The sequence below is a fragment of the Neptuniibacter sp. 1_MG-2023 genome (genome assembly GCF_030547185.1).
GTDB lineage: Bacteria > Pseudomonadota > Gammaproteobacteria > Pseudomonadales > Balneatricaceae > Neptuniibacter.
In genome coordinates this window covers 173,015-230,685 of sequence record NZ_JAUOQR010000004.1, presented here as the reverse complement: position 1 = coordinate 230,685, position 57,671 = coordinate 173,015, and the positions used below count along the sequence as shown (strand labels likewise).

57 protein-coding genes and 1 riboswitch (1 of these 58 cut by a window edge) are annotated in these 57,671 nt (G+C 43.3%); of the genes, 22 read left to right on the top strand and 35 right to left on the bottom strand.

What is annotated here, in order from left to right; translation table 11 throughout:
• Nucleotides 1-354 precede the first annotated feature (354 nt).
• Nucleotides 355-696, top strand: coding sequence for a hypothetical protein (locus Q4492_RS07250; RefSeq protein WP_303416576.1), 342 nt, complete (start codon nt 355-357; stop codon nt 694-696).
• 235 nt (nt 697-931) lie between these two features.
• Nucleotides 932-1,960: a dihydroorotase gene (pyrC, locus tag Q4492_RS07245; RefSeq protein ID WP_303416575.1), complete on the top strand. Its 1,029-nt coding sequence runs from the start codon at nt 932-934 to the stop codon at nt 1,958-1,960.
• A 34-nt stretch (nt 1,961-1,994) separates the two neighbouring features.
• On the opposite strand, the gene Q4492_RS07240 is transcribed toward pyrC, so the two are convergent.
• The 5 genes from Q4492_RS07240 to Q4492_RS07220 all read right to left on the bottom strand — a co-directional run bounded on the left by Q4492_RS07240 (nt 1,995) and on the right by Q4492_RS07220 (nt 4,605).
• Complete coding sequence (locus Q4492_RS07240; protein ID WP_303416574.1) at nt 1,995-2,639, bottom strand: tRNA (adenine(22)-N(1))-methyltransferase TrmK; 645 nt, start codon at nt 2,637-2,639, stop codon at nt 1,995-1,997.
• Between the two features lie 210 nt (nt 2,640-2,849).
• Nucleotides 2,850-3,557: a DUF445 domain-containing protein gene (locus Q4492_RS07235; RefSeq protein ID WP_303416573.1), complete on the bottom strand. Its 708-nt coding sequence runs from the start codon at nt 3,555-3,557 to the stop codon at nt 2,850-2,852.
• A 144-nt stretch (nt 3,558-3,701) separates the two neighbouring features.
• Nucleotides 3,702-3,908 (bottom strand): hypothetical protein, encoded by a 207-nt coding sequence (locus Q4492_RS07230; protein ID WP_303416572.1) that lies wholly within the window; start codon nt 3,906-3,908, stop codon nt 3,702-3,704.
• 32 nt (nt 3,909-3,940) lie between these two features.
• Nucleotides 3,941-4,162, bottom strand: coding sequence for a hypothetical protein (locus Q4492_RS07225; protein ID WP_303416571.1), 222 nt, complete (start codon nt 4,160-4,162; stop codon nt 3,941-3,943).
• Nucleotides 4,163-4,398: 236 nt separating this feature from the next.
• A complete protein-coding gene (locus Q4492_RS07220; RefSeq protein ID WP_067861674.1) occupies nt 4,399-4,605 on the bottom strand; it encodes a cold-shock protein in 207 nt (68 codons plus the stop codon).
• Between the two features lie 293 nt (nt 4,606-4,898).
• On the opposite strand from Q4492_RS07220, the gene Q4492_RS07215 reads away from it, so the two are divergent.
• A complete protein-coding gene (locus tag Q4492_RS07215) occupies nt 4,899-5,054 on the top strand; it encodes a DUF2986 domain-containing protein (protein WP_303416570.1) in 156 nt (51 codons plus the stop codon).
• 85 nt (nt 5,055-5,139) lie between these two features.
• Here the strand turns inward: Q4492_RS07215 and Q4492_RS07210 are convergent, their stop codons facing one another.
• Entirely contained in the window at nt 5,140-7,152 is a 2,013-nt protein-coding gene (locus Q4492_RS07210) for a methyl-accepting chemotaxis protein (protein ID WP_303416569.1), read from the bottom strand.
• 349 nt (nt 7,153-7,501) lie between these two features.
• Here Q4492_RS07210 and Q4492_RS07205 point away from each other — a divergent pair, with 349 nt between their 5' ends.
• Nucleotides 7,502-8,161, top strand: a complete 660-nt coding sequence (locus Q4492_RS07205; protein WP_303416568.1) for a methyltransferase — start codon at nt 7,502-7,504, stop codon at nt 8,159-8,161.
• A gap of 41 nt (nt 8,162-8,202) precedes the next feature.
• Here Q4492_RS07205 and Q4492_RS07200 read toward each other — a convergent pair whose 3' ends face one another.
• On the bottom strand, nt 8,203-8,661 hold the full coding sequence (locus Q4492_RS07200; protein WP_303416567.1) for a CreA family protein: 459 nt from the start codon (nt 8,659-8,661) through the stop codon (nt 8,203-8,205).
• Between the two features lie 92 nt (nt 8,662-8,753).
• On the opposite strand from Q4492_RS07200, the gene Q4492_RS07195 reads away from it, so the two are divergent.
• Together Q4492_RS07195 and Q4492_RS07190 are read left to right on the top strand one after the other, a co-directional pair.
• Nucleotides 8,754-9,167, top strand: a complete 414-nt coding sequence (locus Q4492_RS07195) for an MmcQ/YjbR family DNA-binding protein (protein ID WP_303416566.1) — start codon at nt 8,754-8,756, stop codon at nt 9,165-9,167.
• Between the two features lie 146 nt (nt 9,168-9,313).
• Complete coding sequence (locus Q4492_RS07190; RefSeq protein ID WP_303416565.1) at nt 9,314-9,835, top strand: cytochrome P460 family protein; 522 nt, start codon at nt 9,314-9,316, stop codon at nt 9,833-9,835.
• A 70-nt stretch (nt 9,836-9,905) separates the two neighbouring features.
• Here Q4492_RS07190 and Q4492_RS07185 read toward each other — a convergent pair whose 3' ends face one another.
• From Q4492_RS07185 to Q4492_RS07075, 23 genes are all read right to left on the bottom strand, one after another.
• Nucleotides 9,906-11,006 (bottom strand): sirohydrochlorin chelatase, encoded by a 1,101-nt coding sequence (locus Q4492_RS07185; protein ID WP_303416600.1) that lies wholly within the window; start codon nt 11,004-11,006, stop codon nt 9,906-9,908.
• A 181-nt stretch (nt 11,007-11,187) separates the two neighbouring features.
• Nucleotides 11,188-12,285 carry an aminotransferase class I/II-fold pyridoxal phosphate-dependent enzyme gene (locus tag Q4492_RS07180; RefSeq protein WP_303416564.1) on the bottom strand — a complete coding sequence of 366 codons (1,098 nt, stop codon included), beginning with the start codon at nt 12,283-12,285 and terminating at the stop codon, nt 11,188-11,190.
• Nucleotides 12,282-13,220 (bottom strand): adenosylcobinamide-phosphate synthase CbiB, encoded by a 939-nt coding sequence (cbiB, locus tag Q4492_RS07175; protein ID WP_303416563.1) that lies wholly within the window; start codon nt 13,218-13,220, stop codon nt 12,282-12,284. Before cbiB ends, Q4492_RS07180 begins: the two co-directional genes overlap by 4 nt.
• Nucleotides 13,217-14,719: a cobyric acid synthase gene (locus Q4492_RS07170; RefSeq protein WP_303416562.1), complete on the bottom strand. Its 1,503-nt coding sequence runs from the start codon at nt 14,717-14,719 to the stop codon at nt 13,217-13,219. The genes cbiB and Q4492_RS07170 overlap by 4 nt, the downstream gene beginning before the upstream one ends.
• 46 nt (nt 14,720-14,765) lie before the next feature.
• On the bottom strand, nt 14,766-18,695 hold the full coding sequence (cobN, locus tag Q4492_RS07165; protein ID WP_303416561.1) for a cobaltochelatase subunit CobN: 3,930 nt from the start codon (nt 18,693-18,695) through the stop codon (nt 14,766-14,768).
• A 12-nt stretch (nt 18,696-18,707) separates the two neighbouring features.
• Nucleotides 18,708-19,781, bottom strand: a complete 1,074-nt coding sequence (gene cobW / locus Q4492_RS07160) for a cobalamin biosynthesis protein CobW (RefSeq protein ID WP_303416560.1) — start codon at nt 19,779-19,781, stop codon at nt 18,708-18,710.
• A 59-nt stretch (nt 19,782-19,840) separates the two neighbouring features.
• Nucleotides 19,841-20,638, bottom strand: a complete 798-nt coding sequence (cobM, locus tag Q4492_RS07155; protein WP_303416559.1) for a precorrin-4 C(11)-methyltransferase — start codon at nt 20,636-20,638, stop codon at nt 19,841-19,843.
• Complete coding sequence (cobJ, locus tag Q4492_RS07150; protein ID WP_067861704.1) at nt 20,635-21,411, bottom strand: precorrin-3B C(17)-methyltransferase; 777 nt, start codon at nt 21,409-21,411, stop codon at nt 20,635-20,637. Before cobJ ends, cobM begins: the two co-directional genes overlap by 4 nt.
• Nucleotides 21,412-21,451: 40 nt before the next feature.
• On the bottom strand, nt 21,452-22,255 hold the full coding sequence (locus tag Q4492_RS07145; protein WP_303416558.1) for a cobalt-precorrin 5A hydrolase: 804 nt from the start codon (nt 22,253-22,255) through the stop codon (nt 21,452-21,454).
• Complete coding sequence (gene cobI, locus Q4492_RS07140; RefSeq protein ID WP_303416557.1) at nt 22,252-22,980, bottom strand: precorrin-2 C(20)-methyltransferase; 729 nt, start codon at nt 22,978-22,980, stop codon at nt 22,252-22,254. Before cobI ends, Q4492_RS07145 begins: the two co-directional genes overlap by 4 nt.
• Entirely contained in the window at nt 22,977-24,251 is a 1,275-nt protein-coding gene (cbiE, locus tag Q4492_RS07135) for a precorrin-6y C5,15-methyltransferase (decarboxylating) subunit CbiE (protein ID WP_303416556.1), read from the bottom strand. Before cbiE ends, cobI begins: the two co-directional genes overlap by 4 nt.
• Nucleotides 24,251-24,892, bottom strand: a complete 642-nt coding sequence (locus Q4492_RS07130; protein WP_067861716.1) for a precorrin-8X methylmutase — start codon at nt 24,890-24,892, stop codon at nt 24,251-24,253. Before Q4492_RS07130 ends, cbiE begins: the two co-directional genes overlap by 1 nt.
• The gene (locus Q4492_RS07125; protein ID WP_303416555.1) at nt 24,889-25,656 is read right to left on the bottom strand and encodes a precorrin-6A/cobalt-precorrin-6A reductase; all 768 of its coding nucleotides are present in this window, start codon (nt 25,654-25,656) and stop codon (nt 24,889-24,891) included. Before Q4492_RS07125 ends, Q4492_RS07130 begins: the two co-directional genes overlap by 4 nt.
• On the bottom strand, nt 25,653-26,774 hold the full coding sequence (locus tag Q4492_RS07120; protein WP_303416554.1) for a cobalt-precorrin-5B (C(1))-methyltransferase: 1,122 nt from the start codon (nt 26,772-26,774) through the stop codon (nt 25,653-25,655). The genes Q4492_RS07125 and Q4492_RS07120 overlap by 4 nt, the downstream gene beginning before the upstream one ends.
• Before the next feature lie 13 nt (nt 26,775-26,787).
• Complete coding sequence (locus Q4492_RS07115; RefSeq protein ID WP_303416553.1) at nt 26,788-28,131, bottom strand: cobyrinate a,c-diamide synthase; 1,344 nt, start codon at nt 28,129-28,131, stop codon at nt 26,788-26,790.
• The gene (gene cobO, locus Q4492_RS07110; protein WP_303416552.1) at nt 28,131-28,718 is read right to left on the bottom strand and encodes a cob(I)yrinic acid a,c-diamide adenosyltransferase; all 588 of its coding nucleotides are present in this window, start codon (nt 28,716-28,718) and stop codon (nt 28,131-28,133) included. Before cobO ends, Q4492_RS07115 begins: the two co-directional genes overlap by 1 nt.
• Complete coding sequence (locus Q4492_RS07105; RefSeq protein ID WP_303416551.1) at nt 28,718-30,454, bottom strand: AAA family ATPase; 1,737 nt, start codon at nt 30,452-30,454, stop codon at nt 28,718-28,720. Before Q4492_RS07105 ends, cobO begins: the two co-directional genes overlap by 1 nt.
• Before the next feature lie 92 nt (nt 30,455-30,546).
• Nucleotides 30,547-31,929, bottom strand: a complete 1,383-nt coding sequence (locus tag Q4492_RS07100) for an MFS transporter (RefSeq protein ID WP_303416550.1) — start codon at nt 31,927-31,929, stop codon at nt 30,547-30,549.
• Nucleotides 31,926-32,672, bottom strand: coding sequence for an energy-coupling factor ABC transporter ATP-binding protein (locus Q4492_RS07095; protein ID WP_303416549.1), 747 nt, complete (start codon nt 32,670-32,672; stop codon nt 31,926-31,928). Before Q4492_RS07095 ends, Q4492_RS07100 begins: the two co-directional genes overlap by 4 nt.
• Before the next feature lie 10 nt (nt 32,673-32,682).
• Nucleotides 32,683-33,465 (bottom strand): cobalt ECF transporter T component CbiQ, encoded by a 783-nt coding sequence (gene cbiQ / locus Q4492_RS07090; protein ID WP_303416548.1) that lies wholly within the window; start codon nt 33,463-33,465, stop codon nt 32,683-32,685.
• Between the two features lie 4 nt (nt 33,466-33,469).
• On the bottom strand, nt 33,470-34,060 hold the full coding sequence (locus Q4492_RS07085) for a hypothetical protein (RefSeq protein ID WP_303416547.1): 591 nt from the start codon (nt 34,058-34,060) through the stop codon (nt 33,470-33,472).
• The gene (gene cbiM, locus Q4492_RS07080) at nt 34,053-34,673 is read right to left on the bottom strand and encodes a cobalt transporter CbiM (RefSeq protein ID WP_303416546.1); all 621 of its coding nucleotides are present in this window, start codon (nt 34,671-34,673) and stop codon (nt 34,053-34,055) included. Before cbiM ends, Q4492_RS07085 begins: the two co-directional genes overlap by 8 nt.
• A gap of 12 nt (nt 34,674-34,685) precedes the next feature.
• Nucleotides 34,686-35,528 (bottom strand): DUF4198 domain-containing protein, encoded by an 843-nt coding sequence (locus tag Q4492_RS07075; protein WP_303416545.1) that lies wholly within the window; start codon nt 35,526-35,528, stop codon nt 34,686-34,688.
• Between the two features lie 94 nt (nt 35,529-35,622).
• Nucleotides 35,623-35,886: riboswitch (cobalamin riboswitch) on the bottom strand.
• Nucleotides 35,887-36,046: 160 nt separating this feature from the next.
• Here Q4492_RS07075 and Q4492_RS07070 point away from each other — a divergent pair.
• The 13 genes from Q4492_RS07070 to cydX all read left to right on the top strand — a co-directional run bounded on the left by Q4492_RS07070 (nt 36,047) and on the right by cydX (nt 47,597).
• On the top strand, nt 36,047-36,457 hold the full coding sequence (locus tag Q4492_RS07070; RefSeq protein ID WP_303416544.1) for an STAS/SEC14 domain-containing protein: 411 nt from the start codon (nt 36,047-36,049) through the stop codon (nt 36,455-36,457).
• Nucleotides 36,458-36,505: 48 nt separating this feature from the next.
• Nucleotides 36,506-37,282, top strand: a complete 777-nt coding sequence (locus Q4492_RS07065; RefSeq protein ID WP_303416543.1) for an endonuclease/exonuclease/phosphatase family protein — start codon at nt 36,506-36,508, stop codon at nt 37,280-37,282.
• A gap of 322 nt (nt 37,283-37,604) precedes the next feature.
• Complete coding sequence (locus Q4492_RS07060) at nt 37,605-38,258, top strand: phosphatidylcholine/phosphatidylserine synthase (RefSeq protein ID WP_303416542.1); 654 nt, start codon at nt 37,605-37,607, stop codon at nt 38,256-38,258.
• A gap of 75 nt (nt 38,259-38,333) precedes the next feature.
• Nucleotides 38,334-38,786 (top strand): adenylyltransferase/cytidyltransferase family protein, encoded by a 453-nt coding sequence (locus Q4492_RS07055; RefSeq protein WP_303416541.1) that lies wholly within the window; start codon nt 38,334-38,336, stop codon nt 38,784-38,786.
• Nucleotides 38,787-39,031: 245 nt separating this feature from the next.
• A complete protein-coding gene (locus Q4492_RS07050) occupies nt 39,032-39,433 on the top strand; it encodes a hypothetical protein (protein WP_303416540.1) in 402 nt (133 codons plus the stop codon).
• Between the two features lie 191 nt (nt 39,434-39,624).
• A complete protein-coding gene (locus tag Q4492_RS07045) occupies nt 39,625-40,212 on the top strand; it encodes a cytochrome b (RefSeq protein WP_303416539.1) in 588 nt (195 codons plus the stop codon).
• A 143-nt stretch (nt 40,213-40,355) separates the two neighbouring features.
• On the top strand, nt 40,356-40,709 hold the full coding sequence (locus tag Q4492_RS07040) for a YkgJ family cysteine cluster protein (RefSeq protein WP_303416538.1): 354 nt from the start codon (nt 40,356-40,358) through the stop codon (nt 40,707-40,709).
• Between the two features lie 137 nt (nt 40,710-40,846).
• Nucleotides 40,847-41,314: a GNAT family N-acetyltransferase gene (locus Q4492_RS07035; RefSeq protein WP_303416537.1), complete on the top strand. Its 468-nt coding sequence runs from the start codon at nt 40,847-40,849 to the stop codon at nt 41,312-41,314.
• A 123-nt stretch (nt 41,315-41,437) separates the two neighbouring features.
• Nucleotides 41,438-42,772: a ferric reductase-like transmembrane domain-containing protein gene (locus Q4492_RS07030; RefSeq protein WP_303416536.1), complete on the top strand. Its 1,335-nt coding sequence runs from the start codon at nt 41,438-41,440 to the stop codon at nt 42,770-42,772.
• A gap of 470 nt (nt 42,773-43,242) precedes the next feature.
• Complete coding sequence (locus Q4492_RS07025; RefSeq protein ID WP_303416535.1) at nt 43,243-44,556, top strand: FAD-dependent oxidoreductase; 1,314 nt, start codon at nt 43,243-43,245, stop codon at nt 44,554-44,556.
• 223 nt (nt 44,557-44,779) lie between these two features.
• On the top strand, nt 44,780-46,363 hold the full coding sequence (locus Q4492_RS07020; protein ID WP_303416534.1) for a cytochrome ubiquinol oxidase subunit I: 1,584 nt from the start codon (nt 44,780-44,782) through the stop codon (nt 46,361-46,363).
• Nucleotides 46,356-47,492 (top strand): cytochrome d ubiquinol oxidase subunit II, encoded by a 1,137-nt coding sequence (gene cydB, locus Q4492_RS07015; RefSeq protein WP_303416533.1) that lies wholly within the window; start codon nt 46,356-46,358, stop codon nt 47,490-47,492. The genes Q4492_RS07020 and cydB overlap by 8 nt, the downstream gene beginning before the upstream one ends.
• A 9-nt stretch (nt 47,493-47,501) precedes the next feature.
• The gene (cydX, locus tag Q4492_RS07010; RefSeq protein ID WP_067861767.1) at nt 47,502-47,597 is read left to right on the top strand and encodes a cytochrome bd-I oxidase subunit CydX; all 96 of its coding nucleotides are present in this window, start codon (nt 47,502-47,504) and stop codon (nt 47,595-47,597) included.
• A gap of 99 nt (nt 47,598-47,696) precedes the next feature.
• Here cydX and Q4492_RS07005 read toward each other — a convergent pair whose 3' ends face one another.
• Complete coding sequence (locus Q4492_RS07005) at nt 47,697-49,022, bottom strand: sigma-54-dependent Fis family transcriptional regulator (protein WP_303416532.1); 1,326 nt, start codon at nt 49,020-49,022, stop codon at nt 47,697-47,699.
• 100 nt (nt 49,023-49,122) lie between these two features.
• Between Q4492_RS07005 and cydD the strand changes: the two genes are divergently transcribed.
• The 3 genes from cydD to Q4492_RS06990 all read left to right on the top strand — a co-directional run bounded on the left by cydD (nt 49,123) and on the right by Q4492_RS06990 (nt 53,987).
• The gene (gene cydD, locus Q4492_RS07000; RefSeq protein WP_303416531.1) at nt 49,123-50,835 is read left to right on the top strand and encodes a thiol reductant ABC exporter subunit CydD; all 1,713 of its coding nucleotides are present in this window, start codon (nt 49,123-49,125) and stop codon (nt 50,833-50,835) included.
• Nucleotides 50,828-52,459, top strand: a complete 1,632-nt coding sequence (locus Q4492_RS06995; RefSeq protein ID WP_303416530.1) for an amino acid ABC transporter ATP-binding/permease protein — start codon at nt 50,828-50,830, stop codon at nt 52,457-52,459. Before cydD ends, Q4492_RS06995 begins: the two co-directional genes overlap by 8 nt.
• Nucleotides 52,460-52,616: 157 nt before the next feature.
• A complete protein-coding gene (locus tag Q4492_RS06990; protein ID WP_303416529.1) occupies nt 52,617-53,987 on the top strand; it encodes an aspartate ammonia-lyase in 1,371 nt (456 codons plus the stop codon).
• A gap of 97 nt (nt 53,988-54,084) precedes the next feature.
• On the opposite strand, the gene Q4492_RS06985 is transcribed toward Q4492_RS06990, so the two are convergent.
• The 4 genes from Q4492_RS06985 to Q4492_RS06970 all read right to left on the bottom strand — a co-directional run.
• Nucleotides 54,085-54,741 carry a cytochrome b/b6 domain-containing protein gene (locus Q4492_RS06985; protein ID WP_303416599.1) on the bottom strand — a complete coding sequence of 219 codons (657 nt, stop codon included), beginning with the start codon at nt 54,739-54,741 and terminating at the stop codon, nt 54,085-54,087.
• 79 nt (nt 54,742-54,820) lie between these two features.
• Nucleotides 54,821-55,294 carry a cytochrome c gene (locus Q4492_RS06980; RefSeq protein ID WP_303416528.1) on the bottom strand — a complete coding sequence of 158 codons (474 nt, stop codon included), beginning with the start codon at nt 55,292-55,294 and terminating at the stop codon, nt 54,821-54,823.
• A gap of 198 nt (nt 55,295-55,492) precedes the next feature.
• Entirely contained in the window at nt 55,493-56,866 is a 1,374-nt protein-coding gene (locus Q4492_RS06975) for a sodium:alanine symporter family protein (RefSeq protein WP_303416527.1), read from the bottom strand.
• Nucleotides 56,867-57,507: 641 nt separating this feature from the next.
• Nucleotides 57,508-57,671, bottom strand: the final stretch of a protein-coding gene (locus Q4492_RS06970) for an Lrp/AsnC ligand binding domain-containing protein (RefSeq protein WP_303416526.1). Its footprint extends 331 nt past the window's final position; 164 of the gene's 495 nt are visible here — the last part of the coding sequence; its start codon lies beyond the right edge, outside the window — the gene reads right to left on this strand; its stop codon occupies nt 57,508-57,510.

Sequence of the window (57,671 nt, the reverse complement as noted above, 5' to 3'; positions counted from 1 at the left end):
AACAGAGCCCTATGCTACCTTTTGCATGTTTTTTTCGCCAGCTAAACCTTACTTTTAAACACGCAAAGACACTCCCCCACTCATCCAGCAAGGATAAGCATTCACCCTAAATATATAGAACCAATGGGCACTACCTTTTATTCTGTCGCTGAATATCTATCCACTTCACTCTCTTTCTAGCTAACAATGCCACATAATCTGTATATCACTACTCAGCCGCCTATAAATACGTTAGTCTTTCAGCAATAGAAAATGAGCAAGTAACTCACAAGTTCAACCATCAACATAAACTTGCCCTCGCCAGCACTATAAATAACGTTTAAAATTAAAGAGTGATAAAACTAGGCTTCATGTATGTTTAAAAAACGCCCCTCTAAAGCAGAGCTCAGAGATCAGCTTAACGCTGAGGTCAATCAGTATCTGCAAAAGGGTGGAGAGATCGAACAAGTAGAGATGGGAGAGTCAGGCCTTGTTGATGGGCGCTACAATCATCACAAAACAAGCTTTGATAATCCTGGACCTACTGAACGCACGCCCGTTCATGCCCTTTTATCAACTATAGATTCACGACGTAAAAACAAAACAGCGTCAGCTACTATTCAATCGAGAGCGACTCCACCTAAAAAAATCCCAAAACAAAAGGTCATATACGATGACTTCGGTGACCCTATCCGAACCGTCTGGGTCGAGGAATAAAAGCCACTCAAATACTCACAAGCGCGAATACGTACTATCCAGCGCCTTAATACACCCTCTCGCCTTAGCAAATTACGGTGGCTCAATAGAATATTAATGGATCGCCGTGATACAACCCTTACTGAACAAATCCCAGACACGCTTTTCAAAATTGAGTGCGCATTAAAACTATATCCATGAAATAATATAGCCTAATACGCACGCTAATATCTGAATAAAATCTGTGAGCTTCTAAATGACTTCTATTACAATTACGCGCCCAGACGACTGGCACATCCACCTTCGAGATGGTTTACAACTTAAAGATACCGTTCGCGATGTGAGCCGCTATATGGGGCGAGCTATCATTATGCCCAACCTTGTACCCCCAGCAACAAATACCGAAGAAGCTCTAGAATATCGCCAACGTATTATGGATCAAAAACCACAAGGTGCATTTGAACCACTAATGGTACTTTATTTAACAGACAATACTGCGCCAGAAGAAATTATAAAAGCAAAAGCAACCGGTCAGATTGTTGCGGCAAAGCTATATCCTGCCGGAGCGACAACTAATTCAGATTCAGGTGTCACATCTATAAAAAATATCTACCCTGCTCTCGAAGCTATGCAGGAAGCAGGTATGCTTTTACTATTGCACGGGGAAGTCACCGATGCCTCTATAGATATTTTTGATCGCGAAAAAGCTTTTATTGATTCAGTACTTAAAGATGTTGTTAATGATTTTCCTAACCTGAAAATCGTACTTGAACATATCACAACAAAAGATGCTGCCGAGTTCGTAGCATCAGCAGGTGATAATGTTGCCGCTACAATTACAGCACATCACCTATTATTTAATCGAAATCACATGCTAGCTGGCGGCATACGCCCCCACTATTACTGCCTGCCGATATTAAAGCGAAATATTCACCAAGAAGCCCTAATAAAAGCAGCCACCTCTGGAAGCAAAAAATTCTTTTTAGGAACCGATTCTGCCCCCCATATGAAGCACGCTAAAGAGGCGGCTTGCGGCTGTGCAGGCTCTTATACTGCTCACGCTTCCATTGAGCTATATGCAGAGGTATTTGAAGAAGCCAATGCACTCGATAAACTGGAAGCTTTTGCTAGCCTCAATGGACCTGACTTTTATGCGCTGCCTCGCAATAGCGACACTATAACTCTAATCAAAGAAAGCTGGGATGTTCCTGCAAGCTATCCATTAGGGGGGGATCAAGTCGTTCCCATCCGTGCAGGCGAACAGATACATTGGCGAGTAAAATAAAATCAAACTATAAAGGGGCTGTTCTGCAGCCTCTTTATACAAGAAGTAGCTTGCGATAAGCCTGCAAAGCAGGAGGCTCTTGGGAAGTAGCTTGGGTCATACGTTGATAATGCTCAATATTGCGGGTTAAGTACTCCCTATGCTCAGAGTCAGTAAGATCCCACATTTCACCCACACAACTAACCTTGCGAACACTTTCTGTTGATAAATAGATCAACTCATAAAAAAGCCCACCATCTTTAACTATACACTCATCAACTAAGCCCAAACCAAGGGAATCCATTGCCGTACGTACTCTATAAAGTTGGCGTACAGGACATAATAATATATCTAATGACCGACTCTGATGGTTCGTAAGTAGCTCAGAGACCATTTCAGTCATCAAATCCCCACCTACCCCTGCAATAATCACTAATTGACGGGCTTCTGGATCCGGCAAAGTTAATATTTTAAGATCTACGCAATGGGCCTGCCATCGCCCCCTATCCACCTCCGATAGAGAGGTTTCTATACGCTCGATAAGCGACGGAACAATATCAACAAAATGAATAACAGACCTAGGGTACCTATCTAACAACCGACGGCCCAAATATCCATGATCACAACAACAGTCCCATATATGAGCATATGGACCGTTAACCATATCAACCAACCCATCTAAACGAGCAGATAACTTCAAAATAAGCCTCAAAACTTAACGACAAAAAATTAGACAAAATCACTAAAAAACAGGCCAATATAGATATAAAACACAGCTACCTCTTTTCAACTATTTTATTGCTCAATTGCCCATACCATCAAAAGATATTTACATATGAGAGAACACAGTCAAGAAACAACAAAGCCGCTATAACAGCGGCTTCAAAAGAGATAAACTAAAACTTAATAACTACATACCTACAAGCGCAGCCAGCAAACCAATTAATCCACCAAAAACGCCGCCCCATACAACTAACCAGCCTAGGTGCTCCTTAATCATTCGCTGAATGATCTCTTTAACCAGCTGCGGTGTTAGCTCATCTAAACGCTGCTGAACGATCAATTCAACTTTGACTCGCATCTCGGCCATAACATTTGGGCTTTCCAACTCTTCACGCAACATCGCAACAAACTGTTCATCTCGAGTCATATCCTCAATTGAGGATTTCATCTTATCTATAAACGGTTGACGCAACGGCTGAAGAACATCTGTTCCGCCAACCATAGCTAACATACCTCCAAAGGAAGAGGCTTGAATCACTTCAATTAATGAATCAAAGGTAGGCGAAAAATCAATTTTTTCAATAACAGGGGCAAGATGAAGGTCCGGCTGCTTTCCATTTTCAGCGCCCAGAAACCGCTCAATATTTTCTTCAGTAAAAAACTGCTCCATCAAAAGAGCTTTTATTCCCAGCTTAAAGTCCTCAAAACGCGCAGGAATAACGCCAGAACCATACAAGCCAGGCACTTTCTCAAACAGCATATGAATAGCTAACCAGTTCGTTAGCGCGCCAGAAAGTGAAAACAGGCCAATCGTCAGAAGCAAATTATCATCCACGATAAAACCCGCTAAAAAAGCAAGTGCGGCTAATAAATTGGTTAATAAACTTTTATTCATAAATAGCTCCAACGACAACTGTAAACTTGCTGCAAATCGCACAAGAAGACGACCACAAGAAACAGGTATATAAAGGCAGACTAGATAAAATACAAGGGCTGGACTGAAATAGATAACTGAAAGGAATTAAAACACTAAAAGTGATTAAGACTGTTGGCGATACTGAATAATTAAATCTATCACATCGTGATCACTGGCCACAGCTTCTAACGATTCGTTTAATGTCCGACGTTGCGGTAAAGCAATATTAAATTTATTGCGTAATAACTGCTTAACCTCAATATCGGATGCAGGATCTATAGGCTGTCCTGCAAAAACATTTATGCGTTCTAGAACAAAAGATTTATCCATCAAATCTAGTTTCTCTCATATTACAGATAGACTTAGTTAACAATGGCACGAAACTGACTGGACACATATTCGGCAGGGTAGTTTCGTAGCAAAAAGTGACTCATGGCCTCAGCAGGCATCAAACCTGTTATTGGCTTCCAAGTTTTTCGTTTAGATTCGGACGCTGTCACAATCAATTCGTAACAAGCCCATTGATCATAATGTATACCTTGGAATTTAGATACACATAGATTTTCACTGAGATTTTCCAGCAAAATATAAACTCCTATTTATTTTCAAATAGGACCTAATTATCAGCCAATTAGTAGTAAACCAACTAAAAACTACAATAAACAACTAAAGGTAAAGAGCAGAAATAAATATTGCTATAAAACAGAAAGGAATTTGTAGATAGATCAAACTATTTAAATGCGGGTGTAAAATAAAAAGAGCATGATGAAATCACGCTCTTCTAGCCTTCAACTCAAAGAGTTAAAAGAAATAAACTGTATTATACAGGACGAATATTTTCAGCCTGTGGACCTTTCTGGCCCTGAGTTACAGAAAACTCAACTTGCTGACCTTCAGCAAGAGTTTTGAAGCCATCACCCTGGATTGCAGAGAAATGAGCGAAAACGTCTGGACCAGACTGCTGCTCAATGAAACCAAAACCTTTTTCTTCGTTAAACCATTTAACAGTGCCAGTAGTAGTAGACATGTTTTGTATCCTATTTAAAATAAATAATTAGCCTTTATCAGGCTGTTTCTGCGCGATCTTTTACTTTTACTTATGAAAAACAGGACGAGGAATTACGGAAATACTTCGAAAGGTTGTGCATAAATAGCGGATCAATCTCAAGCTGGGACCAGAATATACTGCCGGAAGAGCTGTGTCAAAGGTTATAAGTATTTATTTATATAAAAAGGCAAATGATGATTAAATTCTATAAACATCTATAATCCGCCCTACTCTTATATCTACCTAAGTTTGACTACACCAAGGCTTACCTTATGAATCGGAAGAAAAAGATCTCTCAAATTTTCAAAAAAAGATTAAAGAAAGCAAATGCTAAAAATGCGCCTCAGAGCACTAAGCCTAGATACATATCAAAAGCAGATCGTGTTGATACAGAAAATCTAGCTAGCGACGCTACACCTACATCCTAATGATTATACGGGCCTGCCTTTATAGAGAGATAAGCGCTACTCGGAGCAAGGAAAACTTACTCCGAATAGCAACCGTAAGCAAAAACTAACGAGAAGTATCTATTTTACGTAGACGCTCAATCGCTTCTACTTCTCTATCAATATTATCCATTTCGGTCTCAACATCCGATATGTAATCAATACTATCTTTTACTTGTTCACTGGTCTCTTCGGATGATCCAACAAGACCACTCATCTCATCACTTAATGCTTTAGAGCTTTCAGAAACTTGACTCATGAAGCTTTCCATTTCTGTGATCGTATCGCGGATAGCATTAATTGACCCCGTTACCGCATGAATCGTTTTCCCCGTTTCATTCAAACTATGCTGAGTGTTATGGGAGAGCTGCCTAACTTCATCAGCCACAACAGCAAAGCCTCTGCCCGCCTCGCCTGCACGCGCAGCCTCAATTGCAGCATTAAGCGCTAATAGATTGGTTTGATCAGCGATACTAGAAATAACGCTCAAAATAGTTAAGACCTCTTCAGAGTTCTGCTTTAAGTCTTCTACCTTTAAGTGTAAGTCTTTACGCGATTCACCTTGATCTTCAATACCTTTAGAAAATCCTAAGAATTTCTGCTGAATATCATTCAGGACATTGCCTGTCGTTTGAGCATAGCCGGAAACATGATCAAAACTGCCAACCATTTTCCGCAATAGAGGACGATAGGCTCCCATACATTCGATCAAGTTGTTTTGTAAATAGTTGATCTGCTCTAAGCTATTGATTCGAGCATTCAAAAAATATTGACGGAAATTGCTGTAGTGATAGGGAAACTTATCGGCGTACTCATCTTGAAATCGCTCACCTGGTTGAACTTTAAAAAAGAACAACGCGGTAAGCGTCTGATTCATATGAACACCGAGTAACTCCCCAAATGTGGAGAACCCGGCAACATTCATACCGTCAAAATCATGCACTTGCGCAAGCTCATTAGTATTGTTCAAACGGCGCAACACACAGTCATTTGCCAACATCGCTACAGGTTTACTTGATTTCCCTTGTAAAAAATTACGGTAATCTTGACTCGTTGTCTGGGCAAAAGGCTTAGCTTTAACCAAATACAATCGATCACCAAACTCTAAATCACAGAAAAATGCGATACTGCCTTCTGCCTCATTAATGGCAGCGATAGAACGGATAAATAGCTCACCACCAATTTCAACCGCGAAGGAATAACCAGCAAGGGCATCACCTAACTGAGATGCAGAACACTTAAAATGCTCACAGAGCAGATCTACGATAGAGCTTAACTGGTTACTACCATCACGAATGGCTGACTGAACAACCCGTGTATAAACATTAGATTCTGCAACGATAAAGGAGGTCGACGTTTTTTCAAAGTTATGCGCCTTGAAGACGCCATAACGCATACTAGGCGCTAACTTAACAAAGATAACAACAGCATGGTTGTGAGCAACACGCTCCCCATCAAACACAAGAGCTTGTTGAAAATCTAATTTACCACCAGCAGAACCGCCAACAAAATAACAAGGAAATTGACCACTTTCATACAAGCCTTGCATGAAAAAGTTTTCACTAGCTGATAAGCCATCAAAAAAGGTCAAGGCTAACGTGTCTTGATAATTAACCTCAAAAGGTACTTGGATGCGTTTAAATTCTTCAGCGAATTTAACCACCCGCTCTTTTCTTGTCATGGTCGGATTGCCAGCACGAATATCTTCACAATGAAGCGGTACTGACCTAATCGCCACATCAGAGAAAACATCACTACTGTAACTTTGAACAACTATGTGATCCCAATGATTATCGGCATCATGGTACAACTTTTGTCCACAGGAACTTAACTCTCCGGCCGTCATTACACCTACGATTTTAGGTGCACCAGGCATAGCAGATTTTAACTGTCTAATTGTGCTCTCAAAATCGATATGTGGTGAAATAAACGCAATAACCAAAGATACCGACGCCCCATCAAAAGCGAGCATAGCAAGATTATCGGCAGAGATTTCTCGACTACTAATAGATTTAACTTTAATAACTTCAGCATCAGCAACAGGAGTTTTTAACGATTTACTGCGACCAAACCAAGACATTAGCTACCACCCATACATCCTAAAAACGCTTTTATGACATTATTAGAGTTATCGCTCTAATAATTGACATCCTTAACGCCTTATTGTTTTTTTATAACCTTAATTAAAGCCGCTGATAGCTAATTTGAACAAGCTGATTAGCAAGATTTACTACTTAAGCATCATCAATACGATACCAAAGTACCCCACACAGAGAGTCCCCTTCTGATTATGCAGAGTATCTGTAATGAGTCGGCTAAAAATAAAAAATCTTGCACTTAAGCCACAGCGCTGTACTCTAAATAGACATATTTAATGTCATTTATCTTTGATAGCTGGCTATGCCGAATCAATCAACTCTGGATAAAAAATGACGACCCCTGTACGTGTTCGATACCAAACTGTCGAGTTTGGAAAAATTGATATTCACTTATGTACACTGCGTGATAATCAACAATTTAGCGATCCCAAAGGGATTGCGGAAGAGCTAGGTATATCCTCTGCCCTATGGCCGCTCTTTGGTATCATTTGGCCCTCAAGTCTAGTTCTTGCAAACTATATCTCTGACTATGAAACCGAAGGCAAAAAGATCTTAGAAGTAGGCTGCGGAATGGCTCTGTCTAGCTTATTATTAAACAAACAGCACGCCAATATTACCGCCACAGATTATCATCCTGAAGTTGAAACATTCTTACAAAGAAACACCGTCCTAAATCATGATGAAGAGATTAAATTTGAACGTGTAGATTGGGCTGAAGATACGAGTGACTTAGGAAAGTTTGATCTGATTATTGGTAGCGACCTTCTGTATGAAAATCAACATATTCAACAATTAGCCGACTTTATTGAAAACCATGCAAAACCTACATGCGAAGTTATTATTGTTGATCCAGGCCGTGGTCGAAAAAACAAACTCAGTCTACTAATGGATAAATATGGCTACTCTCCCTCCCATATAAAGCCCATTAACACCGACTATTTAGAACAGCCTTTTAAAGGTGATATTTTAAGGTTTACACGTGAGCAATAAAGGCTCATTCATCTGCTTTTACTCCTCTCTCAACAGGCTTGCTATTGAGTCTTTACTTTATAAGCATTAGTACCCCACAGCGGTACAGTGGACAAACTGTGCTTATAGCTCCCAGAAGTTTCCTTTGTTGAATAAGAAACATACATCAGTGTTTGGGAGCTAGCATCATAAATACGGCGAATTTTTAACGATTTAAACAGAATACTTTTCGACTTTTTAAACACGACCTCTCCTGATTTTGACTTATCTATCTGATCAATCATCTCAGGACTTATCACCCCTGTTTGGCGGCAAGCAATAGCCCCATCACTAGGATCCGCAAAATCTAAATCAGCCTCAATGTTTGCAATATGACAGGTAACGCCTGTCACTATGGGATCGACAAACACACTAATCTTTATATCTTTAGTGGTTAAAAAACCAAGAGAAACATCCCCCACTTCGTCATCACTACAACCTAACAATAGAGAGAAAATGCTGATTAATAGAACATTTTTCATGCTTATCCTTGTATTATTTATATTTTAAACTTACAGCAAACAGTATCGCGCCAACCAAAATATTACTCAATAAACCTAAGGGCAGTGACTTTATGGATTATAAACAAGCAGAAAAATACGCCCTCTCTCGTCCTGATGTCTATAAAGAATATCCCTTTGGTCCACAAACAGCGGTATTTAAAGTAAAGAAAAAAATGTTTGCTCTGTTAGGCATTTGCGGAAAAGCGGGAAAAGAACTAGGTAGTGAGTTTGCCGGCTATGCTTTTTTAAACCTCAAATGCGACCCTGATGAAGCCTTTATGCTGCGCGATATATTTCCTGAGATTCTACCGGCCTATCATATGTCCAAGAAACATTGGATCAGTGTTGTCCTAAAACCAACGATGCCCGAAAAAGAGATTGAGCGATTGATTGATCGTTCCTATGCTTTAGTGGTTAAAAAGTTAACAAAGGCAGAGCGAACCCAGCTCGAACTAACCTACTCTCCTACACAACTTTATCGCTAACAGCTATACCTCAAAACCTCTTATAGAACTAGGCATTGAAAATATCATCCAAATAATAGACTCTTAATAAAATTAATGTATATTTAATACATGTTAAAAACATCACTTCAAAAGCGCAAAAAATAATAATATGTGAGGATGAAGACATGAAGAAAGTTATAGCACTAACCGCAGGTATCATAGGCAGCTCCTTTTGTTGGGCCGGTCCTGGAGATGAAATTGATTTCCCAGCAGACTACTTGACCAACTTTACACCTTACCTAGCTCTTAACCGTACTCAAAACCCCGATCAGTACATTAAGTTATACATTAATGACAAAGGGCTAAGTGGTACCGAAGAAAATGGTCAATTACCTTACGGTACAGTGATCGTCGGGGAAATTTACAAAGTAGAAAAAGATGCCGATGGTAAGGTTATCAACTCCACCTTAGGAGAGAGAATCATTAATAAGCTGGCTTTGCTTGCCGTAATGGAACGGCGTGAAGGTGCGGCCGAGGCTTACCCTAAAGGCATGGGCAATGATGATTGGGATTTTGCTGCATTCAAACCAAGCGGCGAGAGAGCCAATAAAGACCTAACCCAATGTGCCGCATGCCACGCACCACATACAGACTCTCATCATCTTTTCTCTTATCAGCATATTATTGCTGAGCAAAATAGAAAATAATCGCTTCACTAAAAGACCGTCAAGGGGCTTTTCTAGCCCCCTGACCTTTAATCTAAACCAAGATATCCTGTTATTGGTGAGCTAAAGCATCCTCAGGTTTAGACAGCCCGATTTTCTCCTTCTCTTCATCCAGAATCTCTTGTGGAAACTGACTCATAAAGCAGCAACAGATCCCTTCACCTATCATTGTACGCGGGCCTAATGGATGACCTATATGCTTATAGATTCCATGGGAGTGCCCGTGGCTATGATCATGGGTATGCTCGTGATCATGCGTGTGTGAATGCCCATGTGAATGACTATGACCCTGTGAATGCTCATCCTCAGGATTAAATTCAGCATGATGGTGATGAATATCCACCTCACCTGAAGCTAAACGTCGCTGGAAAGATTCCATCAAGGATTCACTGGGCGATTGCCCCTCATCCTCTAAAATTTCACGCACCCTTATCTCAAATGCATCAATGACTTTTTCATGATCATTTAGATAAGGAGTTTTAATAAATTCAAATTCAGGATTTTCCGTAGCAACTTTATCCACATAACCGAAAATGCGTTTAATTAAACGACCTGTGAATAAAAAATAGGGCGCGACAACAATGCGTTTAAAGTCGAGTTTAATTAAGCGTTCTAAGCCAACGCCCACTGATGGATAAGTCACTCCAGAATAAACGGTATCTGCCCAACCAAAACCCATATTTTCATTGACTATGCGGGTTAGTTTAGCGGCTTCAGCGTTCGCCTCAGTATCAGAAGTACCACGACCGACAACAACCAACATAGTGTCATAAAGATTATCTGGCGGATTAGCCGGATCAAGACCTAAGGATTCGTAAATACGTGCTTGAAACGCTTCGATCATCGCGGGGTGTAAGCCTAATTCTTGACCATAATGTACAGAAACCCCATCGTTTTTCTCCGCATAGGTAGTCAACACCGATGGAATATCATTTTTGGCATGTGTCGCCGCAAACAACATCCCAGGTACCGCGTAAATATCATCAACACCTTGCTCTAGTAAAGAGTTAAGCCCCATATGGATATTAGGTGCAGAAAATTCTAAAAAACCATACTCGATAGGCATAGCAGGAAAGCGCTTTTTCAACCCCTCAGCCACACGGCTAAATTCACGCTCTGCATCTTTATCACGGCTACCGTGACCACACACCATAATACCTTTTTTAGGCACTGGGCTATCTCCAATAAAACTTAAAAAACAAGTTCTGAATTTTACCCGAGTCAAAACTAATTGCAGCTTCTTAAGAAAAGAATCTATCAATCAGTCCCAAATCAATCGAGCATCTACAGAACCAACATTCATACCTAAGTGAAAAACACTTGGGTGAGCTAATTCAATCAAATGTTAAAATAAATTCATCTATCACTTGCTGAAGTTTCAACACTATAGATTCATTCTCAGCATCAATAATACCAAGCCGCAAAAGGCTCAAATCAGAAGGTTTACTCAACTCTTCAATCACTCGTAACAACACACCCCGTTGCGCAAAAAAGTCATACATCTGCTCTAGCCGCTCACTCTCTACCCACCAACTACTAAACAACAGAGAAGTCCCCTGCATTTTAGCCTCGATACGTTTTAATAAAGGCGAAAACAGCGTCAGTGTTCTTTCACTATTTAGCCTAATATTTACGCGGTTTTTCATCTGCCAAGTACGGTTATTGAAAGCATCTGTAGCTACAGCTTGAGCAGGTCCATTGATCGACCAAATCCCAATCCGATTATGTACCGCCTGTAACACCACTTCAGGTCCAAAAAGAAACCCTAATCGCAATCCAGCCAAACCAAAGAACTTACCAAAAGAGCGCATCACCACTAGATTATCAACAGTATGAAACTCATCATAATCGGATAAGACACTCTGTTCAGGGTGCAGATCAATAAAGGCTTCATCGACAATCAAAAAACCACCTTCCGCTAACCTAGATGACCAATCAAATAACTGCGCCACTGAAAAGGATAATCCAGTAGGGTTATTAGGGTTGATCACCACTAGATGGAATGGCTCACCTTGTTCCAATTGAAACTCTATACGCTCTATCGCCACGTCCTGATCAGTCGCGGGATAAAAATGAATATCTCTCTCATCCTCGCAAGCGTTGATCCAACTCTCTGAATGTTCTTGATAACCTAAGCTTGGTAAGAGTACCGGCAGCTTAGGTAGTAATTTAGGTAGGAGTTCAATCACCTGCTGACTCCCACTACAAGCGGCAAAACGGTCACTACCGTAATAGGAAGTAACCGCCTTCTTAAACTCAGTAGAAAGATAAGGTAACTGTTGAAAGCAGATCTCATTCAACTTAGGGATAGGATAAGCGCAAGGATTAATCCCCGTAGATAGATCGATCCACTCCTCTAGCTCAATACCATATCGCATGGCTGCCGATTGCAGATCACCACCATGGATTAACTTAACTGTTTCTGCTTTCACAGGCTTGTACTCTGCACAGAGACTAAAACAGCAGTCACTACATAGATAAGAACCACCCAAAAAATCAGAACTCGATTAACTAATTCACACGCAAGTTTAATACTTTCAGCTGATGGCTTATCGCCCGTTTCAGGTCCCAGAGCTGGCCGTTGCTGTAACTCGCCATGGTAGATTGCCGCTCCCCCTAAAGAAACATTAATGGCCCCTGCACCTGAGGCCATTACAGGGCCTGCATTTGGGCTTTTCCAAATACGCCCTTGCTCACGCCATGCTTTTATCGCAATAGCAGTATCTCCAAGCAACGCATAACTAGCAGCCGTCAACCGAGCGGGAACAAAGTTTAATAGGTCATCTATACGCGCAGCGCACCAACCAAACTGCACATAGCGTGTGTTTTTATAGCCCCACATCGCATCAAGGGTATTACTTAAACGATAAAGAATTACACCCGGAATACCGAGTAAACAGAACCAAAACAACGCTGAGAAAATAGCATCTGCACCATTTTCTAAAACCGACTCTGTAGCAGCAGAAGCGATCGCTTCCTCCTCGAGCTCTGACGTATCTCGACTAACAATCATCGATACCGCTTGACGCGCAGCCTGCAGATCTCCCCTTTTTAAAGGTTCAGCAATTGCCATCCCATGACTTAACAAGCTCTGCCAGCCTAGGCCAAAATAAAGCACAACACCCGCTACAACAGCCATTAATACAGGCATATCAAGCAAGCTATATTGCAAAAGAAAACCCAAAAACACCCAAGGCAAAACAGCTAGACACCAAGCAATAACGCCACCCTTTTTGTCATTCAGATTAAAGCGTTTTTCGAGCAAGCTCGCCATATTGCCAAAACCCACTAAAGGATGAAAACGCTTAGGTTCTTTAAACCAATAATCTAACAACAGAGCAACCAATAAACTCAAAGCGATACTCATACGGCTGATCGCTCCTCAAGATCCAGCAATGCACTTAATAAGCTAAGTGGCATCACCGCCTCGACCGCATCGGCTAAACGATCAATTTGTTGATCGCGGAAAGCGGGATAATCAAAACGCTCTGTTTGTGTAAGACCAGCCCAACCTAATAACTCAGCCAGTAGCTGAGGGTGATCAAACACCCCATGTAGATAGGTTCCTAAAAGCGTATTATCGCTATTACGTACCCCCTCATAGCGCTGTTTTCCCCCTTCATCAATCAACTGAAATAGAGGTGTTTCTAAAGCAGGGCCTCTACTCTCACCTGCATGAATTTCGTAACCTTTAACCTCTATCTCACTGTCACACAAATAGCCACTAACATTACGAAGACACTTATCATCCATTAAGGTCGTTTCCATATCTAATAACCCTAATGCAGCACTAGAACCGGCCGTTGATTCAATCTTATCGGGATCATGAACCCAATGACCTAACATCTGATAACCGCCACAGATACCGATCACTTTACCGCCTAAGCGCAGATGTCGTTTTATAACCTCATCCCAACCCTGCTCTATTAACCATTGCAGATCCCCCTGTACATTCTTGCTACCCGGCAAAATAATCAGGTCCGCACCGCAAAACTCTGTAATCTCTTTCATAAAAGTGCAATCAACCTGGGGGTGCATACGTAAAACATCAAAATCTGTATGGTTGCTGGCCCTAGGATAGAGTGGAACGACCACTTTTAACTGTTGATAGTTTCCAGCATTTTTCTGTTGCTGGTTGACCGCATCTTCCGCCTCTATATGTAGATTAGTCAGATAAGGTATAACACCTAATACAGGCACTCCGGTACGAGCGGTCAACCAATCAAGCCCCGGTTCAAGTAGTGAAACATCACCCCGAAAACGATTGATCACAAATCCTTTTACCCGCGCCTTTTCTGACACACTAAGTAACTCATAAGTACCCAGTAGATGGGCAAACACGCCGCCACGATCAATATCGGCCACAATAATAACGGGGCAATCTATACGTTCAGCAAAGCCCATATTAGCAATATCATGCTCACGCAGATTGATCTCCGCTGGGCTCCCTGCACCTTCAACAATAACCGCTGAAAATTGCTGCTGTAACCGTTGATGACTTTGCACAACTTCAGTTAAAAGCTGCGGTTTAAAAGCATGGTATTCCGTAGCTTTCATATTGCCGATCGCTGTTCCGTTCACAATCACCTGTGCGCCTATATCACTATTAGGTTTAAGCAATACAGGGTTCATATCAACCGAGGGCGCTAGATAACAAGCTTCGGCTTGAACCGCCTGAGCACGGCCTATTTCACCACCATCCGCTGTCACCGCGCTATTTAATGCCATATTTTGCGGTTTAAAAGGAGCCACTGATATCTTATGGCGCGCTAAAATACGGCAAATCGCAGTCACTAAGATACTTTTACCCGCGTCAGAGGTCGTACCTTGTACCATCAATGTATGGGGTGAACTAAATCCGCTCATCTATCTAAATTCCAAATACGGGTATTTATCTGTAGATACATTCTGTTTATATCGACTCTTGTTGCTCATCTATTTCTAATAAAAGATCTTGTAAACGCTCACTATAGTCACCCGGTTCCTGCCATAATCCCCGCTGAGTTGCCTCTAATAACCGCTCGGCAATCTCTTCTAATGCATGGGGATTATGTTGTTCTAAAAACTCGCGATTCTGTGGGTCAAAAACCAAGGCATCAGATACTTTTTCATATTGATAATCAGCAATCAGATTAGTCGTCGCATCATAAGCGAAAAGGTAATCCACACTCGCCGTCATCTCAAACGCACCTTTGTAACCATGCTCCTGCATTGCCCCAATCCACTTAGGATTTAACAGACGGGAGCGAATCACACGATTTAATTCCTCTTTTAAGGTACGTACTTTAGGCTTTTGCGGATTAGAATGGTCATTATGGTAAACCTGCGGCGCTTCACCTTTATACACTTCGACCGCATTGCTCATACCACCTTGAAACTGATAATAGTCATCGGAATCTAAAATATCGTGTTCACGATTATCCTGATTTTGTACGACCGCCTCTAAAGTGGATAGCTGATACTGAAAGGTCTCAGGTACCGCTACACCATCATCCTGCACTACACCTTCTATACTCTTAACAGAAAAAGTACCGGTATAAGCGTAACCGCCCCAATTGAGATAAGCCTCTGCAAGATCACTCTTTTGCTCCCAGCAGCGTTCATCAATCAACCCTTGCAACCCCGCCCCGTAGGCTCCTGGTTTACTACCAAACACACGATAACTGGCTTGGCGTAGAGCCTCTTCGCTTGATACGCCTTGCTCTACCAACTGCTGCTGGCGTCTCTGTATATTTTGCTGAATAGTATTACTACTACCCGGCTCTTCTAAGGCTGCAATCGCTTGCACTGCGGCATCATATAAGCGCATAACATTAGGAAACGCATCACGGAAAAAACCCGATACTCGTAAGGTTACATCGACTCGTGGCCGACCTAAGAGTTGGCTACTAATTATTTCAAAGTCCACCACCCGATTGGAACCCGGTGCCCAAATAGGACGCACCCCCATCAAAGCAAAAGCTTGCGCAATATCATCCCCGCCGGTACGCATAGTTGCAGTACCCCACACTGAGAGACCTAAACTACGTGGATAATCACCTTGATCTTGCAGATGGCGTTCAACTAAAGCTTGTGCTGAACGCTCACCTATAGCCCACGCAGCAGGAGAAGGTATAGAGCGATTATCAACAGAATAGAAGTTGCGTCCTGTAGGTAAGGTATCTAAACGCCCCCGAGTCGGCGCACCACTGGGGCCCGGATTAACAAATATGCCTTGTAAACCATCCAGTAATGATTGGATCTCTAACTCAGCACTTTGCAGGAGTGCACGATAAAGGGTGGCTTGCACATAGGCGAGCTGCTCTTTAATCCGCGGTAGCTCCGCCAAGTCATCAAGAGACTGGGGCCTTAATATATAATCCTGAATCAGCTGTAGGGCGAGTAGCTCTAAACGTTCGCGGGTATCCGCTTCACTCCGCCAAGGTTGATCAGATATAGCAGCTAAAAGTTTCGGCTTTTTACCTTGCCAGCTTTTCTGTGTGGCCTCTAATGGATCAAACGGATGATCTAGACCCTCTGCAAGATTGAGATCAACAGCGAGGTTATGCAAAATACCTTGAGCACTCGGATCATCACCTCGCGGGAGACGTAACAGAGCCACTAAGGTTTCTGCTAATTTGTCAGGCTTAGGCAGTTCACCCAAGATATGTAAGCCATGACGAATCTGCGCCTCTTTAATATCACAAAGGTAAGCATCTAACTCAGTCAAGACCTCATCTTTATCCACTAGATCTGACGCACCTAATTCCTCTAACAGATGCGTATCTTGTACCTGTTTAAGAATCTCATCTCTTAACCACTGCTGACGTTTATCATCCATCCCCATCGCTTGATAATACTCATCCACCAGCCCTTCCAGAACGGCCATTTCGCCATAAGTTTCAGCACGACTCATCGGCGGCATAAGATGATCAATAATCACCGCTTGAGTACGGCGTTTTGCTTGTGCCCCCTCTCCTGGATCATTGACAATAAAAGGATAGAAGTGAGGCATAGGCCCTAGGGCTATATCAGGCCAACAGTTTGCTGATAATGCACTGCCCTTGCCCGGTAGCCACTCTAAATTGCCATGTTTTCCCACATGGATAATCGCATCGACTTGGTAACACTCACGCAGCCAAAAATAGAAGGCTAAATAATTATGAGGAGGAATCAGATCTGGGTCATGATAGTTAGCCACTAAATCAATATTAAACCCCCGTGCGGGCTGAATACCGACAAAAGTTTCACCTAAACGAATACCTGACAGCATTAAACGTCCATTCCGGTATTTAATATCCTGTTCGGGACCGCCCCATTGTTCAAGCACCGCGTGCTGAGAGGCTTCAGGTAATTGCCTAAAGCAACGTTGATAATCCGCTAAAGCTATACTCTGCCAACAGGGCAATTGATGAAGTGTATTAGGGTTATTGGTCACAGCACCCAATAAAGCTTGGATTAATTGATCGCCGCTCTCAGGCAAGCTATCAAGTGGATAACCCGCACCCTGCAATGCCTGTAAAATATTCAAAGCAGACGCTGGCGTATCTAAGCCAACTCCATTGCCAATACGGCCATCTTTAGTCGGGTAGTTAGCTAAAATAACCCCTATACGCTTATCACTATTTGCTTTAGTAGACAGCGAGGCATAACGCTTAACTAATTGGGCAACAAACTTCGCCCGCTCTTTATGGAGCTGATAGCGCACAACAGATACTTGGCTATGATCATCGTAATAGGCCTCGCTTTTAAAACTTAAAGCGCGGGTATGAATACGCCCATCCATCTCAGGCAAAACCACTTGCATAGCGATATCACGGCTACGTAAACCTTGCTTATGGGTTTGCCAATCCTCTTCTGTACTACTCGATAACACCAGTTGTAATACTGGCACTTTGCGCATAAAGGGTGAATAAAACTCACTGGGTTGCGAACAAAGATCAGGACTTGCCACCGTATTTGAGGCAAAACCCGTGCTATTGATAATCAAACTCGCCTGACTCTGCTCCAGCAAGGCATTCACTAAAGCTAGCGACTCTGGATCTTTCAAGGAGGTAATCGCCACGGGCAAAGGCTTGATCCCTTGATCTTCTAACTCAGCGATCAACTGATCAAACATCTCTGTATTACCGCTTTGCAGGTGACTCCGGTAAAACAGTAATAACGCCGTCGCCTCACTATCCTGTTTGGCTACATTCTCTGCCCAACGCTGTTGCCACTCATTGAAAGTGGCTTGCCCTAAGGCTTTTATCGATTCTTTTCGTACTGTTTTCTCATCTGTCACCGGCATATAAAGCAGGCACTTAGGTAAAGAGGTAGGTTCATGCCAGCGCAGAGGCAAAGCTAAATATTCACAGCTTAAGGCATTCAGTAAATGCAACGAGTTATCCACACCCCCTTCGCGTAAATAACGCCAAACACGGATACATTCTGCTTCAGAAACTGAACTGGCCTTAATTAACTGCGGATCTAAGGCATCATCACCAGGCACTATAATCAAGGTTCGATCCGTATCAGCCGCCGCCCAAGCTTGTAACCGCTCAAACCCATATGCCCAGTAGCTTGCGCCGCCTAAAAGCGATAACACCACAACTTTCGCTTTATCTAATACTTTATCTTCATACAGATCATAGGCCGCAGGTTTTAATAACTGCATCCAATTGGCAAGACGTATATCTGCTAACTGCCCTTTAGCTAAACCATCTAATGGCCCCTGCTCCTGATAAAGAGAGACAGCAGCAGCTAAGGCCCCCAGACTACTGTCTGCGGCAGAAAGAATAACCAGGTCAGCCGGTGTTTGGTTTAAATCGATAATACCTTCATCATCAACAAAACCACCGGGTTGGGCAGCAAGTAAGTGCATAGTTACTGTCGCCTAAACTAAAGCGTCTTCAAGTGCGGCTTTAATAACAGATTCCTCAATCCCTTTGCCAATAAAAACCAATTGCGTTTTAGGCTGATCCGCTCCCCATGGACGGTCAAAATATACATCTAAGCGTTTACCAACGGCTTGTAAGACTTGACGCATAGGTTTCCCCGGCAAAGCTGCAAACCCTTTAGCACGGTAGATATTAAATTCACTTAACAGGCCTTTAAGCGCCACTTGCAACTTATCGCTATCCACCTCACCTAGTGTAATAACAAAGGAGTCAAAGTGATCATGGGCATGATCATGATGTTCACCATGCGCGTGATGATGATCATGGTGGTTATGAACATCGTGAATACGCTCTTCTGCTGCGGCATCGAGCCCCATCAGCGTATCCAATTCAGCTTCACCATTACTGATATAGGTGGTCTTAACGGCACTCGGTACTTTAGCGCTAATCACCGCTTGAACCCGCTCCCGTTCAGCAGCCCCCAATAGATCATTTTTACTGACAACCACAAGGTCTGCAGCGCTAAGTTGATCATCCAATAATTCTTGTAAGCTTGGATCATGGTCTAGGCTTTCATCGGCTAAACGTTGCGCCTGAACCTGTTGCGCATCATGAGCAAAACGCCCCGCAGCAACCGCTGGCCCATCAATCACCGTAATCACCGCATCAACAGTGCAATACTCTTTAATACCCGGCCAGTTAAACGCTTGAACTAAGGGTTTAGGTAAGGCTAAACCGCTGGTTTCAATAAGAATATGGTCAATATCATCACGACGCTCAACTAACTGTTTCATCACTGGAAGGAACTCTTCTTCAACGGTACAGCAGATACAGCCATTAGCGAGTTCATAGATACCATTTTCGCCACCCGAGGCAGTGGCTTGCTCATCATCACAATCCAGCGGGCAGCTACGTAATAGATCAGCATCAATATCGAGTTCGCCAAACTCATTAACAATTACAGCAATACGTTTACCAGCGGCTTGCTTGAGTACATTAGATAACAAAGTCGTTTTACCGCTACCTAAAAAGCCGGTAACAACAGTGGTTGGGATCTTATTTAGTTGCATTCTATCTACTCTTAAAAGTCGGTTTAGGCTTAAATTCTGTTATATAGCAACGCTTAAACTCAGCGTTTGTCGCGGTTAACTGTGCGTGGTTTTTCAGGTTTCACCTTGGGCCGATAGATATGTGCTTGGTCTTTTGCATAGAGATAGGACTCTTCAAAATCATCACAATCTAAAACATGCCCTACCAAAATTAACGCAGTGCGGGTAAACCCCTTTTCACGTACTTTCTCGACAATATTACTTAAGGTTCCAACCACTTTGTCTTGGTCTGGCCAGGAGGTGCGATAACACACAGCCACAGGACAATCTTCTCCATAGTGGGGGATCAGCTCTTCAACAATTTTATGAATGCGGGTCACCCCTAAGTGAATCGCTAAAGTCGCGCCGCTTTGAGCCAATTGCGGTAACCGCTCCCGCTCAGGAAAAGGTGTTTTCCCCTCATAACGGGTCATAATAATGGTTTGTGACACACCGGATAGGGTTAACTCTTTTTTAAGATAAGCCGCTGAAGCCGCCACAGCGCTAACACCGGGAACCACTTCATAATCAATACCTTCAGCTTCTAAGCGCCTAATTTGTTCACCTATAGCGCCATAAAGTGATGGGTCACCACATTGTAAACGGGCAACATCTTGGCCCGCAGCGTGCGCTTGATGAATGTGCTGGGTAATCTCATCTAGATCTATGCTGGCGGTATCAATAATTTTCTCGGCTTTGCCTTCAACCGAGGCCAGTACTTCACGAGGAATCAATGACCCCGCATACAACACTACAGGGCACTGCTGTAAAATCCGTTGACCTTTTAATGTCATTAGCTCAGGGTCACCTGGGCCGGCACCTATAAAATAGACCGTCATAGTTTTTTACTGTATCCCCGTGGGGTATAAACCCACTCTTTACTGCCGTTAACAATATGCTTAGATTCGCTGTTACCTACACTCACCATGGTGAACATATCCACATCTTTAGCGTCTAGCTGGTCTAACCGAATAATACGGATTGACTCATCTTCACGGGTTAGCTGGCGGCCCAGCAATACAGGTGTTTCGGCTGGGCGATATTGCAATAGAATGTCGCGGGCGCTGTTCAGCTGCCAATCCCGTTTTTTCGATACAGGGTTATAAAATGAGATAACAAAATCACCACTACCTGCACTGTGAATACGCTTCTCTATAGTTTCCCAAGGCGTTAAAAGATCCGACAAAGAAACAGTACAGAAATCATGCCCGAGCATCGCCCCCACACGACTTGCACCCGCCTGCATAGCAGATATTCCGGGGATCACTTCAATCTCAACATCCAGCCATTCGGGATGAGATTCTTTACCTTGTAACTGCAGATCTAGTAACTCAAACACTAAAGTTGCCATGGCGTAGATGCCTATATCACCACTAGAGATCAGCGCAGTGGTTTTACCACTCGCAGCAAGATCTAAAGCTAGACGCGCTCGGCCAATCTCTTCACCTAAAGGCAGATCATGGTGTGTTTTTCCATCACAAACACCGCCCAATAGATCTAAATACAACCCATATGCCACTAGATCACTACTGGCGTTAATGGCTGTTAACGCTTTAGGCGCAACGAGCTGTGAATCACCGGGGCCGGTACCTACTACATATAACTGACTCATCTATCTCTCTAATCTATTTAGTTATTGGGTAATCAACGCATTAACTAGCGTAAGCTCTGGCTATTGCACAAGTCGCTTTAGCGGTTTTCTGTTTATTCATAACCAGTTCCGCTTGTTTAACTAGGCTAGTTTCCAAGGCGATATCGGTCTGTTTTGAATACGCTGCCGCACATTGCAACGCACTATAAAGCGCGGCTGATTCCGCAACCCCGTAAACACCAACAATGCTATGAACATAAGTTGAGCGCGTACTTAATTGCTCTTCAACTGTGCTTAACTGCTGTTTATTCCACGTTAGAAAGGGAATACCAAGCTTGGCAGCGAGTGAGATCAAACCTTGCTCATCTGCTTTTATATCAATACTGCTTAAACAACTGATCTGTTTAATAGACAGCCCTTGCTGCTGTAAAGATTGCATAAACAAACCTTCCAGCTCTGCTTCTGGACAGTTGCGCTCACACCCCATACCTACACTATAAATAGGGTGTAGATAAGCATTAGCTGTAGTAATGACCGGCTCTGCATTAATCAGCTTAGAAACCTGTAATGCCCAATCATTAGCCCCCCCTTCATGCCCTGATAATAGAGGGATAACAAACCGTCCGTTTTCATCTAATACCAGTACCGCGGGGTCTGTATATTTATCGGCTAAAACAGGCGCAAGACTACGCATCACAATACCGGTCGCACAGATAAAGATTAAGCGTTCACCTGCCGTAAAATAGGTTTGCACTTGTTGGCTAAAGGGCTGAGGTTTATGGGATAACAGCGCATCATTTAATTGTGCCACCAAGCGTTTACCTAATGCTTGGCCTTTATCCGTCAGACTGATCACACGTATCATTGGTTCTCTCTTCCCTGACCACGCGCCACGACAAAAAGGGAAAAATAAGGACCTGCGACTCGATCCAACCTGCTAAGATCACTGACAATTTTTTGATTATCACGCCCTATATATTCAAGATACTTAGCCTCACCTTGACGACCTGATTGCTCTAATAAGGCTAGAATTCGTGGTCGTGCTTGGCCTGCTTTCATAATAACCAGAGAATCATACTGGTTAAGCCCAGCAAGAATCTGCTCATCACTATGACGACCATTCAATACAGCAAAGGATTCTTTCAACATCGTTAAAGGTTGCGTTAAACAGGCGGCGGCAGCATTAATAGAACTAATTCCCGGTACAACTTCACAACTGTACTCCCCTTGTAAACGCTCTAATAAATAACTAAAAGAACCATAAAAAAGTGGATCACCTTCACATAGAAACACTACATCTAGTCCCTTATCTAACTGTTCAGCGATCGTTTTTGCACCTTGATCGTAGGCTTGATTCGCCAAATTGCGTGCTTTAAGCATAGGCATATAAATGGGAACTTCAGTTTGCCCCCCTACAGCCGATTCGATCGCCTCAAGGGCTATGCGACGGGCCTGTGATTCACCCTGATCATTAGTTAGAAAACTGAGGACATTCGCATGCTGAATAAGCCGCCACGCTTTCACAGTAAGAAGCTCTGGATCACCAGGACCCACCCCTACGCCGATAAACCGCCCTTTAACAACATTCACGACAAGGGTTCCTTTTTAAACAGGTACAAAGTAACCGGTAAGCTGGGACGGTACATAATCTGGCCCGCTAAACGATCACCACGACTAACACTTAATTGAAGGGTTTCATTCTCACTATCTGCCCTCTGGGTGCGCGTTTGATTAAACTGATAATAATCGCACTTGCTCTGTTCCGTCACCGCTGAACCGAGCAAAATCCCCCCGGGAGGAAGTAAGGTCCATATTTGATCTAACAACGCCGCTAACTCACCACCACTGCCACCAATAAAAACCTTATCAGGGGCCGGCAGATCAGCTAATGCTTGAGGTGCTCGACCTTCAATAATAGAAAGGTTACTCACTACCCCAAAACGCTGGCGATTTTGTTCTAAGCAATCAAAACGATCAGAGTGATGTTCTACGGCATATATATCACTATTCGGATTCCAATAAGCCAGCTCTACTGCAACACCACCACAACCGGCGCCTATATCCCAAACACACTCACCTTTAGCCACTTGCAACAAGGAGAGAATCGATAAGCGCACCTCCCGTTTAGTAATCATTCCACGGCCCGCATCCTCTTTATCGGTCACGAAATGCTGGTCAGGAATACCGGGGAAGGCAGGTAGAAATCCTTGGTTACAACCGGGTTCAAGTAGTGTTACATGCAAAGAAGCGAACTTAGTGGAACGCCCTGTATTAGAAAGGGTTTGAGCTGTAAACGATCTGATCATCTCCTGTGGATAACCAAGCATTTCACAAACCGTAATTTTGGCCTCAGAAAACCCGCAAGCAATACACTCATTGGCTAAAGCTTCAGGAGTACTGTGTTTATCGGTTAAGAGCAATAAAGGTTGATCTTGACGCAAGCGTGTTCTTAATTTGGATAAAGGGCGCCCATGTAAACTGAGCACTTCAACATCCTGCAAAGCAATTCCTAATCGGTGACAGGCTACTTGCAGACTAGACACCGCAGGATAAAAGGTGAGTAATTCAGCCGAGAAATAACGGCTAAACCAACGACCAATCCCGTAAAAAAGCGGATCACCTGACGCTAAGACTAAAACGGTCCGGCCCTTTACAAGTTGCTCATCAATTAGCGCTTTAAGCGCAGATAATTTAGGCAGAACTATGCTTTCTTTACCAACCGGTATTACCTGCTCTAAGGTATCTAACTGCCTTTCTGAGCCAATAACAAGGTCTGACTGATGCAACGCTTGTAGTGCCTCTGCCGATAGATCGGCCTTAGCATTAACACCTAAACCCACCACTTGAATCTGGCCTGTCATTAGTAATACTCCCCACGGATACAACGGAGTAAAGCGTTACAACTGGCCGCACTTACGGCACTACCTCCTTGCCGACCCAGTAACGTAATGCACTCAATACCTAAATTTTGATGCTGATCCCATAAAAGCTGCTTTGATTCCGCCGCGCCAACAAACCCTACAGGCATACCTATAATCAACGCCGGTTTATCCGCTCCCTGCTCAATCAGCTCTAGTAATCTAAACAATGCAGTCGGCGCATTACCTATCACTACAACACTACCCGCTAACTGATCACGCCACAGTTCAACTGCCGCCATAGAGCGTGTTTCACCGCTCGCTTGTGCCAATTCAGCCGCTCGCGAATCATTTAGATAACAAAGTGGCGGCTGATTGATCATACGCTTAGTTATTCCCTGTTTTACCATCTCCACATCACAGAGGATATTGGCTCCACGCGCTAAAGCACTAATCCCTGATTCACACGCCTGTGCACTAAAACAAACACTACTGGCAACCTCTGGCATACCAACACTATGCACTATTCGCATCACCACCTGTTGCTGCTCACGTGTTAAATTTGCAAGATCCGTTAACGCGCGGATCTGGCGAAAACTTTCTTGCTCAATCGCTTGAGGGTTGATCTCATATATCACAGTCACACTCCAACCCTTTTATTCTCAATCTTATTAACTACGTCATTAACCGAATCTAATAAACAATCCGCCGCAGGTAACTGCGGTCGCTCTAACATAAACACAGGAACACCTAGTTCACGGGCCGCCGCTAACTTAGCTTCAGTCGCGCTACCGCCGCTATTTTTACTCACTAAAAGATCCACGTCATACTGAATCAATAACTGTTTTTCATCTGCATGATTAAACGGCCCTATTGCTTTTAACCACTGCATCGTCTCGGGCAACTCAGCTTTGGGAGGCGCTGCCGTTCGGATAATCTGCCTTTGCCCAGTCAGCTCTGCTTGCAACTTAAACTGATCAACTAAAGGCTTCTCTATCTGTCCCGCCGTTAAAAATATACTGCGATAAGGCTCTGTTGCTTTGATCAATCCATCCCAATTATCAAACAACTGCCATTGATCCCCTTCTTGAGCCTGCCAGGCTGAACGATGAAAGCGCCAACAAGGAATAGCTAACTCAGCACAGGCAGCAACAGCAGCCGTACTCATTTGCAACGCAAAGGGATGAGTAATATCAATAACTAAATCAAAACCTAATTCCCTTAAATAATGTGTTAACCCGCCCCGTTGAGTAAAACCACCACTAATCACCTCACACGAAAATTCGGGCACGCGGACTAAACCCGCCACACTATAAGTGACCTGTAGCGATTTCAGCAGATCTCTATTTTCCAGCTCCGCAACGACTTTACGTGCATCAGAAGTCCCGCCAAGGATTAGTATTTTCACTGTAGATCCTCAGCCTTAACATGTCCGACAAACTGCCCTTTACGATCAGTCGCCCACACCTCTAGCTCCATTTCAGACAATCTATCTTTTAACATCCCTTGGGCGGCTATAAGCGCTCTACTACACACCTCCGAGGCCAGATCTAAATGTTGCTCTTGGCACAGTTTCAACACTTCCATACTGGTATTCGCTTGTAATATTTTTTCCACCAATCTTGTATCTGCACCAACAGCAACGGCCATCTCAGCTAAATGTTTAAAATCAATACTGGATGCTCGGCTATTAAGATCCATATGCCCCTGCGCCAACTTACTAATTTTGCCAAAGCCGCCGCAAATAGTGACCTTTTCTACTGGCGCTTTCTTTAAATGTTTCAGTAACGCGCCGATAAAATCACCCATCTCAATTAACGCCATATCCGGTAACTGATACTGTTTTTTAATCGCAGCTTCACTAGTACTGCCCGTTGTTGCTGCAACATGGGAAATTCCATTTGAGCGCGCAACATCGATTCCCTGTCGAATAGACGCAATGTAAGCAGCGCAGGAATAAGGCCGCACAATACCGGTTGTACCTAAGATAGATAAACCACCCAAAATACCTAACCGAGGATTCATCGTCTTTAAGGCGATCTGTTCGCCATTCTCAACCCCAACAGAGACTTCAAACCCACCACTGTAGTTATAGGTCTCCGCGCTCTTAATAAGATGTTCCTGCATCATTTTCCTGGGTACGGGATTGATCGCAGGTTCACCTACTTCAAGCACTAAACCCGCACGAGTGACTGTACCTACACCCTTAGCCGGTTTAAAAAACACACCTTTCTCTGCAATTAACCGCAACTCCACAAACACTGTGGCACCATGAGTTACATCTGGATCATCCCCTGCATCCTTGATGGTTGCAGTGCGAATACCTTGCTCGGTATCGCCCAGTTGTTGATAACTTTCTATTACTAATTCGACCAACTGCCCTCTGGGTAATAACACCTCAACCTTAGCTGGCTGTTTAGTCGCCAGTAATGCCTGAGCAGCAGCCACACAACAAGCAGTTGCGCAGCAGCCAGTGGTTAAACCGCTGCGCAATTCCTGTTTCTGTTCACTACTCTCAGGCCACATATCGCATTAACCTTTAATCCGTTTTTGATTCATACTGACCACTAAAGATAGCGGCAATCGCTTCAGGGTTTGAGGCAAAAAATAGATGTAAATAACTAGCGGTTAGCCCCTGCTCTCTATAGATCGCTTCTCCCGGCGCTGGATGTCGCTGGCGTTTACCATAGGCGATAGGCTCCGGTGTTGCATGACTACGAGAACGGTGATGCGCATGCGCTTGTACAGCCCCTTCTGGCAACATAGCCGTCTGCATTCCTTGGCACCCCCGTTTTCCGCGCATCGCGCCATGACCTGCAATAACTGCACTCATGGGGTATACCTGATCACCCAAATCGGTTAAATCTTCAAGGCAGTAAAGAAACCCACCACACTCAGCCAAAATAGGTTTACCTAACTGATGGAATCTTTTGATCTGCTCTTTAATAGCCTTATTTTCAGACAGTGCTTTAGCGTGCAGTTCTGGATAACCTCCCGGTAACCAGAGCGCATCAGCCTCTGGTAACTGCTGATCAAATAAAGGGGAGAAAAACACTAACTCTGCACCCATCTCCTGCAATAAACGCAAATTAGCATCATAAATAAAGCTAAAGGCTGCATCTTTAGCGATCGCAATCCTTTTACCCACCAACAAAGGTGCCACTGGAGCGATCTCTGCACTAAAAAATTCAACCGCTTCTGGCAGATCAATAATTGCATTCGGCTCGGCCAACGGGCCTTTGATCCACTGAGCACCTAAAGTAAAGCGCTGCTCAAGCTCATCGCGCACCTCATCTGCTTGCACTAAACCTAAATGGCGTTCAGGTAAAGCGACCTCAGGATCCCTTGCTAATGTGGCTAATAATGGTAGGTTTTTAGGTAAGGCATCACGAATCAGCTCAGCATGACGTTCTGTACCACAATTATTGGCAATAAGACCTGCAACCTTCACATCATCACGATAGTTCGCCATGCCCATCGCTAAGGCCGCAGCCGTTTGAGCCATCCCTTTAACGTTCATCACTATAGCTATAGGGATATTAAAACGGGCAGCTAGATCTGCACTTGATGGATCACCATCAAACATCCCCATCGCCCCTTCAACTAGAATAAGATCAGCCGTTTGAGCCGCTTCAAATAGTTTTTGCTGGCAATACTTATCCCCAGCCATCCATAGGTCTAGCTGCTCAACATCTTGCCCTGAAGCCTGCGCTAAAATTTGCGGATCTAAATAGTCAGGGCCCGTTTTAAAAACCCTTACCACTTTACCTTGAGTTGTAAAGTAACGCGCTAACGCCGCTGTAATAGTCGTCTTTCCTTCACCGGAACTTGGCGCAGAAAGAAATAACGCAGGACACAAAACAGAAGTGGATAGATCGGTCATCAGTATTCAATTCCCGCTTGTGCTTTTACCCCTAGACGAAATGCATGACGCTCATCTCTAATACTACTGATGGTATCCGCTATCTCTTCTAACCCTTCGGGCATTACCCGACCTGTAATCATTACGTTTTGATTTTTAGGCCTATTTTTTAGGGCTTCAATCACTGGAGCTAGTTCAAGGTATTTATATTTGAACATGTAGCTCATCTCATCAAAAACCAGCATCTCATAACGATCATCTTGCAAGAGCGCTTCCGCTATCTGCCAAGCTTTTTCCGCCGCAGCTATATCCTGCTCTTTATCTTGGGTTTCCCACGTAAAACCATGGCCCATCACGTGCCAATCAATTAATTCATGATCACGGAACAGCTTATATTCACCGGTTTCTGTACGCCCTTTCACAAACTGAATCACTGCCGCTTTTTTTCCATGTCCGACACAGCGCGCCATAGTGCCAAAAGCTGAACTGCTTTTACCTTTACCGTTGCCTTTAAGGAGAATTAAAACGCCACGCTCTTCAGTGGCACTGGCGATGCGTTTATCGATCACTTCTTTCTTTTTCGCCATGCGTTCCTGATGGGTCTTCATTAATATGCTCCAGCTAAAGATAAATAGGTTGCGTTTAATGTTTGGGCAAAGCGCGGACCTTTGCCCCGCTTAATCTGACTAAGTTCAGTATCGATCCATACCAATTCACCTGGGAGCTGAACACCCTCCAGAGAACTACTGCTACGGCCATCAGTCAGAACATAACTGCGGATCTGTAGTTGGGGGTTTTGACGGAGTAATTTTTGCAAATAAACTTGCGCCTCTAAAAATGCAGCACGCATCGGCGTCCCACCGCCAGCACTCAGTTGATCCAACCACTCTCTGAGCTCTTTAGGTGCACGCACCTTTGACAGTAGGCGGTCAACACGGCTATTACCAAAACCAAAGAGCGTAATTTTCTCCCTTGCTATATACGCTTGCTGGGAGATCTGCAGCAGTGCAGCCTTAGCATGAGCAAAGCCCTCTGCTTGCAATGTGGATGCAGAGGTATCTAATAATATGAGATGCAGTATATCGTCTGACTGTTTTTTCGGTTTAAAACGCAGTTTCTCTGGCGGCCAGCTAGGCAGGCTGGATATTAAAGTAGCGTACCAATCCGGCCGTTTGCTCGATTCAGACATAGTCAACGCATTTGGTTTAGAAGATGATCGAGCCATCGTCCCACTTGCTTGAACGGACTCTACATTTAGCGTTATATCAGCCGTTTTCTGCTGCTCCATTTGAGCTGACATTGGGCCCCAATCCCCCTCCCCACCGGAACTCTCTATTGAATTTTTCTGTCCATCTTCACCCCGCTCACGATGACTATCATCCGGTCGTTTAAATCTATGTTGTGTTTGAGGTGATGATGGCGGCTTATTTTGTTCGGAGGAACTAGGCGGCTGTTTATCCGAGGACGTCGGCTCTACCTTACGTCGATGGGCTAACACTAAGGCTTCAACATCATCTATATCTTGCAAAGTAACAGCAGTACGTTGATGAAATGCAGCATTAGCAATTGCAGCCCTATACCAAACAATATCAGCCCTTAAACCATCCACCTGCGCCGCACTACAACGCTCCGCAATTTCGAGCCGTAGTAGATCATCACAGCTGATACTGTTTAGCCGTACCCGTGCAGATTCTATATGTTTAAGGAGCTGTTCTTGCTCTGCTTTGTAGGCCTCACAGAACTGCTCCCTCTCGCGTTCAAACAGTTCTCGGCGCTTAACAATTTCGACTCTTTCTGTGGGTAGATACTGATTATCCAGATCAACTGACAGTCCAAAACGATCATGGAGCTGGGGGCGCAACTCCCCTTCATCAGGATTCATGGTACCGACTAATAAAAACTCGGAGCGATGGCTATGGCTAATACCATCACGTTCGATACGGTTTACCCCTGAAGAGGCCACATCAAGTAATAGGTCAACCAGATTATCTGGTAGCAGATTAACCTCATCAACGTAAAGCACACCACCATCGGCTTTACTCAGTAAGCCTGGACTAAAACGCACCGTTTTTTCATTGAGTACATGCTCAAGATCTAAAGTCCCGAGCAACATCTCTTCACTAGCGCCTAAAGGTAAGGTCACAAAATCAGCTGATTTTTCCCCCTCATCATCTGAAACAGGTAATAGATCAGCCAATCCTCGCGCCAATGTAGATTTTGCACAGCCGCGCGGCCCACTGATAACAACACCGCCAATAGCAGGATTAATTGCAGACAATATAAGTGCTAATTTAAAATCGTCTTGGCCTAAAACCGCGCTAAATGGAAAACCTGTTTTACTCATCTATCTACCTTTAACATCCCGTTATCCGAGAGGTGATGCCAGATTGAAAAACCTAAGATACAAAAAGGACCACATCCTTTGGGTATCCAACCTTATTGTTTCGGCCAATAAGAGTGATGCTCATCAATCACATATTTATGTCGATGTTTCTGATGCTTATGATAATGAGGGTGGGTATGTGGTTCAGCTCCCTCCCAGCCCTCATGCTCATGTTGATGGTGCTCATCATGGGTATGGGGATGGAGATGCTCCAGCTCGGAATGTTCATGCCAAAGCTCATAGCGATCATGGCTTTTCCAGATAACACTCGCTAACAACGTCGATATGCCAGCCAATACAGCTAACCAGATAAACGTCTGCTCCATACCGAGTACACTGCCTAAGCCACCCGCTAGAAGGTAACCAATCAACCACATCCCATGAGTTAGGGCGAAGTTAGCAGAAAAGTAATCATTACGATCACTTTCTTTGCATGACTGACGAACGACACGTCCTGTCGGAATCAAAATCATGCTGCTCCCCACACCAATCAAACACCAAATAGGAAACAAACCTAAGTAACTAGGCCCAACAATGCCTGCCAACAGCGCCACCACGATAATAACACCGCCAAATAACATAACCGGACGATCATGAAAACGTTCTAACAAAGAGGGAAGATAAAGCGCAGCCAACATAGACCCCAAACCAGCAGATACCATCAGTAAGGGCACCTGCTCTTCCGATAAACCAAGAACGCCTCGGACATACACAACACTATTAACAATAACCATCGCACCCGCAGCAGATAAGGCTAAATTAAGCAATAATACGGCACATAGTCGAGGTGTCCTCAGGTAGCTTTTTATACCAAAACTAACATGCTGCCAAAGACCACCACTTCGGTCATTACTCCTGCTACTCGGTAGTTTAGCCATATAGATAAAAACAACCGATAGCGCAAACCCTGCGCCATTAAGCTCAAACAACCACTCATAAGAGGTGAAAAGTATAATAACGGCGGCAAGTGCTGGGCTTAGTAGACTTTCCACCTCCATTGCCAAACGAGAGAGCGACAATGCTTGGGTATACTCTTTCTCATCAGAAAGAATATCTGGCAACAAAGCTTGATACACCGGCGTATAAGCTGCCGCCATAACATTTAACCAGAAGATCACTACAAATAACTGCCAGATCGCGTCACAAAACGGTAGCAGTGCAACTAATATCGCCCGCCCCATATTCAAACTAGCTAACCACTTTTTACGCGGCAAACGGTTGGCATAACCACCGACTATAGGCGCTACGCTCAAGTAAGCGACCATTTTAATGGCTAAAGCAACACCTAAGGCTAAACCGGCATCACTGGGCTTAAGATCGAAGGCAAACAGCGCTAACGCTACTGTTGTTAATCCTGTACCTAATAGCGAAACTAGCTGACCAAAAAAAAGCCAGCGGAAGTTCGAATTAAGTAACGGCGTCGCAACAGCAATCATTGGTTACTTTTCTCCACCAACCCGACAGTATCAAGCTTACGTTTCTCTACAAGATTTAACTTAGCCCCTTCTAGCCGGACTTCTCGCGTAGCTAATTGCGCTAAGAAATCACTATCATGGGAGATAATGATCATCGCCTGAGGTAAGGTTTTTAATGTATCAATCAAATGCTGACGCGCTTTACTATCTAATGCATTACTCGGCTCATCTAACAGCAACACTTCAGGTTCCATCGCTAATACAGAAGCTAAAGTAATCATACGTTTCTCACCACCTGATAACTGATGGGTAATACGCTCCTCAAATCCAGCCATCCCCAACGAAGCCAATGTATTAGTAGCAATCTTTAAAGCCTCTTCGCGGCTCTTGCCTAGATTTAAGGGGCCAAAGGCCACATCTTCTAAAACAGTCGGGCAAAACAGCTGGTCGTCCGGGTCTTGAAACAAAAAACCGGCACGGGCACGCACATCAACAAAGGACTTTTCCTCTTTTCGACTTTCACCAAATGCAAAAATATCACCTGACTTTGCTTTTTTAAGGCCCACTAGTAGATGTAATAAAGTCGTTTTTCCCGCTCCATTAGCCCCCGTTAAAGCAACACGTTCACTCGGATTAAGCTGAAAATCCACATCGTCCAGCACGAGCCCTCGGCGAGGATAGCGATAGCTCAAGCCTCTCACCTGAATCAAAGGGGCTGTAGACTTACCAGACAACTCAGACTCAACCATTGATCGCTCACTCATAAAAAAATTTTCATAAAAAGTTAAGCCCAATCAATCCGCATAAAAAAGGAAGGAACAGCGCCATAAAGCGATAATCATGGGTACCTAATGCCATATCATCAAACAGATAAAACTGGCCTTTATAACCCCGACATTTCATTGCATCCATAATGCGTTCCGAGCGCTCCAAAGAGTGTACTAAGAGCATACCAATAAGATAACCAATGGAACGCCATGTATGCATATCAGTTCGTAAAACAAAAGCACGGGCCTGCATCGCTCGGCGCATACGTTTATATTCCTGCCCAATCACATCCAAATAACGCACAGTAAAAAGCAGCAAGTGCACAAGTTTATCAGGTACTCGCAAATGAGCTAAGGCATGGCCTAAAGTGGTTGCACTAAGCGTCCCTACCAGCGCCAATAACGACAATACTACCGCATGGGCTTTTAGCAATATCATCAACGCATGTAGAAAACCCGCAGTACTGGCGGATAATCCCGCCACGGTAAATAGCGCTTCACCTGGTGTCGTAAAGGGCAGCATAATGACCAGAAAGATCATAAACATATCCATTGCAATCACTCGCCGCAGCGTCCGCTTGACATTTAATTGAGCAAGCAGAGCTAATAAAAGCCCAACCAACACCCCTAAACTTAATACCCAAAAGCTTTCCGACAGCACAGTTACAAAAGCAAACAACGTCACCATTATCACACGCAGGCGCGGATCGAGCTTATCGATCACAGATAGATCATGCTTAACCTTCTGCCCTTTCCATGAGGTGCCGCTATGCTCTAAAAACTGAGGCATCAGATCAGCCTTTACTCTGCTTATCCAGTTGACGCTGACGCCACCAGATACCAATTCCGCATAATCCAAAGATATAACCTATCCCACCTATTACGTCTTGCAGCGACGCCTTTTCTTTATATTCAGCAAGCTCTTTTCTAAGCGGAATAACTTGCTTTGCTACGGCCCTTTCGACCATCTGTTCTAAGGTTTTCTGGTCACTAGAGATCACAGAGGGGGCGACGACTTCCATCGTTTGAGGGCTTAGGTTTACTCCTGTCACTGATTCGCTAGGCAAACTATCCGGTAACTCAGCAGCCGGTAGCGTTAATTCTAAAAGGTGACCTGAACTTAAATTAGCGAAGAAAAAATGATCTATACGTCGCGTAGCTGTATAGGAAAACAGTCCCTCATCATTGGTTTTTATATTCGCAAGCTCATTACCTTCAGCATCCGTCACTTTAATAAGCGTGCCTGCAGCAGCCATGTCACCGTTAGAGAAACCAACTTCACCCTCGATCTGATTACCAATAGCATAAACACCTCCAACCACGTTATGGGCTGAAACGGAGAGCGAACATAACCCCAAAAACAATATCGTAATTAATCTATGCATACTCTGAAGACTCCTTAATATTAAGGAACTCAGGTTTTACTTTACGAATAAGCAACACCGCCGCCGCAGTCACAAATCCTTCAACAATCATCACAGGAATGTGCGCTACAAAGGTCATTTTTGCTGCTAAAAGAAAAGCCTCACCCGAGAGCATTAAGGAGAACGCGACCATCACCGTAGTAAGCACAATCGCTCCAGCGCCGCCAGCAGCACCCCATACAGCCGCCACTTTAGGCGAGCTTGAGCTAATACCCTTCCCACATAGGTAATAAACCATAACAGCCGGCAACGCGATATTAACTACGTTGACGCCCAAGACTAAAAAGCCGCCAAAACCAAAGAAAACAGCCTGTAAAAACAGTGCGACTAAAAGAGCAGGAAAGGCTGCCCACCCTAATGCGAGGCCAATTAAGCCATTCAAAATAAGGTGAACACTGGAAAAACCTATTGGCAGATGAACATAAGAGGCGATAAAGAACACAGCGGATAAGACACCTACCTGAGGTAAGTGATCATAATCCATTTTCTTTAGACCTATAGCAACACCCGCTACAGTTAAAGCCGCACCTACCGCTAAAACAGGAACAGCTAACGCGCCATCAACAATATGCATAGAGCTTGTTACCTAGTTAGACAGATCACTTTGCGCGGACTTATCGGAAGCGCGAATCTCATGCGCTTGCACCCAAATCACCGCATCTTGAGATAACTCTTTACCTTTAAACTCTGTTTTTTCACCTACACCTAATGCTGCAAAACCCCACTGCCCCGCTTTAGGGATACCAAAAGTAAACGTACCGTTAGCATCAGCGAATATAGTCATCGTGATAAAAAGATCGGAGGGAAGATCCATATTCGCTTGTGCAGAAAAACGATTATTCTTCATATCTGGATCATAATTAACATACTCAACCTCAATCTCTGCAAAAGGTACAGGCTTACCTCTACTTTTTACTACAGCGGTAAATGTACCACCCGCTAAAATGCCATAAGGCTTAGTCAATGGAACAATTTCAGCACTTAAACCTAGATCTTTATTCCAATCAGTTGGTAGCGTACCAACATTAACAATGGTTTTAACAATTTGTTGAATATAGGCCTCTTCAGACGCTTCAAAATAGGGAGCCATCTGCATCACAAAAAGGTGATCGCCTAAGCCACGAAGCGCCACATCTACTTCGTAAGCGTCACCTGTATTTTCAGCACTGGTCCACTTCGAGGCTTTAACATCCATTAATAGATCAGTTTTTTTACCTTTTTTAACCACATAAAACTGCTCAGGTGGCTCCACGCTCATTACATAGCCACTATCAGCAGGATGAGTAAAGGGTAGTTTTAGGTTAATTAGTCCACCACGTTCCCGTAATAGATCAGGGGTATACACCATCTGAAAGTGGGCTTGGGCCGTAGAGGTAAAAAGAGATGCGGCTAAACTAATAACCACCAAAGAAAGTACATTTTTAAGCACAAAAAAATCTCCAACAAGTTATGTGTCGGAGTTGGGAGGATAAGTATGTTCAGACCAACTGAACGATTACTCGGTGAAGCCCTCCGCAACACCATGGTAAATATGTTTATCTCGCTGGTATCCGGACTCATTGGCGAAACTGGGCTTATAAAAAACACTGTCTCGGGTATTTCACCTTCCCACATATCACCTAAATAGCACGTATTTAAACGTTAATAAGCTTAATGCAGTGGCATACAAAACACCTTAACCAATTTACCGTTGCGGGGGCAGTGTTGGGATTACCTTTGGCTAATTAAAACCTAGATGCACCAACTTCCCGGATCAAATGATTAAAACCATCTAATCTGCACTTATGTGCGGCAAGATAAGTCGTTAACAATACCCATGCAATCAACACTTTGCAATTGAGCAGTTTTCGTTTTGCTATGAATTTTATACAGCTAAAAATTATCAATTAGCTCCCTATTCATTTTACTTTTATAATGAAATCACACCCATTAACAAAAGATACCTCTATGCTTTACGTTCTTCCTGAAACAACTGGCGATATCATCGTATTACAGGCCAACGACAAACTAACCCAAGAAGACTATACCGAAACATTTATCCCTCTATTTGAACATGTCAAAAACACGCATCCAGAGGTGCGATTACTGATCACATTCGCTCCTGACTTTTCAGGCTTTGAGGCTGGCGCGCTATGGGAAGACCTGAAGTTCGGCGTAGCTCATGCAAATGACCTGCACCGCATGGCCATAGTCGGCGATGCACAATGGATGGATTGGGCAACACAAATATCCAAACGTCTCATGCAGGGTGAGGTACGTCACTACAAACTAACCCAGCTATTAGAGGCTCTACGCTGGATTAATGATGAAGGTGAAGATGATGAACATGAGGAAAAAAAACACCCATTTGCAGGATAAAGTAAGCCGCCTCACAAGCCTAAAAGCAATGGATAAGTTAATTCTCAAATGAAAATTGTAACCTGGAACTGCAATGGCGCATTTAGAAAGAAAGTACCTAATATTGAACTCCTCGATGTCGATATAGTAATCATTCAAGAATGCGAAGACCCCGCCCAATCAAGCAACGAATACCGTAAGTGGGCGGGCGATTATTTATGGGTAGGAACTTCAAAACACAAAGGTATTGGGATTTTCCCCAAAAAAGGAAACACCGTTAAATGCCTCAAGTGGGAAGGTGAATTTAAAATCCCAAACCTAAACGCCAATAGCCAGTCTACTCACTGGAAAACATCAGACTTAAATTTATTCCTTCCCTTTCTTATTAATGATGAAATCACAGTTCTGGCTGCTTGGACCAAAGGCAACAATTCTCCAGTTTTTGGCTATATAGGACAGCTTTGGAAATTTATACAAATACATAGAAAGGAACTAAGCCATCAAAAAACAATGATTTTAGGTGACTTAAATAGCAATGCAATTTGGGATAAACCAGATCGTTGGTGGAACCATAGCGATGTCATTTCGGAGCTAAAAGAGATTGGAATAAGTAGCCTATACCATAGGCAATTTAATGAACCCCAAGGAGAAGAAACAACTCCAACTTTTTTCCTACAACGAAACAAAGAAACAAAGAAACAAAGAAACAAAGAAAAACCCTACCATATTAACTACGCCTTTATGTCTCAAGACATACTAGAAAAAGCCAGCATAGCTATCGGCCAACGAAAAGACTGGATTGGTGTAAGCGACCATATGCCATTAAGCATTCAAATTCATACTTAAAAAAACAACCTGCCTAACTCACAGTACCGCATATTAAACAACAAACGTCTGTGCCTCCCCCCCAATAAAGCGTATAGTGGCTGAGTACACTCTCCTCTATCGAGCCTACTGGCTAACACGCCTCTATCCTCCTTATTGATCCTCTAGATTGTTTACGAGCAACTAGAGCAGACTCTTGCACCCACTGTTTGCGTTTCTCTCTTTGAATGAGAAAAATCAGATAATTAGCTTAACTCTGTTCCTTTGAACAAAGTGATCTTGCTCACGCTCTTTGCGTGATCGGTGCGCCTTTGATTTATACCTATTCCTACTTAGGAGCACCATGACTACAGATACTGAGAAAAACAAAACACTCCAACCTGCCATTATTTCCTATGTTAAAGATCTGCCCAATATATGCTCACTTGCCGGATTAGCTTGTACACTGTTAGCGATCTACTTCAGTATTATTGGCGTTTTTTATGCGGCAATGATCGGCATGATCTGGGCTGTGGCGTTTGACTGGGCCGATGGATTAATAGCACGCAGAATGAAAGGACGCACAGGCAGTGACCGCATGTTTGGAGGTCAGCTTGATCTCGTCATCGACATTGTCAGTTATGGCGTCACCCCCGCTATTCTTTTGCTGAGCTACGGCCAATTTAATCCCATTTTTCTACCCATCGCTTTTATCATTCTTGCTGCCAGCGCTATACGCTTAAGCTACTTTAGTACTTTTGGTTTATCTGATGAGTCTAAATACACAGGGCTCGCACTGGATAACAATAATATTCTATTAGTTTTTATCTTCCTTTTAGAAAGCCTTATTCCAAGCGAGATATTCAGCGCTATCTTCTATATTAGCGCCCTATTGCTGGCCATACTCAACGTGTCTCAAATTAAGACCCCTAAACTTTCTGGCAATCCCCGCAATGTTATTTTACTTACTATTTATACGCTTGTAATAACAGCCACTTATACGTGGAAGCTTTTCTAAAAAACCACGGCACACATAAAACTGTCGTTAACACTCGACACTGATTAATAATTTTTCCCAAAGGCTAAATAAAATATGATTGTATATACCGTTGGTACGTTTGATTTATTACATGTTGGACATCTTGCTTTACTTGAGTACTGCAAATCCTTAGGGGGCAAGCTCGCCGTAGGCGTCGCCTCAGATCGTGTTGTAAATTCCTATAAACCTAACGTTCCTGTTATTCCTTTAGAACAGCGAATGGAGATGCTAAGCGCTTTGCGCTGCGTTGATATAGTGCGCCCTTACGATGAGCTTGAATATGTTTCCGGTTGTGAAGCATTAAATGCAGATATCTTTGTAATTGGTGAAGATTGGGGAAAAGCACCTCATAATCTTGCGGTTGAATCTTATCTAAAATCAGCAGGCAAGCAGATTCGTCAAGTACTGTATAACCCTCGCACATCATCAACCACTATTAAGCAAAATGTTATGGCTCAATCTAATCCAGTAAGAAATCTAAACCAAGCTAACATAGCCCTCGCATAACCGTAGCATTAAGAGCAATACAGCGTGGCTTTTGGGTAGCGTGAAGGGCAATAAGAGAGAATTATTGCCTGATAGCACGTTTCGCAAGCCACGATTACGGCTATGTTTTAATATAGCCACCTCGCAACAGATCGCTCTGGAACCCTCACTAACCTTATTATTTCCACCTTATATTTTATATACTCATGAAAATAATATAGGTATAAAGCTGGTGGGAACTCCGCGCTACATTGATGGGAGGTGTCTTGACTCAGAGCATCACTTTTAAAGTATTCACTATATGGCTGAGCATACTATTACTGGCAATAGTCAACGGTACTGTTCGTGAAACTTTTTTCATTCCCATGCTAAGCAGTAACACTGGACTTATGCTAAGTGGCGTAACTTTAGCTCTAGCTATTATGTTTGTTACCTACGCTACTCTACCTTGGATTGGACAAAGACAGACAACAACCTATCTATTAATTGGCTTCAGCTGGCTCAGCATGACCTTAGTTTTCGAGTTCATTTTTGGACGAATCCAAGGTCAATCTTGGCCTCAGTTATTTGAAGCGTATCTGTTTAAGGAGGGAAATATTTGGCCTATTGTTTTACTTACAACTACATTTTCACCTTATTTTTCAGCTAAAATAAGAGGCTGGGTATGAATTAGCTAACGTCAAGTATCTAAATATAATTCTTAGATCACTCAATTAGCTTCTATTTATTTCGCCACCATTTACATAAAATACAACAACTTTTCCCAAAACGGCTTTCAGTCTAGATCTCCTATACGCGACATTTCATAAGTCGAGTTATAACATACAGCGCCAGCACAATAACCATCTTGGAGTATTAAATGAGTATCAGAAACACCGCTGAAAACTACGGCTCAATAGCAAAATGGTTACATTGGATGACAGCGATTCTTTTTTTAGGCGCTTATATCACTGTCTACTTTCGGCGTTGGTTTACCGAGGACAAAACACCTGAAAACTGGACGGTGCTTCAGCTGCACTTTTCTATTGGTGTGACCATTGCTGTCATAGTCGCACTGCGTATTATCTGGCGTATAACTAACCGCAAACCTAATCCAGAACCAGGTACACACTTAGAACATCAAGCTGCCCGTGCCGGCCACTATGCACTATATGCCATTATGATCATCATGCCTCTCACGGGCTATTTAGGCACTGGAGGTGCTACGGAATACTTCTTTTTATTCGATATACCTAAGTTTGAAGATACCCCTATCTTCATATCTTTAGTGCAGGAGAATTTAGGACTCACATTTAAAGAGTTCGAAAAACCGGTCGACTTTATCCACAAAGATATATTCGGCGCTTGGTTAGTGTGGATTCTAATATTGGGACATGTTTTAGCAGCCTTGTACCATCACTTTGTAAAACACGACAGAACCGTACTAAAAATGACATCGGATAAATAGCTAAAAGTAATCACAATGGTATTCCATGTGAGCTACAGTGGTGCCAGTAATCGGTTAAAATATAACACAAACGAATAGAATAACGGGTTCTCATACCTTAGGTATAAAACCATAATAATCAATGAGATAAAAAGAGAGCACCCATGAATAATGACCGCGAGGTTATCGCACGACTGCGTCAACGTATTCCTACATTCGAGTGTACACCGGGCTGCCATGATTGTTGCGGGCCGGTGACCACCTCATCGGAAGAGATCTCTCGCCTACCGGTTAAATCGGATGCCGAACATGATGCAGCCTTAAAAGAGTTTAATTGTGTCCACTTAGGTCCCAATGGCTGCACCGTCTATGGGGAGCGCCCTCTCATCTGTCGATTATTTGGCACTACACCCAATATGGCCTGCCCTAACGGTTGTCGACCACAAGAGATGGTTGAGCCAAAGATTGAACGTGAAGTTCATCACTATATTGCGACCACTCGACAAGTTTTAGTTTAGCCACAGACACTACAAGGCATATTTATACACGGTAATATCCTTGTCTTAATGCCCCTTTAATTGAGCTGCAGCAACTAATCCTCAAGACAACGCGCCTGCCAACATCGTATAATTACGACTTTACACCTGTCATATTCATGCATATTCGATCCTATCAACCATCCGATTATATTGAGATAGCTAATCTATTTCATAAGTCTGTGCACGCTATCAAGCAATCGTTTTACTCAAAAGAAGAGCTAGAGGCTTGGGCTCCTACACCACCTGACTATACTGACTGGAAGGCGCGTTTATTGGAGAAAAAGCCATTTGTAGCGCTGGAAAACAACGGCATTATTGGCTTTATAGAACTAGAGAGCGATGGACATATCGACTGTCTCTACGTACATCCTGAGCACCAAGGTTCCGGAATAGCCAGCCAACTCTTACAACACCTACGCATGGTCGCTCAAAAGAAAAAGATAACTCGGCTTCATGTAGAAGCCAGTAAAGTTGCTATGCCCTTCTTCAAAAAATCAGGCTTTACACTCATCAAAGAAAACCACATCAATTTACGAGGACAGTCATTACTAAACTACTCTATGTCTTCAAATACCCAGCCTTAACACAGAACACTAAAACCGTTTTGTTAGCTGGATAGGTTAACGCCAGCTCTAGACACAAATGCTACACATTATCGTTATTGGCAATCACGTTAATTTGCCTAAGTTATATCGGAAGGACTCACAATGAACGCACTAAGAATAAGTTTTGCGGGGTTATTGTTAGTTTTAACAGCCCTATGGTTACTAGCTGACACTTTCATCCCCGAACCTTTTACCTATTTCTCATTTCGCTCGGTATTTATTCAGTACACTGGCGTAATAGCCATATGCGCAATGAGTGTGGCGATGATATTAACCCTGCGATCAACATGGATGGAGAAACAACTACACGGGCTAGATAAGATGTACCGACTACACAAATGGTTAGGTATAACAGCGCTTGTCGCATCAATTCTCCACTGGTGGTGGGCAACGGGGACTAAATGGATGGTCGGCTGGGGCTGGCTTGCCAAACCTGCGCGAAAATCCTCGGACCCACAATCACTCCCCTTTTTAGAGCAATTATTCAGAGATCAACGCCATCTAGCAGAATCTGTCGGTGAATGGGCATTCTATGCCGCAACAGTGCTTATAGTGTTAGCACTGATAAAACGATTTCCTTACCACCTCTTCCGCAAAGTACATAACTGGCTTGCCGTTGCTTATCTAGTACTCGCCTTCCATACCTTAATTCTTACCCAGTTTAGTTACTGGCTTCAGCCGATTGGTATCATCATCGCCCTTCTACTCATGGGCGGTACACTATCGGCGATATTAGTGATGACTGGCCAAGTTGGACAGGGACGCAAAGCACGAGGCGTTGTAGACTCACTTACCTATTACCCTAGCTTAAGAATTATTGAATGTACTATTGATGTAAATCGCGACTGGCAAGGACATATGCCTGGACAGTTTGCCTTTGTCACCTCAAAAAAAAGAGAGGGTGCTCACCCCTATACAATTGCCTCAGCATGGGATGATAAAGAACACAAATTAACATTCATTACCAAAGAACTAGGTGATTGGACTAGTCGGTTACGTGATTGGTTAAAAGTCGGCCTACCCGTTACGGTTGAAGGCCCCTACGGCTGTTTTAACTTCAGTGACAGCAACCCTCAACAAATTTGGGTTGGAGCAGGTATTGGTATTACCCCTTTTATTGCACGGATGAAGTACCTTGCTAAAGTCCCCGGTACACAACAGATCGATCTCTTTCATGCCACTAGCGATTTCGATCAAACAGCAATGGACAAACTCAGCGCCGACGCAAAAGCCGCCGGTGTACATTTGCATCTCATTCTAACCCCACAAGATGGGCGCTTAACTCCCGAAAAAATTCGTCAAGCCGTACCTAATTGGCAATCCGCCAGTATTTGGTATTGCGGCCCCGCGCTTTTAGGCCAAACATTACGTAAAGACTTTCAAGCCAAGGGCATACCCTCAAAAAATTTCCATCAAGAACTTTTTGATATGCGATAACCCCGTATTTCAAATGAGCCTGATTAGCTTTCTAGATCAGGCTCATAATCCCCTATCCATAGCCTCTATACATATAGCACCTATAAAACGCCTTCAAAATAGAATACCGAAATATAAGATATAACTAATATGATATATACTTAACATAAAGCTATATTTAGTGATGGTTTAGGCTGAGTTAGTTGACCAATCAGGTCGCTTAAAAAACAAAATATGGCAAATAAAATGCCATATATGTCACAAACAAACTGATATATAGGCTAAAAAAACGGCCTAAGTTGACAGGATCTCCACAAAGAGCCTTTAGTTATATACAAATAACATAAAGGAATATAACTGGCATGCAATCTGCTTTAAGTATTTAAAGATAAAACATAACAGCCAGCTCTGATCAAAGCAGATACGCCTATTAATCATAGACTCTCAGCCCTTTCAAGAGCCTATAAAGTATTTATAAAAAGGTGATAACTATGTCCATTAATCGTCGAAATTTACTTAAAACCGGAGCAGCCCTAGGTGTTGCCGGGGCGTTTGGCTTTGGTGCTTGGGAGTTAAGCAAAACTGACACAAAAGCAAAAATCCTTATTACCGGTGGTGGTGCGGGTGGTCTTGCCTTATCAAATAAGCTGCTACATTATTTTAATGGCGCAGAGATCACTATCGTAGATCCACGCGGCTATCACTGGTACCAACCTGGGCAAACATTACTCTTGGCCGGTGCTTATAAAAGCAAAGATAAAGTTATCGAAGATAATGAAACCTATTTAGACAGCCAAGTAAAATGGATTTCAGAAGCCGTAAGAGAGTATAAACCTGATAATAATCAAGTAATTACTTCATCAGGACAGGCACTCAACTATGACTACCTCATTGTTGCTACAGGCTTAGAACTACGCTACGACATGATTGAAGGCTTAGATATCAACGAAATTGGACAAGGCAATATCGCGAGTATTTACCTAAGCCCTGAAGCAGGTATCGCCAGTCACAAGCAAGCGCTAGCATTTGCACAAAGCAAAGGTGGCCAAGCTCTGTTTACTCGCCCCCAAGGAGCCATGAAATGTGCAGGCGCTCCAATGAAAGCAACAAACCTAATAGAGTATTTTGTCCGCCAGGCCGGTAATCGAGATGCGTTTAATTTTGAATACTTTACCGCTGAAAACTACTTATTTGCAGTTAAAGCATTTGATAAACGCTTACAAGAGATTTGGGCTGAGCGACAAATCACTCCAAATTATGAGCAGACACTAACCTCATTGGACAGCGCAGCCCATACCGCAACCTTTACTTTAGCTGATAATTCACAACGTACTATGGATTGGGACTTCATACATATAGTGCCGCCTATGACAACGGTAAAAAGCTTACGGGAGTCAGAGTTAGTGGATGAAACAGTTTTTAAAGGATATTTAGAGGTCGATAAATACACACTACAGCATAAACGATACCCCAATGTGTTTGGCCTAGGCGACACTGTAGGTACACCTATAGGAAAAACAGCGGCCTCAGTTAAATCTCAATTACCGATTATTGCCAAAAACTTACAAGCATTAATCACAGATCAGCCATTAACCGCTCAATGGAATGGTTATACATCTTGCCCCATGATCTTAGATGTTGGCCACGCCATGCTTTGGGAGTTTGATTATAGCCTAGAGCCCATGACCACATTACCCTTCCCGGTTGTAGACCCTCTTGATAAAAGTGAAATCGCTTGGGTTATGGAAAAGTCACTTATACGTCCCGTATATGATGTGATGTTGCACGGTTACACCCCAGTTTAAAGTAAAAATCGAGCATCAAAGTTCGAGAAAAGAACAGATTAAAAGAACCTTAGCGCTGAATATGTCTAAAAAAAAGACTATTCGACCCAAAATGGCGAGGCGTATACTTTATTTTCTTTTAACTTATTAAGTTACAAGGAAATAACTGGCACGGCTTCTGCTTAATTAAGATTTATCACATCTACATAGCCGAATGAATCGGCAATAAGTAAAGGTATTAATTATGGTATCTGAAACTGTTGTGGAATTATCACGGTGGCAATTTGCCTTAACCGCGTTATACCACTTTCTTTTTGTCCCACTAACATTGGGACTCTCTTTCTTGCTAGCCATCATGGAATCTGTTTACGTGATGACAAACAAGCAAGTATACAAAGATATGACCCGTTTCTGGGGTAAGCTCTTTGGTATCAACTTCGCTCTTGGTGTTACGACTGGTCTAACGATGGAATTCCAGTTTGGTACCAATTGGGCTTACTACTCTCATTATGTAGGTGATATTTTTGGAGCGCCCTTAGCCATAGAAGGTTTAATGGCCTTTTTCCTTGAGTCGACCTTTGTTGGTTTGTTCTTTTTTGGTTGGGATCGACTAACAAAAGTACAACATTTAGGGGTGACTTGGCTTGTTGCTATAGGCTCCAACTTCTCAGCTCTGTGGATTTTGATCGCAAATGGCTGGATGCAAAACCCAGTCGGCGCGTATTTCAACTTCGAAACTATGCGTATGGAGATGAGTAGCTTTGCAGAAGTGATTTTTAACCCTGTCGCTCAAGTTAAGTTTGTTCACACTGTATCCGGCGGTTATGTCACAGGGGCTATCTTTGTACTTTCTATTAGCGCTTATTACATGCTAAGAAATAAAGATATTGGCTTTGCTCGCCGCTCTTTTGCAATCGCATCAGCGTTTGGTCTCGCCTCTGTCATGTCGGTTATTCTCTTAGGTGATGAAAGCGGCTATGAAATAGGCGAAGTGCAAAAAGTTAAACTGGCAGCAATGGAAGCCGAGTGGGAAACCAGCGAAGCACCCGCACCCTTCACTCTCTTTGGTTTACCCAATGAAGAAACCCAAGAAACCGACATGGCTGTACGTATTCCCTACGTACTCGGTCTGATCGCAACCCGATCAGTCGATGAAGAAATCATGGGGATAAAAGAGTTAATTGAGCATGCTGAAGGTCGTATTCGTAACGGCATCAACGCTTATGCTCTATTGATGAAGCTGCGTAATGGTGAAGATACGCCAGAAAACCGAGCAGCCTTCTCTGCTGTTAATCATGATCTTGGTTATAGCCTGCTCCTCAAACGCTACACGCCCGATGTTGTGGACGCGACTGAAGAGCAAATAAAAGCAGCAGCTAAAGATACAATTCCGAAGGTTGCACCAATGTTTTGGACCTTCCGCGTAATGGTAGCTTGCGGCTTTACAATGCTGCTTCTGTTCACCCTATCGTTTTACTACACAGCCCGTCGCCAAGAGTACAAAAAACGTTGGTTACTTAAATTCGCAATGTTTGCCCTCCCTCTACCTTGGATCGCAAATGAAATGGGCTGGTTTGTCGCAGAATTTGGACGTCAACCTTGGGCGATAGGTGAGATTTTACCCACCTATGTTGCGACCTCAACGCTCAGCGAAACTGACCTATGGATGAGTATTTTCGGATTTGCGGCGCTTTACTCCGTATTCCTTGTGATTGAAGTTTTCCTCATGGTTAAGTACATCCGCAAAGGCCCAAGTGCTCTAGGTACCGGGCGTTATGATAACGAACCTTCGCTAGATGAAAATAAAGGAGCAGCTCAACATGTTTGATTATGAAACTCTGCGACTCATTTGGTGGTTACTGATCGGCGTGCTACTTATCGGATTTGCAGTCACTGACGGCTTCGATATAGGTGCTGCCATGCTGATACCCCTGCTCGGTAAAACCGATACAGAACGACGTGTTATCATCAACACTATTGGGCCTCACTGGGATGGAAACCAAGTTTGGTTTATCACTGCCGGCGGCGCTATTTTTGCTGCGTGGCCTTTAGTCTATGCCACTGCATTTTCTGGCTTTTACTGGGCAATGCTGCTCGTCCTTTTTGCTTTATTCTTTCGCCCTATAGGTTTTGAATATCGTAGTAAAATGGACAGTAAACGCTGGCGTAATAACTGGGATCTTGGTTTATGCCTAGGTTCCTTTGTTCCCGCCCTTGTATTTGGTGTGGCATTTGGCAACCTATTTTTAGGGGTGCCCTTCCACTTTGATGAACTAACCCGTTCAACTTATACAGGCTCATTCTGGGCACTGCTGAACCCATTCGCATTAGTCTGCGGTCTTGCAAGTGTCGCAATGCTATTACTCCATGGCGCAGTCTGGTTACAGATGCGCGCAGGGGGTGATGTTCAAGTTCGTGCGCAAAAATACGCATCATTACTTGGGCCTGTATTAGCCGTGCTTATGCTAATTGCGGGTGCTGCTATTATATGGATGATTCCAGGTTATGAAATTACCTCTGAGGTGATCTCTGACGCAAGTTCAAATCCACTAAGTAAAGAGGTGGCTCAAACCGAAAACTGGTTAGCTAACTTTACGACGCTACCTGCTTTATGGCTATTAGCCGCAGGAACTGTGGTCTTACCACTACTGGTTAGTCTCTTGGCAAAATATGGAAAAGCGGGATGGGGGTTTACCTTCAGTGCAGTCAATATTACTGCGATCATTTTACTAGCGGGCTCCACGTTATTCCCGTTCGTAATGCCCTCTTCAACTGATTTGGCAAGCAGCTTAACCCTTTGGGATGCAACATCAAGCATACTCACACTAGAGATAATGTTCTGGGTAGCCATGTTCTTTGTGCCTATCATTTTGATTTACACCTTGTGGGGGTACTACAAAATGTGGCGCAGAATCGAACCTGAATTTATTGAACAGAACAGCGTTTCTAATTATTAGGAGAGATATATGTGGTACTTTGCTTGGATTTTAGGCGTCTTACTGGCATGTAGCTTTGGTATTATCAACGCTATGTGGCTAGAAAATCACTTCGACGAAGAATAGAAAAACATTTAAGGGGCTAACCTCATGTTAGCCCCCTATAAATCATCCTATTTATAGGGGAAGACTAAACAAGATTCAGTACCTTTGAATTAAGCACGGTCACTCCCCCTCTTTTAACTTTCTATACAAAGTACGCAGACTACATCCAGCAATCTCTGCGACTTCGGACTTATCAGTATAATGAGCCAGAAGCTGTCTAATATAAGCCTGCTCAACCTCTATCAGACTGCAACGAGCTTGTGCCAACGCCAACAATCCTTGTGGTGTATTTTTAGCATTCTCTGGCACATAAAGGCTCAATGCCAAAGCCTGCTGCAGAGTCGCAACATTGATCTCTGGTCTATCACTGAGCACAACGGCTCGTTCAAGAATATTTTTCAATTCGCGGATATTACCTGTAAATGGCTGCTTCTCCAGCAACGCAATAGCCTCGTTATCAAGCCTAAGAGGCGAACCGCTATCAATCCTCAACAAAATACTTTTGACCAGCAAAGGCAGATCATCTTTACGCTCCGCAAGCGAGGGCAATCGAATGGGGAAGGTACTAATACGATGGTAAAGATCCTCACGAAATTCATTCGCAGCAACCATCTCTGGAAGATTTTTGTGAGTAGCACAGATCAACCTAAAGTCAGCCTCATAGGATTGGCTCTCCCCTACTGGGCGAAATGTTCTCGTTTCAATCAAACGCAGCAATTTAACCTGCAGATGCAAAGGGATATCGCCAACCTCATCAAGAAACAGAGTCCCTCCTCGTGCAGACTCCACCAAACCTTTACGGTTATTCGTTGCCCCCGTAAAAGCCCCTTTAATATGGCCAAACATTTCACTTTCAAAAAGTGTGTCGGTCAAACCAGAACACTCAACCGTAACAAAAGGCTTCCGAGTACGCTGACTCACATCATGCAGAGCCAGTGCAGCCAACTCTTTGCCACTACCCGACGGCCCAGTCAGCAAGACACTAGTTTCCGTTTTGCCTACTCGCTGAATCAGGTCGACCAGTTTATTGAATGCAGGGCTTCGCCCAATCATTTTATTGGCGATAGGTTCAGCACTCACTTCACTGACGGGCTTCATTACTTCAATAAAGTAACGACGTTCCTGTTCATCAGTAATAGGAGTGGTCTCTATGCGCATATGCTCTTTGCCTTGCGCCGTATTATGAATATGCAAAACACTCGAGGTAGAGCCACTCTCAAGCGCAGCTTTCATTGGACAGCTCTCACCCTCCATATCACAAGGCTGTTGATAACCGTGAGACAATTCATAACACTTAGCATAACCATCCCTAGGCAAGGGCTTAAAACGATGAGTATAGTGTTGGTTAGAGGCCACTACATTATAGTGTTCATCCAAAAGCACCGCAGGCTCATGGTAGCTCTCCAAAACATTAGTGATGGATGCAAGCCAGTTATTATAGGTCATCGTTTCCACCCCAAAATTTGTCAAAGATCTGTCAATAATGACAAAAACCTACTTTTAGAGCTAGCATAAATAGCCAAACATTAGAGTTAACACATAAACCATGGGTAAAGAGTCTCAAAAAGTACAGTTTAAAGACGCAGCCGATCTGCTTCGCCAATTTAGTCTGCATGGCAAACGGGAAAACCGGTTGTCTATACTGCTTGGTCTTCTGCAAATTGCTATGACAATTCTATTTGCGTTTGTCGTGGCTGATATTTTAGATAACGCCCTATTTCAACCGGAGAAAACACTACCCACTGCGCAAGTTTGGCTTGTCTTAACGCTGAGTTTATTGACAAAAGCCGTAGCGACCTACCTGCAAAACAACATCGCTAATCAGGCTAGCATTAAGATACGCAGTCAATTACGGCAATTTGCACTCAAACATTGCTTTACCCTTAATATTCGACTTTTCCCTCGATTTAAGACCGCGGAGCTTAGCAACCTGCTCAGTACTGAAATTAATAGCCTCCGGCTCTACTTTGCGGATTATAGTGCGCAAAAATATTTAGCTGTCTTGATGCCAATTGCGGTAATCATTGCAGCAGCTACCGTTAACTGGCTAGTGCCTATTATATTGGCATTAACTGCCCCATTAGTGCCTTTATTCATGATTCTAGTAGGGAAAAAAGCAGGGCAAGCAAGTCATGATAATCTCCAACAGCTTAACCGTCTTGGCAACTTAATGTCTGATCGGCTAAAAAATCTACAAGCACTCCAACTTGCCGGCACTACAGAGCAAGAAGCGGATAAATTATTCCAAAAGTCAGAATCATTCCGCGAAACCACCATGAAAGTATTACGTCTCGCATTTTTATCAAACACTATACTTGAGTTTTTTAGTGCCATTAGTGTGGCATTGGTCGCTGTTTATCTAGGCTTATTTTTTCTTGATAAATATCAGCTGGGGAGTTGGAGCGATGACCTGAGCTTGAGCCAAGGTGTATTCCTCCTGATGCTTGCGCCTGAATTTTACTTACCTTTGCGTCGTCTCGGCACCCTATATCATGCAAAGGCGGATGCAACGAGCGTTGCCGAACATCTTCTCACACTTAATAAGCTTGCTTCTCAAATATCAGGCAGCGAATTAAATGTAGAACAACAACCTCTTCCAAAAATAGGCAGTTTACAACTTGATACCGTTCAAGCGGGCGCTAAAGAACGACCTCTTCATACGCCTATCTCTATTACTCTAGAGATGAAAGATCGAGTGTTACTCAACGGCCCCTCGGGTTCAGGTAAAACAACACTGCTAGATACCTTGGCGGGGTTATATCCTCTTCATCAAGGCAAGATAAAACTTAATGAGGTTGAACATAACATCTACCAACATCCAGACTGGCAGCAACAAATTGGCTATATGACCCAAACCCCTGAACTACTGTTCGCCAGTATTCGAGAGAATCTTTGCCTTGGCCGTGACTTCTCAGATGAAACACTATTTCAAGCCCTCAAAGACGCACAAATAGAGGAGCTTATTAGCTCACTCCCCGGCGGGCTGGATTATATAATTAGTGATCAGGGTGGCTATCTATCAGGTGGGCAAGCACAACGTATCGCTTTAGCTCGCGTTTTTCTGCACAAACCTCGTTTATTACTTTTAGATGAGCCCACCGCCAACCTTGATGAAGCAACCGCTCAAGCTTTTATGTTGCAATTAGCCGTCTATGTGGAGCAAGGGGGCATGCTCATCATGACCAGCCACCGGCCCACAGATCAACACTTTTTCAATAAAGTCATTACTATGCAAGCCCTAGGAGAATCACATGAATAATGTCAAACGGCACTATTTAAAACTACTCCGGCAAGAGTATAAAATGGCTTTGCTTGGGGTTCTTCTTGCCGTAATTACTGCCTATTCAGGTATCGCTCTACTCGCGGTTTCGGGCTGGTTTATCAGTGCTGCAGCCTTAGCTGGGCTAAGCGCCGTGGCCGCACACTCTTTTAATTTCTTTGCCCCAGGCGCTATAGTCCGCGGCTTATCTATGTCACGAACCGCAGGGCGCTACGGCGAGCGTTTAAGTAGTCACGAAGCAACCTTTAGAATCATCTCTAATTTGCGGGCAGATCTATTTCGTCTCATTAGTCGCTTGAACTGGAACGAACAACAACTTAATCGCCACGAAACCTCCAGCCGTCTCTTACAAGATATTCAAAATATCGAAGCGATCTATCTCTCCGCAATACTTCCTGCTGCAGTCAGCTTTTTGGTTATGGGCGCCTATTTAGTAACTTTATATCTAGTACTACCAGCGTTAATACCATGGGTTATCATCCCTTTAATATTTGCAACGTTTGTTATGCCTTGGCTGTATAGCCATCGCGTCTTACAATCTGAGTCCACTTTACATAAACGTCACAGCGAACAATGGTTATCTGCCAGTGCATTATTAAGCAATATGAGAACACTGACTCTATTTGAGCGCCTAAAACACAGTGGAGAATACCTACAAAAACAGGCCCAAGAATCCGATAACTACGAATCCATGGCAGTACAGCGCCAACAACAAATATTACTACTCACCCAAGCCATTCTGATTATTATGACCGTACTCATATTTTGGCAGGGTTTATTAGCTTTCCAGCAAGGTCAGCTTGAAGGCGCTTATGCCTTTATGCTCCTGTTATTAACCTTAGGCAGTGCTGAAGTATTACTTAATAACTGCCCAGCTCTAGCAAACCTAGGTCTTGGTTTAGCCGCATTAGATCGCCTCCAAGACAACCTCACGAACAACACAGAAACACTCGACAAACGGACTTTCACGCAAACGGATTCCAGCACTATCGGCCTGCACATCAACCAGCTTAATTACCGCTACCCACAGCAAAAAGCTGACATATTTAAGCAGTTTAATCTTAGGTATGATGGACCGAATTGGATCTGGCTAAATGGAAGTAGCGGCGTAGGTAAAAGCACCTTGCTCAGTCTGATTTATGGACAACTCACTCCTAGTGCTGGCAGCATAGAGTTTACCGGTTTAAACGCAGATGAGATCCGCTTTATGCCACAACGTATCGATATACTCCGCGCCACACTTAGGGATAACCTAACACTTAATATCACAGCCTCAGAGCAAGCCATTAGGCATGCACTCAATATTGTTGAATTGGGAGAGTGGGCAAAAAGGCTTCCTAACGGTCTAGACACGTGGTTAGGCGAAGGTGAATGGCAACCTTCCGGCGGCGAACGTAAGCGAATTGGTTTAGCTCGCCTGATACTCCAAAACCCTCAACTTATCCTACTCGATGAACCTACTGCCGGTATGGATAGCACCCTTGCAGCCCAAATTTACTCGCAATTAAGAGCACACTGGGCCGACAAGATCGTATTATGCAGCAGCCATGAACATCATTTCATCACAACAAGGGATAAACGCCTTGAATTAACCGCCGTGTAAAAACAGCCTAAATAATAGCGAACAACTCTATCGCAGGGTGGTTAGTATCAGAGGATAGCCAAGGGTATTTTTTTTGTCTTAGGGAGAAAGGAATCTATATTTATCCACACCTAGACTAAACTTAAAAAGCAACACAAGCCGCATCACAGGTGAACTCATGGGCAAAAACAGCTACCGAATAGAGAACGACTCCCTAGGTGAAGTACAAGTTCCAATCGACGCCCTTTTCGGCGCTCAAACCCAACGCGCTATGGAGAATTTCACCATTAGCGACATCACCATGCCGAGAGCATTTATTCGCTCTCTAGGCTTAGTAAAAGCTGCCTGCGCAGCCGGCAATACAGAATTAGAAATACTCGATGCAGAGGTATCAACTGCGATTCAGTGCGCTGCTAAAGATGTTAGTTATGGGCATTACGACCATGATTTTCCTTTAGATGTGTTCCAAACAGGTTCTGGCACCAGCACCAATATGAACGCAAATGAAGTCATCGCCCACTTGGCCGCTAAACAACTAAATTCACCCGTTAACCCTAATGATCAGGTTAACATGAGCCAAAGCTCCAATGATGTCATACCGACCTGCATCCATTTAAGTGCAGCCCTGCTACTGAATGAACGTCTCATCCCTGCCCTAGAACACCTGATGCAAGTTATTAACGACCGATCAGAAACATTAACCCAGGTCGTCAAGACCGGACGCACTCACTTAATGGATGCTATGCCTGTCACTTACGCTCAAGAATTAAGTGGTTGGAAAGCACAAATAAAGCAATCAAAAGATAGATTACTCGATGTACAACCACGGCTATTTCAACTAGCGATTGGCGGCACAGCGGTAGGCACAGGCATCAATGCCCCAAAAGGTTTTGCAGAAAAAGTGTGCGCTGAGTTAAGCCAACTCACTAACCTACCATTTGAAGTCACGCCAAATCACTTTGCCGCTCTCAGCAGCCAAGATACCGCCGTAGAGTTAAGCGGCCAGCTCAAAACCTTAGCGGTGGCCTTAGTAAAGATTTCTAATGATCTACGTTGGGCAAACAGTGGGCCATTAGCCGGATTAGGTGAGATTAGCTTACCAGTGTTACAACCGGGCAGCAGCATCATGCCGGGTAAAGTGAATCCTGTCGTTCCAGAAGCCGTGGCAATGGCTGCTACGCAAGTAATAGGCAATGATTGCTGTATCACCCTTGCTGGCCAATCCGGTAATTTTCAACTCAATGTAATGCTACCTCTTGTTGCTCATAACTTGATTCAAAGCATTGAGCTATTAAGCAACAGCGTGCGCTTACTCGCAGATAAAGCGATCTCAAAAATGACAATCAATATTGACCGTATGGAATCAACCTTAGCTCTAAACCCTATCTTAATTACCGCTCTCAATCGAGTTATCGGTTATGAACAGGGCGCAATCATCGCTAAGCGAGCTTATGCCGAAAAAAGAACCGTACTTGAGGTAGCAATCGAGGTAACAGGTATGGACGCTGATGAGTTAAGTCGATTATTGGATCCAAAGAACTTAACCTAACCCCTTATCTAAAATAGTCTAAGCGCTAGAGGTTAAGTCAGTATAAGAAATGGATAAGGGAGGTCAGAACGCTCCCTTAAACTAAAAGAGGCATATATTAGATAGGTAAACCAAACAGGTAATACACCCAAGCAACGCTTAATGCGACACACATTAACAAAGCAACAGGATTAACAGGTTCTCTAGGTTTTGCGTTACCTAAATCCTTCTTTGTTCCCGTCACCATAGAAGCCACCAGCTTCTCTTTAAATAAGATGCTATGTGTAATAACACCCAAAATATGTAATCCAACTAAACACTGTAGGATAATCTGTACAGTATGATGAACTTCTGCGCCTAAACTTGCCAGTTCATCACTTACGCTCGCATAAAAAGGGCCTTCCCATAATACCTCGTCTGAGGTTACTAGGCCTGAAGCGACTTGCAGCATAAGCAGTAAAATAAGCATCACAACCATCATTGCGCCAGCAGGGTTATGGCCATAGAAATGTTCTGATGTATCACCTTTAAAAGTCGACTTTAGATAACTAAGCCCCTTGATTGGTGAAACAATAAAAGAGCAGAAACGCGCATAATAAGTACCCACGATGCCCCATAAAATACGAAAAAGAATCAAACCAGATAATAGGTAGCCACTATAAAAGTGCCATTGCATCAGGCTGTCATCCCAATTACCGCTATAAATCAGAAACAGAAAAAGTGAAACTAGCACCCAGTGGAAAATCCGGGTCGGTAGATCCCAAATTTTAACCATCAATTTAATACTCCATATACCATTGAAGATTTCAATAGAAGGTAGCCCTATTAAGCAACAAGACTACCTTTAGATCTCTTTACTTAGCTTTGTAATTGTCGTGACAAGACTTACATGACTTACCTAAAGGACCAATCGCATCACGTAACGCGTCAAGACCCTGGCCTGCACTTTCTGCCATTGTATTTGTCGCCGCTACCCAGTTTTTATGTTTTTCACCAATATCGGAATCAGCCGCCCAAATGTCTGCTTTAGCTTTTGTTACATCAGACAAGCCTTTAGCATCCATATCAGAACCTTTTGGCCACATCAGTGCATTATCCATTGCCGCCGCGTTTTTCAGGTTATTGGCAATCGCTTGAGCCAATTCAGCATCATAATCACGCTTCCCTTTAGCCATCGCACCAAGCACGCCCATATTAAACTTCACCATCTGGAAGAAACCTTGACGGCCTTCTATCTGGTCTTCAAAAGGGAAATCTTCTGCCATAGCAGGTGAAACGGTTGTCGCTAATACCGTTGCGCACAACGCTGCCTTAATAAACTTTTCCATTGTTAGACTCTCCTCACTGATTTAATTATCAGACATAATAATATCATTCTCACTAGGTAAGAATAATCTAATATTAAAAATTAATCTGTAAAGTTATGTAAAAAAACCGCCTATAAATAGACAAAAAAAACCGAGCAAACGCTCGGTTTTTCGACTTTAAAAACAGTGTGATTTATGTTTATGCTTTAACGCCGCAGTTTATTTACCCGCTAGCGACTCAGCGGCTTGCTTATCGAAATACTCACGTGTTAAACGGAATACAACAGGGCTCAACAAAGCAAGTGCCACTAAGTTAGGAATCGCCATTAATGCATTCAGAGTATCGGCTAGCAACCAAACAAAATCTAAGCCAACTAAAGTACCAACAGGAACCGCTAGAATCCAAAGGATACGGAAAGGTACAATAATTTTCACGCCAAACAGGTACTCAGCACAACGCTCACCGTAAACGCTCCACCCCAAAATAGTTGTAAAGGCGAAAATAGCTAACGCTATAGCAACAATATAGTTACCCACACCAGGCAAGGCTTGAGCAAACGCAGCAGAGGTCAGTGCTGCACCGGACTCACCGGAAGTCCATGCACCTGATGTAATAATCACTAAACCAGTGATAGAACAGATAATAATAGTATCTAGGAATGTACCTAGCATCGCGATCAAACCCTGACGAACAGGATCTTTAGTTTGAGACGCCGCATGGGCAATAGGCGCAGAACCTAAACCAGCTTCGTTGGAAAACACACCACGCGCCACACCGAAACGAATAGCTGCCCATACCGCTGCACCGGCAAAACCGCCTTCGGCAGCAGATTCTGTAAATGCATAAGTAAAAATAAGATCAAGTGCATGAGGAATAGCATCAGCATTAATCGCTAATACAACAAGGCCCGCAACCAAATAACTGATCGCCATCAAAGGCACAAGCGAACCCGCAACAGCACCAATACGTTTAATACCGCCCAATAGAACAGCTGCTGTTAGCACCATTAAAACAACACCCGTCACCCATAATGGCGTACCGAAATTCGATTCAAGAACAGATGCAACTGAGTTTGATTGAACGGTGTTACCAATACCAAAACCGGCAATCGTACCGAAAATGGCAAAAAGCGTACCCATCCAAGCCCATTTTTTACCAAGACCATTTTTGATGTAATACATCGGGCCACCAACATGGTTACCCTCTTCATCTACTTCACGGTATTTAACCGCTAGTACCGCTTCGGAAAACTTAGTCGCCATACCCACTAGCGCAGTACACCACATCCAAAAAAGAGCGCCAGGACCGCCTAAGAATACCGCAGTCGCAACACCTGCGATATTACCAGTACCAACCGTTGCAGACATAGCAGTCATCAACGCTTGAAATGGAGAAATGTCACCCTCTTTCCTTTCTGAATCAGTCGCTTTACGACCATTCCACATAAGTTTAAAACCAGTACCAAGCTTAAAGATTGGCATCAGTTTTAATCCTAGCTGTAAAAACAAGCCTACACCTAGAATCAATACAAGCATCATGGGACCCCATACGATGCCGTTAACCATAGTGATAAAACCGGTTAATGCTTCCATTATTTTTCCTCGATATTTTTGTCTTAATTGAGGTTTGTTTACTCTTGAACTTCTTATTATTAGTACATGCTGCACTGCACTTTTTATGTGTTATAAACACAAAAGAACAGCTAACAACTACCTGCAATAAAACAGCAAACTAATGGCTGACTCAATCAGTTTGCTTAACATGCAGATCCCCTCGATCACAGCACAAGCAATACTCATCAAAATCATTTATTGCCAACTAAAAGAAATACTCTTTTAACAGTTATGGCCCTATTATGACAAATAGTAGTTCCCAATAAGATAAGTCAATTTAGCTAGATAATGGCTTTGAAATTAATAGATATTCCGAATAAATAACTTTATATCCCCCCCTAAGAGAGGGAAATATACTTTTTTATAGGAAAAATTAAGAGATTGCAGCGATCTATAATAAAAATTTCAAATAAACAGATGTTTCCACTGCTATAGACAAGTTTCAAAGCTAATAGCGACACAGTAAAGCTAATAAGCGAATGATTCCTTTTGAATAATGAATACTAGGAATTTAAGAATTAATTTCCGCTGTACTCAAAAAATGTGATTGTGCAAAGAGAAAGTTCCACATAACACAGACACTTTAGCGTCAATTTCCTATCCATCTATATAAGCCCAAGCTAGGGATTCGCTTTATACTCAATAGGCAGGGCATATGTCTCTCGCACCTCTTCCATTACTATGTAACTTTTAGAGTTTTTAACACCAGGCAAGGTCAATAACATATCACCCAATAACGCACGATATTGCGACATATCATTAATACGAGCTTTAAGTAGATAAT

What these genes read in the sequence shown, in the direction of transcription:
- Q4492_RS07250 (WP_303416576.1), top strand. Translation starts at nt 355, where the DNA reads ATGTTTAAAAAACGCCCCTCTAAAGCAGAGCTCAGAGATCAGCTTAAC.
- pyrC (WP_303416575.1), top strand. Translation starts at nt 932, where the DNA reads ATGACTTCTATTACAATTACGCGCCCAGACGACTGGCACATCCACCTT.
- Q4492_RS07235 (WP_303416573.1), bottom strand. Translation starts at nt 3,557, where the DNA reads ATGAATAAAAGTTTATTAACCAATTTATTAGCCGCACTTGCTTTTTTA.
- Q4492_RS07230 (WP_303416572.1), bottom strand. Translation starts at nt 3,908, where the DNA reads ATGGATAAATCTTTTGTTCTAGAACGCATAAATGTTTTTGCAGGACAG.
- Q4492_RS07220 (WP_067861674.1), bottom strand. Translation starts at nt 4,605, where the DNA reads ATGTCTACTACTACTGGCACTGTTAAATGGTTTAACGAAGAAAAAGGT.
- Q4492_RS07215 (WP_303416570.1), top strand. Translation starts at nt 4,899, where the DNA reads ATGAATCGGAAGAAAAAGATCTCTCAAATTTTCAAAAAAAGATTAAAG.
- Q4492_RS07210 (WP_303416569.1), bottom strand. Translation starts at nt 7,152, where the DNA reads ATGTCTTGGTTTGGTCGCAGTAAATCGTTAAAAACTCCTGTTGCTGAT.
- Q4492_RS07205 (WP_303416568.1), top strand. Translation starts at nt 7,502, where the DNA reads ATGACGACCCCTGTACGTGTTCGATACCAAACTGTCGAGTTTGGAAAA.
- Q4492_RS07200 (WP_303416567.1), bottom strand. Translation starts at nt 8,661, where the DNA reads ATGAAAAATGTTCTATTAATCAGCATTTTCTCTCTATTGTTAGGTTGT.
- Q4492_RS07195 (WP_303416566.1), top strand. Translation starts at nt 8,754, where the DNA reads ATGGATTATAAACAAGCAGAAAAATACGCCCTCTCTCGTCCTGATGTC.
- Q4492_RS07190 (WP_303416565.1), top strand. Translation starts at nt 9,314, where the DNA reads ATGAAGAAAGTTATAGCACTAACCGCAGGTATCATAGGCAGCTCCTTT.
- Q4492_RS07185 (WP_303416600.1), bottom strand. Translation starts at nt 11,006, where the DNA reads ATGGTGTGTGGTCACGGTAGCCGTGATAAAGATGCAGAGCGTGAATTT.
- cbiB (WP_303416563.1), bottom strand. Translation starts at nt 13,220, where the DNA reads ATGAGTATCGCTTTGAGTTTATTGGTTGCTCTGTTGTTAGATTATTGG.
- Q4492_RS07170 (WP_303416562.1), bottom strand. Translation starts at nt 14,719, where the DNA reads ATGAGCGGATTTAGTTCACCCCATACATTGATGGTACAAGGTACGACC.
- cobN (WP_303416561.1), bottom strand. Translation starts at nt 18,695, where the DNA reads ATGCACTTACTTGCTGCCCAACCCGGTGGTTTTGTTGATGATGAAGGT.
- cobW (WP_303416560.1), bottom strand. Translation starts at nt 19,781, where the DNA reads ATGCAACTAAATAAGATCCCAACCACTGTTGTTACCGGCTTTTTAGGT.
- cobM (WP_303416559.1), bottom strand. Translation starts at nt 20,638, where the DNA reads ATGACGGTCTATTTTATAGGTGCCGGCCCAGGTGACCCTGAGCTAATG.
- cobJ (WP_067861704.1), bottom strand. Translation starts at nt 21,411, where the DNA reads ATGAGTCAGTTATATGTAGTAGGTACCGGCCCCGGTGATTCACAGCTC.
- Q4492_RS07145 (WP_303416558.1), bottom strand. Translation starts at nt 22,255, where the DNA reads ATGATACGTGTGATCAGTCTGACGGATAAAGGCCAAGCATTAGGTAAA.
- cbiE (WP_303416556.1), bottom strand. Translation starts at nt 24,251, where the DNA reads ATGACAGGCCAGATTCAAGTGGTGGGTTTAGGTGTTAATGCTAAGGCC.
- Q4492_RS07120 (WP_303416554.1), bottom strand. Translation starts at nt 26,774, where the DNA reads ATGTGGCCTGAGAGTAGTGAACAGAAACAGGAATTGCGCAGCGGTTTA.
- Q4492_RS07115 (WP_303416553.1), bottom strand. Translation starts at nt 28,131, where the DNA reads ATGACCGATCTATCCACTTCTGTTTTGTGTCCTGCGTTATTTCTTTCT.
- cobO (WP_303416552.1), bottom strand. Translation starts at nt 28,718, where the DNA reads ATGAAGACCCATCAGGAACGCATGGCGAAAAAGAAAGAAGTGATCGAT.
- Q4492_RS07105 (WP_303416551.1), bottom strand. Translation starts at nt 30,454, where the DNA reads ATGAGTAAAACAGGTTTTCCATTTAGCGCGGTTTTAGGCCAAGACGAT.
- Q4492_RS07100 (WP_303416550.1), bottom strand. Translation starts at nt 31,929, where the DNA reads ATGATTGCTGTTGCGACGCCGTTACTTAATTCGAACTTCCGCTGGCTT.
- Q4492_RS07095 (WP_303416549.1), bottom strand. Translation starts at nt 32,672, where the DNA reads ATGAGTGAGCGATCAATGGTTGAGTCTGAGTTGTCTGGTAAGTCTACA.
- cbiQ (WP_303416548.1), bottom strand. Translation starts at nt 33,465, where the DNA reads ATGCCTCAGTTTTTAGAGCATAGCGGCACCTCATGGAAAGGGCAGAAG.
- Q4492_RS07085 (WP_303416547.1), bottom strand. Translation starts at nt 34,060, where the DNA reads ATGCATAGATTAATTACGATATTGTTTTTGGGGTTATGTTCGCTCTCC.
- cbiM (WP_303416546.1), bottom strand. Translation starts at nt 34,673, where the DNA reads ATGCATATTGTTGATGGCGCGTTAGCTGTTCCTGTTTTAGCGGTAGGT.
- Q4492_RS07070 (WP_303416544.1), top strand. Translation starts at nt 36,047, where the DNA reads ATGCTTTACGTTCTTCCTGAAACAACTGGCGATATCATCGTATTACAG.
- Q4492_RS07065 (WP_303416543.1), top strand. Translation starts at nt 36,506, where the DNA reads ATGAAAATTGTAACCTGGAACTGCAATGGCGCATTTAGAAAGAAAGTA.
- Q4492_RS07060 (WP_303416542.1), top strand. Translation starts at nt 37,605, where the DNA reads ATGACTACAGATACTGAGAAAAACAAAACACTCCAACCTGCCATTATT.
- Q4492_RS07055 (WP_303416541.1), top strand. Translation starts at nt 38,334, where the DNA reads ATGATTGTATATACCGTTGGTACGTTTGATTTATTACATGTTGGACAT.
- Q4492_RS07045 (WP_303416539.1), top strand. Translation starts at nt 39,625, where the DNA reads ATGAGTATCAGAAACACCGCTGAAAACTACGGCTCAATAGCAAAATGG.
- Q4492_RS07040 (WP_303416538.1), top strand. Translation starts at nt 40,356, where the DNA reads ATGAATAATGACCGCGAGGTTATCGCACGACTGCGTCAACGTATTCCT.
- Q4492_RS07035 (WP_303416537.1), top strand. Translation starts at nt 40,847, where the DNA reads ATGCATATTCGATCCTATCAACCATCCGATTATATTGAGATAGCTAAT.
- Q4492_RS07030 (WP_303416536.1), top strand. Translation starts at nt 41,438, where the DNA reads ATGAACGCACTAAGAATAAGTTTTGCGGGGTTATTGTTAGTTTTAACA.
- Q4492_RS07025 (WP_303416535.1), top strand. Translation starts at nt 43,243, where the DNA reads ATGTCCATTAATCGTCGAAATTTACTTAAAACCGGAGCAGCCCTAGGT.
- Q4492_RS07020 (WP_303416534.1), top strand. Translation starts at nt 44,780, where the DNA reads ATGGTATCTGAAACTGTTGTGGAATTATCACGGTGGCAATTTGCCTTA.
- cydB (WP_303416533.1), top strand. Translation starts at nt 46,356, where the DNA reads ATGTTTGATTATGAAACTCTGCGACTCATTTGGTGGTTACTGATCGGC.
- cydX (WP_067861767.1), top strand. Translation starts at nt 47,502, where the DNA reads ATGTGGTACTTTGCTTGGATTTTAGGCGTCTTACTGGCATGTAGCTTT.
- Q4492_RS07005 (WP_303416532.1), bottom strand. Translation starts at nt 49,022, where the DNA reads ATGACCTATAATAACTGGCTTGCATCCATCACTAATGTTTTGGAGAGC.
- cydD (WP_303416531.1), top strand. Translation starts at nt 49,123, where the DNA reads ATGGGTAAAGAGTCTCAAAAAGTACAGTTTAAAGACGCAGCCGATCTG.
- Q4492_RS06995 (WP_303416530.1), top strand. Translation starts at nt 50,828, where the DNA reads ATGAATAATGTCAAACGGCACTATTTAAAACTACTCCGGCAAGAGTAT.
- Q4492_RS06990 (WP_303416529.1), top strand. Translation starts at nt 52,617, where the DNA reads ATGGGCAAAAACAGCTACCGAATAGAGAACGACTCCCTAGGTGAAGTA.
- Q4492_RS06985 (WP_303416599.1), bottom strand. Translation starts at nt 54,741, where the DNA reads ATGGTTAAAATTTGGGATCTACCGACCCGGATTTTCCACTGGGTGCTA.
- Q4492_RS06980 (WP_303416528.1), bottom strand. Translation starts at nt 55,294, where the DNA reads ATGGAAAAGTTTATTAAGGCAGCGTTGTGCGCAACGGTATTAGCGACA.
- Q4492_RS06975 (WP_303416527.1), bottom strand. Translation starts at nt 56,866, where the DNA reads ATGGAAGCATTAACCGGTTTTATCACTATGGTTAACGGCATCGTATGG.